This is a genomic window from Rheinheimera sp., assembly GCF_030690345.1.
Classification (GTDB): Bacteria; Pseudomonadota; Gammaproteobacteria; order Enterobacterales; family Alteromonadaceae; genus Alishewanella.
Window position 1 is genome coordinate 1 of sequence record NZ_JAUYGV010000006.1, and the last position, 57,671, is coordinate 57,671.

A 57,671-nucleotide genomic window follows, 5' to 3' on the forward strand; every position below is an offset into this window, starting at 1 on the left:
AGAACAACAACAAGTTTTTGCCTGGTGGCAATAGCGCTGTGGAACCACCTGATCCCATTCCGAACTCAGAAGTGAAACGCAGCTGCGACGATGGTAGTGTAGCATTCGCTATGCGAGAGTAGTTCACCGCCAGGCTCCCAATTCAAGCAAAAGGCCTACCCTCACCGGTAGGCCTTTTTGCGTTGAAGCGCCTCGGGGCAGGCCATCCTGGCGGCGCATTACTATCGCACACCAGCTACAGCGCTGCGCGTGTAGCATTGCGAAACACCTCCTGTGTTTCGTCCCTACGGACCGTTGCGTTGCAACGTCCAAAGGTGTTCCTGACACCTTTGTCGCTATGCGAAGTGGGTGAGCAAAGTAGTTCACCGCCAGTACTCCACTACCAAACATCTGCCGATTTATGTAAATAGCAGACAATAAAAAGCCCGCATTAAGCGGGCTGGTTTTGCAGTAACTATTACTTATTGCGGTGCAGGTTACCGTGCACATCAAAGCGCCAGTGCGCATCTTGCAGCGCGGTTAAATATGCGCCTGCTTTGTCCAGTGCGACAGCTTTAATAAAGTGATTGTTCTTATCCAGAAAAATCAGCCATTGCTTTGCAGTTTTGCTTAATTCGGTTTCAGCAATAAAGACGTGCATACCCAGGTAGTTTGGCAGGCTGTTATTCCAGCCTTGCTCTACTTTAAAGATGTAACGGCCCTGGTAATCCGGGTGCAAAAAATTGGCTTGCTGCACCGGGCTTAGTAATTTTTTGTCACTGACGCTGACCAGAGCAATGCTATTACTGCGTGCAATCAACTGATTTAATTCACTGCGCTGTGCCGAAGCCTGGCGATTTCTTGCTGCCGCGGCATTTGCTATCGGCTTCGATAATGGCATGGCAATCTCTAATGAAAACAACGCCAACTCGTAATTATCCAGCAGTGCCAGGTAGGCTTTACTGTCACTACAATCTGTTGGTGGAGTAATACCTCGTCTGACGTTGTGCGTTAATTTTACATCTGCCTGCAGCAGTTTTTCTACATCACTACTATGTACCTTTTCTTGTAGCAAGGCTTGCAGTCGGTGATATTGCTTATCTGTCATTGAAACTGCCGGCTCGCCTTCAACCGGCAGCTCTTTACATTGCAGGTAATATTGACTTACGGCAGTAGAATGCAAGGCGCTGCTCACAGCTGATTGCAGTGTGCGCTTTTCCGATGTTGAATAGCTGTTGGCTATGGCCGGTACGGCCGAAAGTACGCTAAGAAACGGGAGAACAGTTAACATATAAATTGCATCCGGAAAATGTTGGCGGCACCTTAGCCTGACTGAGCAAAAAAGGAAAGTGAATACTGGTGTGAACAGTTAAAGCCGCGGCCAGCTGCGTTAAAGCCCGATTGCTGTCAGCTGTGCTGCAATCCAATCGAGGCAGCTTTTCTTACTGTGCTGGCCGGTTTGTTGCAGTATCTCCGGCCAACTGCGTCGCTGCCAGAACAGCGCACAAAGTACCTGGCTAAGCTCAGCCGGCAGCCGGCGGTAATGTAAGTTAAACCAGCTTAACAGCAGATGACTGACTAACTCGAACGGCCGCTTACCTTCGCTAAACAATTGCAGCTGCTCCAGCTCAGTATCACTGAACGCTGTCTGCTGCGTCGGTGTTGCCAGCGCTATGGCCAATTCGGCGTTTAACTGCGGATACAGTAATGAAAGATTGCTGTATAAGGTGGCGCTGAAACTCTGCTGTAGGTTGTGGCAAACTTCAGCTGAGGCGGTAACAGCTTGCAACATCAGTATAGAGTATTCGGCGCTGGCTTTATCGCTGCTGCTGCCTAAGCGCACTGCGACGTAGCCCGCTTGCTGCCAAAATTGCAATAAGCCGGTTGTTACGCCAAAGCTGCTGCCCAGATAACTGATGCCGGCCTGCTGTGCCCCCTGTTTGATATGGCTGAGTAATTGATTGCCCAGTTGCCGGCGTTGCAATCCAGGGTGTACGCTAATACGCATTACCCGCCATAGCGGTAAAGCGGCCAGTTCCGGCCGCGCTGAATGAAAGGCCAGGCTTTGTGCCAGCAAGTGCCCCTGAACACGGCGCTCGCCGTGATAAACGGCTGTCGCAAGCGCTGCCGGCAGCTGACCTTCACTGCTGATCAGTGCGCAAGCCAGTACCTGTTCGTCCTGTTCCAGCGTCATAACCTGCAGCTGTGGGTTATCCAGTAATGCAGCTAAATCTTTAACCTGAGTTTGGTAATGCGCCTGGCTTAGCAGATGGAATACCTGTTGCAGTTTTAGTGGTGTGCTAAGCCAGTCTGCGCCGCTGTAGCGACTGACATTAACGGCAGCCCCGGCATCATATAGCGCGTCGCTGGCCGGCTGTTGCAGCAAGAAGGCGGCAAAAATCAGTTGCTCCAGCGGATCACCTGCCCGGTAGCGCACCGGTTGTTGCAGCTGCAGTTTTTTCCAGCCCGGGCACTGTGCACTAAGGTGTTGCTGAAACCGTAGCTGAAAGCCGCGGCCTGTGCCTTCATAGCCATGTTCGGTAGTGGCAAATACTATACGGCTAAAGCGAGCCAGCAGCTGCTGCAGCACCGGTGTTGGTATAGCCGCAGCTTCGTCTACCAGCAGTAAATCGGCATTGCTATCGGCGCGTAGCAGTTGATCAAAAGGCACAAACTGCAGGTGGTTATGCAGTGGGGCCTCTGTCAGTTGTTGAAAATGCTGCAAAGCGGTTTGCGCCGCCTGTGGTGAAGGCGCGGTAAGTATAATTTGCTTACCTGTGGTTGCCAGCTGTGCAGCAGCAATACCCAGGGCGGCTGATTTGCCACGGCCACGGTCGGCAGCCACGACTAACGGCCTGCGCCGGTGGCCACTGACCACATGCAAGATGCTCTCAACCGCAGTTTGCTGCTCTGTGCTGATATAAGGTGCGGCAACAAAGGTAAGCGGCGCAGCGGCTGGCCAGTTAAGTTGGCGGCTGATCTGTTCGCCGTCGATAATCACGCTGTTTTGTTGCGCTAACTGCAATAGCCAAAACGCGACGAAATGGCCCTGATGGTTGGCGGCATCCACCGGGTAAGGTAACAGGCTTTTATGTGCCGGATTAGCCTGCTGTTGCCACTTTGCAAAGGGCGGGCAGAGCAGCAACCAGATGCCGCCAGCTTTAACACAGCCGGCAGAAGCTGCCACCAGATCGGCGTTAAAGCCGCTGAACGCATTGATCACCAAAATATCGCATTCACTGCCCAGCAGCTGATAGTTTTGCTTGCCGGTTAAGTTAACGGCATCGGCAGGCGCTTCAGCGCCAAGCCAATATAGCTTGTGGTAGCTAATAGTGCTGAGTAAGGCCGTAGTGTGCGCCAGCAGCGCCTCTGCTGTGCCCTGCCAAACAACCGGCAAACGGATATGCAACTGCGCGGCCTGTTGTTGCCACTGTTGTAACTGAGCCAGCAGCGCAGTTACCGGCATTTAACCAACCGCCTGCAACCGGGCATAGGCCGTGACCAGCCACTTGCTGCCCAGATCGTCGAAATTCACCTGAATCCGCGATTGGCTGCCGGTGCCTTCATAGTTAAGCACGGTACCTTCGCCGAATTTATCGTGCAACACCCGCTGGCCCAATTTAAAGCCGGTATTTTCAAAGGCGACGTGCGAGGCGGCGCTGCCAAAGCGGTTAAATTGGGTGGGCCGGCTAACCTGAGTGGTCAGGCGGATTTCTTCTACATATTCAGCCGGAATTTCACGGATAAAGCGTGACGGTTTGTGGTATTGCTCCTGGCCATATAAGCGACGGCTTTCGGCATGGGTTAAATACAGCTTTTTCATTGCCCGTGTCATACCGACATAACACAAGCGGCGCTCTTCTTCTAACCGGGTCGGGTCGTCGCCACTTTGCTGGCTGGGGAACATGCCTTCTTCCAGGCCGCAAATAAACACCAGCGGAAATTCCAGCCCTTTAGCGCTGTGCAATGTCATCAACTGCACCGCATCCGAGTGCTCTTCGGCCTGGTACTCACCGGCTTCCAGCGCAGCTTGCGATAAAAACGCCGCCAGCGGTGTCATATCTTCAGCGCGACGCTCATCAAAATTCTGGCAAGCGGTAATCAGCTCGTTTAAGTTCTCAATCCGCGTTTCGGCTTTCTCGCCTTTTTCCGCCTGATACATGGCATATAAACCGGACTGCTTAATCGCATGTTCGGCTTGCTCATGCAGCGGTAACTCTGCCACCTGAGTATCTAATTGTTCAATTAACTGCATAAAGTTATCGATAGCAGAGGCGGCGCGGCCGGTAAGCAGCTTTTGCGCCAGCATCTGCTGCAGGCTTTGCCACAGTGTTTGCTGCTGGGCGCGGGAGTGTTCACGTACTTTATTTAACGTGGTATCGCCAATGCCTCGCACCGGGGTATTAATAACGCGCTCCAGTGCGGCGTCATCCTGGCGGTTATGCAGCAGGCGCAGGTAGGCCAGTGCATCTTTAATTTCCTGGCGCTCATAAAAGCGCAGGCCGCCGTAAATACGGTAGTGCAGGCCTTCCTGAATTAATGCTTCTTCCAGTACCCGCGACTGGGCATTGTTGCGGTATAAAATGGCGGCTTCGCTTAAGCGATCGCCCTGTTTGTGCCAATCGCGGATGCGGCCGACAATAAAGCGCGCTTCATCCAGCTCGTTAAAGGCGGTGTACAGGGAGATCACTTCGCCCTGAGCGCCGTCGGTCCATAAGTCTTTACCCAGCCGGTCAGTGTTATTGGCAATAACGGCATTAGCGGCTTTTAAAATGGTTTCGGTAGAGCGGTAGTTTTGCTCCAGCCGCACGGTGTCAACGTCCGGGAAGTCTTTTAAGAAGGTTTGGATATTCTCAACCCTGGCACCGCGCCAGCCGTATATGGACTGGTCATCGTCACCAACAATCATCACTTTGGCCGTGCTGCCGGCTAGCAGACGCAGCCATTGGTATTGAATGGCGTTGGTATCCTGAAACTCGTCTACCAGGATATGGCGAAAACGCTGCTGATAATGGCCGCGTACTTCACTGTTCTGTTTTAACAGCTCAAAGCTGCGCAGCAGTATTTCGGCAAAGTCGACTAAACCGGCGCGGTCGCACATATCCTGATAAGCGGCATAAATTTTTACCATCTGCTGCAGACTGAAATCGCCGGCGGCGTCGATCATGCCCGGGCGTAGGCCGTCATCTTTGCGGGCATTAATAAACCACTGAATTTGCTTTGGTGGCCAGTGCTTTTCGTCCAGGTTCAGCGCTTTTAATACCCGCTTAACCAGCCGGTACTGATCGTCGCTGTCGATGATTTGAAAGCCCTGCGGTAAACCGGCTTCCTGGTAGTGCGCGCGCAGCATACGGTGCGACAAACCATGAAAGGTACCCATCCACAGGTTGTTTAAACTCACGCCTATGGTGCTTTCAATCCGGCTGCGCATTTCCTGCGAGGCTTTATTGGTGAAAGTTACCGCCAGCAAGCTGTAAGGCGCTACCCGTTCTACCTGCATTAACCAGGCTAAGCGATGCACCAGCACGCGGGTTTTGCCACTACCGGCCCCGGCCAGTACCAGCATATGTTGCGGTGATGCTGCCACCGCATCGCGTTGTTTATCGTTCAGCCCGTCCAGCAGGTAAGATACATCCATCAGAAAGTCTCGCTAAGCACAATGGCGGCCATTATAGCAGCCTGGCTGTGCACGCCAAGCGCAGTTAGTGGATATATAACCAGTTAGTCAAATGATGGCGCTGCATGCTGTTGTTGCTGTTGATGTTTTGCTTTATAGGTATTGGCAAAGGTTAAAATCGCCATACTGATACAGCCAAAAATGAAAAAGCCTGCAGTCACCGGAATAAGGCTGCCGTTATACATCTGGCCTATTACTGTGCCTATGCACAGCGACATAATGGATGACACAGAACCAATAATAGCGGCAGCTATGCCAGCCACATGTCCCATAGGCTCCATCGCCATCGCGTTGATATTACCAAACACCAGACCAAAACAAAAAAACAGCACCGCAGCGTAGAGTAAAAACATCCATAGCTGTATTTCAATAACTAAATGCAGCACTAAAAACAGTGCTGAGCTAACAATAATGCCCAGCACAGCGCTGTGGGATAATTGCTGCATACCCCATTTTTGCACCAGACGCGAGTTCACTAACGAGGCTGCGCCAAACACAATCGCCAGCAAGCCAAAGTACAGGGTGAACAGCTCGCCTGTTTTAAATAAGTCCTGAAAAATTTGTTGCGACGAATTCAGGTAGCCAATAAAGCTGCCGAAAAACAATCCCATACAAATCATGTAGCAGACAGTGGGTACATTACGGATAACTTCTTTAAAGCCCTCGCTAAAGCCTTTTTTGCTCATCGGAATACGATGCGGTTTGGGCAAGGTTTCTTCCAGGCGGCAAAAAATCCACACCACGATTAACAGCGCATAGAACACATAAAGCAGAAAAATATCACGCCATGAGCCAACCCATAACACGGCCTGCCCCAGGCTGGGTGCTAAAGCCGGCACCATAACGAAAATCATCATCACCAGCGACATAATACGCGCCATATCATTGCCGGAGTATTTATCCCGTACGATAGAAATAGCCGAAACATAGGGGCCGGAAACCCCTAAACCCTGAATAAAACGACCCAATAGCAAGGTGTTGATGTCATTAGCGAAATAACATATCACTGTGCCCACTAAAAACAGCGCTATGCCACCGTTCAGCACTTTCTTGCGGCCGGTAGCGTCTGACAACGGGCCGCAAATCAGCTGACCTATCGCCATCCCGAAAAATAAAGCACTGACCACCAACTGCGCCTGATTCGGGTGGCTCATCGCAATGTCAGCACGAATAGCATCCAGTGCCGGCAATAAGGCATCAATAGAGATGGCAACAATAGACATCATAAGCGCCACCAGTAAGGTAAATTCACCGGTGGAAATACGCGACTGCGGCGCGTGGGTGGAATAATCAGACATTTACAGCATTCCTTGTTTAAAACTGCCTGCAGCAGGCGGGAATAGTTTGGCTTGTTACATCACAGCAGCGCAGATAATTGCTGCACATCAGTCAGCCGGATATGTGGCAATACCGCAATGGCAGTTTGATAATGATCCAGCCAGGCAGCCTGACAACCGGCGCTTAGCGCACCCATCACATCGGCGCGGTGGCTGTCACCAATATGCAGTATCTGCGCAGGCGCTACCTGTAAACGCGCAGCTGCGGTGAGAAATAAATCGGCATAGGGTTTCATCCGGCCATCGGGTCCGGCCTGCAGGCTGAATTCGAATAACCCGCCGATACCCATTTTATTAATACAGGCGTTACCATTGGTAATGGCAATCAGCTTATAGCGCTGTGCCAGAGCCGACAGCAGCTGTGTTACTTCCGGCGTCAGGCTAATGCGGGTGCGTTCGGCCAGAAACGCGTTGTAGGCCAGTTCAGCAATTTCGCCGGCTTCACATTGTGCCAGACCCAATGAGGTTAAGCCGGCTTCAATACCCAGCAAGCGCCAGCGGCCGATATCATGGCGGATATCAGGGGTGGCTTGTGCCAGCAGGCGGCGTTGCTGCCACCAGAATTCGCTGTCAGTGTCCTGCGTTAGCGGCGCATGCTGCACCAGAGCGCTAAGCATGGCGGCTTCAGCGGCCGCCAATACCGGGCTGTTGTCGTATAGGGTATCGTCCAGATCAAACGACAATACGCTAACCTGGCTTAGTGCTTTAAATAATTGCATAGTTGCTACCATGTTGTTGGCTGAAACACCTGCTGCCAGCTTACCGCCGCCAGTTGCTGACTAAACCAGCTTAACGCCTGGCCCTGGCTGTGCTTTTGCCACGCCATATACAGCGGCACTTTATCTCTGGGGATGCTGCTGGCTTTGGCGACCAGTTCACCCCGTGCCAGCTCTTCGCTGATCAGGTGGCGTGGCACAAAGCCAATCCCCAAGCCTTGTTTTTGCGCGTCTATTTTTGCCTGCATATTACTGACAATAACGCGCTGCCGGGTATCGAACAAGCCGGACGAGCGCTTGGGCGCGTCCAGTGCCGAGTCGGCGACAACAATGGCGGCAAACTGTTGTACATCTTCGATGCCGACAATCCGATCTAACGCTGCCAATTGGTGATGCGGCGCTACGGCAAACACAAATTCAGCTTCACCCAGCGGCAGCAAATTAAACTGGCCCTTGGGTAAATCGCCGGATACACCAACTGCAATATCGGCCCGACCGGTTTGCAGCGCTTCCCAGCCACCGGCCATCACCTCTTCTTTTACCAATACCTGAGTAATTTTGCCCAGTTGCAAAAACTGACCAATCACATCCAGCAGCGGCGCATTCGGAATTATGCTGTCTTTGGCAATCATCAGTTGTGTTTCCCAGCCGGTATCCAGCTGTTTTACCGCATTTTGCAGCTGGTTAGCGGCATGCAACAAGGTACGGCCCTGTTCCAGCAGCAACTGCCCCGCCGGGGTTAACTGTGCCCGCTGTTTGCTGCGGTCAAATAAGGCTACGCCTAAATCAGACTCCAGCTTGGCAATGGTGTAACTCAGTGCTGAAGGCACCTTGTACAGCGCTTCAGCGGCGGCGGCAAAACTACCTTTGCGCTCTATCGCATCCAGTGCTCTTAAAGCGTCTAAACTCAGTACGTTATGCATGGCAGGCTCATTTCAGGCTAAATTCAAATATTTTGAATAGTGTAGTCAAAACATTGCGCTTTTGCCGCAAAAATTATCCGGCTATAGTGACTACATCGACGCAAAGTGTGCTGTCGAGCGGCAGTAAACTTAACTTTAAATAATTTGGCAGGTGAAACTATGGCTACTTCAATCGTACAGAAAATTTTAACTTCAAATGCCGGTGTAGCAGCTCTGGCGCTGCGGGTACCGGTGGGTATTATCTTTGCTGCACACGGTGCGCAAAAGCTGTTTGGCTGGTTTGGCGGCTACGGCCTGGAAGGTACCGGTGGCTGGATGGACAGCATAGGTTTATCACCAGGCATTGTTATGGCGTTTTTAGCCGGTGCGGCAGAGTTTTTCGGCGGTATCGCCCTGGTACTGGGCCTGTTAACCCGGCCTGCTGCCCTGGCACTAAGCATCGCCATGGTGGTAGCAATAGTGGCAGTGCACCTGCCTAACGGCCTGTTTATGAGCAATAACGGCTACGAATTCGGTTTAGCCTTATTGGCTGCCAGCGTCTCACTGTTGTTTAGCGGCGCCGGTAAAGCCTCGCTGGATAACCTGCTGGCCAAGCGCTTTAACTAAGACTAAGTAACAAAGAAAAACGCCCGCTTTTGCCGGGCGTTTTTATTGGAGAGCTAAACAAGGGAATCGGCTTGCCCTAAACCAACCGTTGAAGGCATGGATGCTGACAAATTCGTATGGAACGAATTTGAACAGCACCGCTGGCCCACCGGGCAAACTTCATGGATGAAGTTTGTAATCGAGCCTATAGGGACATATTCACGGCGTGTTGGTGTGGGCAAACCGGTTCCCGTGCAGGAGGCATAGCAAGATGTTGTTAGTTGGATTTCTTCTTTGCTCTTGGATGGGCGTTATCGTATACCTTAGCCAGGTGGGCGAAATCCAGATGGGTATAGACCTGAGTGGTGCTAAGGTTGGCGTGGCCCAACAGTTCCTGCACGGCACGTAAATCCTGGCTGGACTCCAGCATATGGCTGGCGAATGAGTGGCGCAGCATATGCGGATGTACATGCTGGTTTAAGCCCTGCTGTTTGGCCCACAGTTGCACCCGTTCGCGCACATGGCGGCTACTTATGCGTTTATGCTGTTTGCTGATAAACAACGCATTGGCATCTTCTTCCGGCAGCTTTGCTGTAAAAGCCGGTCGCTGCTTTAGCCAGTCTTTTAATGCTGCCAGCGCGATTTTCCCCACCGGCACTATACGTTGCTTACTGCCCTTACCGGTAACGCGCAGCAGTTGCTGTTGCCAGTCGATATCGCTGACTTCGGCATTGACCAGTTCTTCCAACCGCAAACCGGATGAGTAAAACAGCTCCAGCATGGCTTTGTCGCGACAGGCAAGAATATCGTCTTTGCTGTCAAAGCTCAGCAGATGGTTAAGCTGATCAACATTGAGGTTTTTTGGCAGGCTGCGCGCGGCCTTGGGTACCGATAAATACTGCGCCGGGTTGTCTGTGCGCTTAGCCTGCGCCTGCAGATAGCGGAAAAAACTGCGCAGCGCCGCCACCTTTAACGCTATGGTACGCGGTTTGGCGCCGCTGCGGCGCAGGCCTATAATGTGTTGTTTTAATTGATCTTCTGTCACGTTAAGCCAGTGGCTGTCGGCATCAGTCTCCGCCACGCCTGACGCCAGTTGTCGCAACTGACGCTGATAGCTGTCTAAGGTTTTGCTGCTGTAGCCGCGCTCAAACTGCAGATACTGTAAAAACGCCTGCAGCGGCTGTTGCCACTGCGGCGCTAACGGGGTGTCAGGCAGCGTCATAACCCGGTAACAACTGAGCTAAAATGCTGGCTAAATGGCTGATAAACAGCTTATCCATCGCCGGCTGGAAGTGATCATCCTGCTCGCTGCCAAAGGCCAGCAGTGCCAGCGGTTGCTGTTTGTCGCTGATTAACACCAGCGCCACCGAGTGAATATGGCCGGCAAATAAACCTTGCTGCTCCTCTTTGTTCAGCCGGCCCAGGTACACGCCATGCTGATTCAGCCGGCGCGACAGCAACAGCTGAAACGGGCTGCTGCTTTGGGCGTCGTCAAACCGCAGTAAGCGGCATTCCTGCACATTGGGCATGGCGGCGGTAAATTGTTGCAGGCTGTGCTGCGCGTCCTGCAAACTAGCCGCCTGGTACAGTTGGGCTTGTAGCTGATTAAACGCCAGAAAAATTTGCTCGTTTTGCCGTGCTACCGACATTAACCGCGTAATGTCGTCTTCCAGCGCCTGTATTTTCTCGCGCTGCAGCTCCAGCTGGCGTTCTACCAGCGACACGCTGCCGCGTTGCTGATGCGGCAAGCGCAGATTGGCCAGCAGTTGCGGATACTGCTGAAAAAATTCCGGGTGGTCCTGCAAATAGTCGTATACCACATGGGCGGCCAGCAGGTCTTTGTCCTTGCTCAGGCTATCGTTCATAGCAATATTTGTCCGTCGTAAACATGTTCTGCCGGGCCGGTCATTTTTAGCGGTTGGCCCGGGCCATTCCAGCGAATGTGCAGGCTGCCACCGGGTAAATCTACCCGTACCTGCTGTTGTAATTTCTTTTGTAACTGGCCCACTACCACAGCCGCACAAGCGCCGGTGCCGCAGGCTTGGGTTTCACCGGCACCGCGCTCCCACACCCGCAGTTTAATATGGCCCGGGTTTAATACCTGCATAAAGCCGATATTGGCACGCTCCGGAAAGCGCTCGTGCTGTTCAAACAGTGGGCCTTGTAACTGCACCGGGGCGTTGTCGAGATCTTCCACTTCCACCACCGCATGCGGGTTGCCCATCGATACCACCCCGCAGAGTATAGTGTGCTCTTCGGCGCGCAGAATATAGGTAATTTCCTGCTTCTGCGCTTTAAACGGCACCCGCGCCGGGTCCAGTTGCGGTATACCCATATTCACCGTTACCTGGCCGTCGGTTTCAACATAGAGGGTGATTTTGCCGGATTTGGTGCTAACGCCAATTTTATGTTTGTTGGTTAAGCCACGGGCGCGGACAAATTTAGCAAAGCAGCGCGCGCCATTGCCGCATTGCTCTACTTCCGAGCCGTCGGCATTGAAAATGCGGTAGTGAAAATCCAGCTCAGGATCATAGGGCGGTTCTACCATCAGCAGCTGATCAAAGCCAATACCGGTGTGGCGGTTGGCCAGCGCTTTAATCTGCTCTTTGGTTAAGAACACATTTTGGCTTACCGCATCGACCAGCATAAAGTCGTTGCCCAAGCCATGCATTTTTGTGAAATGTAACAACATCAGCGCCCTTAATTAGTCGGTGACAACCTGTTCACCACGCCATAAATCCTGCCATTGTTCACGGGCGCGGATTAAATGCACTTTATCGCCATCTACCAGTACTTCGGCAGCGCGCGGGCGGCTGTTGTAGTTTGAACTCATGGTAAAACCATAGGCGCCGGCTGAGCGCACCGCCAGTAAATCGCCTTGGGCTATGGCCAATTCGCGGTCTTTACCGAGAAAATCGCCGGTTTCGCATACCGGGCCAACAATGTCATATACCGCAGCGGTGGCCGTGGTATTTATTTCTACCGGTACTATTGCCTGCCAGGCGCTGTACAATGCAGGGCGGATTAAGTCGTTCATGGCAGCATCAACAATGGCGAAGTTTTTCTCCTGGCCCGGCTTTAAAAATTCTACTTTGGTGAGTAATACGCCGGCATTGGCCATAATGGCACGGCCAGGTTCCATAATCAGTTCCAGCTGCGGGTAACTTTGCAGCCGTGCTACGACCTTGCTGATGTAATCGGCCGGCGAGGGCGGGGTTTCTTTATCGTAAGTTACGCCCAGGCCACCGCCGATATCGATATGGCTTAGCTTGATGCCGTCGGCGGCCAGCTCGTCAATCAGCTTGAGCAGCTTTTCCAGCGCATCTAAAAACGGCTGGGTTTCAGTAAGTTGTGAGCCGATATGGCAGTCTACGCCCACCACATTAAGGTGGCTGTAGCTGGCAGCCAGCCGGTAAATATCGCGCGCCTGCAGAATATCAATGCCAAACTTATTCGCTTTTAAGCCGGTAGAAATATACGGATGGGTTTTGGCGTCGATGTCCGGGTTTACCCGAATCGATACCGCGGCCTTTTTATCCAGGCTGCTGGCTACCTGTTGCAGCCGTTCCAGCTCGGCCACCGATTCGACATTAAAGCACTTAATGCCCAGCTGCAGCGCAAAGCGCATATCATCTGCCGTTTTTGCCACACCGGAGAACACCACTTTTTTTGCATCGCCACCGGCAGCAATAACACGGCGCAACTCTCCGCCGGATACAATGTCAAAGCCACTGCCCAGCTTGGCCAGCAGGTTGAGTATCGCCAGGTTGCTGTTGGCTTTTACCGCATAGCACACCAGGCTGTGCGGGTGTTTTGCCGCTGCGCTGGCAAAGGCCTGATAATGCCGCTCTACGGTAGCGCGCGAGTACACATAGCAAGGGGTGCCGAATTGGTTGGCAATGTCGCTAAGCGGTTGTTGTTCCGCAAACAGGCGGTTGTGCTGATAATTAAAATGGTCCACGTTGTTCATCCGGTTGTTGGGTTGGATTAGCGTTGTTTTGCTGTGGCTCTGCCACTTCCGGTGCCGGTTGTGGTAAGGTAAGCGGGCCTTTTTGACCACACGCACTCAGTAAGCTGCACAGCAAAATGACGGCAGTAACAGTTAACAGCGGACCTCGGGTTGTAAAAGCGTGCATGATGTTATTTTTTTATGGTGGTTGCGTTCTATAATCGCATCCTTAGCGATAAAAGCAAACAGGTGAAGCAGATGAATGATCTGGAATATGAAGAATTAACCGACAGTATTATGCTGGCGGTAGAGCTGGCAGTAGAAAATGCCGATGCCGACCTGGATTATGAGTCACACGGCAGTTTGCTCAGCATCAGCTTTGCTGATGGCAGCAAAATTATTATTAATAAGCAGCCGCCGCTGCAGCAGTTATGGTTGGCCACCAAATTTAACGGTCACCATTTTGAGTTGCGCGGCGACAAGTGGATAGATAACCGCAGTGGTACCGAGTTCTGGCAACTGCTGAACGATGCTGCCGCCAGGCAGGCGGGTAAAGCGCTTAATTTAGCGCCTTAGGCGCTGCTGTTTTTTTAGGATTTGTAATGGCGTTACTTCCTTTTGTTGATGTTAAGGCGCAAGGCGACAGCCGCGCCGCCGTGGTGTGGTTACATGGCCTTGGCGACTCCGGCCATGGTTTTGCGCCTATAGTGCCTGAACTGCGCTTACCGGCAGACGCCGGCATCCGGTTTTTATTTCCGCACGCGCCCGAGCGGCCGGTAACGGTAAATGGCGGCATGCGGATGCGGGCCTGGTACGATATTAAAACCATGGATTTAACCAACCGCGCCGACGAAGCCGGGGTGCGGGAATCTGCCGCGGCAGTGCAACAGCTGTTGGATAAACTGATTAGCGACGGCATCAGCAGCGAGCGCATTATTCTGGCCGGCTTTAGCCAGGGCGGCGTTATAGCGCTGCATTTACTGCCGCGTTTGCCGTATAAACTGGCCGGGGTAATGGCGTTGTCTACCTATATGTGTGCACCGGATAAGTTAAAAGACGAAAGCAACAATATTAATAAGGCCACGCCGGTGTTGGTAGCGCACGGCAGCCAGGATCCGGTGGTGCCGATGGCGGCCGGCCAGCAAGCGTACCACACGCTGAAAAACGCCGGTTTTAATGTCAGCTGGCACGACTACCGCATGCAACATAGTGTTTGCGCCCAGGAAGTGGCTGATATCAGCAGCTTTATCCAGCGGCGTTTATTGACTCAGGTAACCAACTAAGATGAACCTAATCCGTATTGCAACGCGTAAAAGTGCGCTGGCACTGTGGCAGGCCGAGTATGTTAAAGCTGAGTTGTTGCGCCATCATCCGCAGCTAAGCGTCGAGCTGGTACCGATGTCGACCCAGGGCGATAAAATTCTTGATACCCCGCTGGCAAAAATCGGCGGCAAAGGCTTGTTCGTTAAAGAACTGGAGCAAGCCATGCTGGATGGCCGCGCCGATATTGCTGTGCACAGCATGAAAGATGTGCCGGTGGAATTTCCGCCCGGCTTAATGCTGCATACCATTTGCCCGCGGGAAAACCCGCAGGATGCCTTTGTTTCCAATCAATTTAAAAGCTTAGATCAGCTGCCACAAGGCGCGGTAGTCGGCACCTCCAGCCTGCGCCGCCAGTGCCAGTTAAAAGCCTTAAGGCCGGATCTAACCGTGCGCGACCTGCGCGGTAATGTTAATACCCGGCTGGCCAAACTGGATAACGGCGAGTTTGCTGCCATTATTCTGGCCGCCGCTGGCCTGATCCGGCTGGGCTTTGCGCAGCGCATCGCCAGTTTAATGCCGGTAGAAACCAGCCTGCCGGCCAATGGCCAGGGCGCGGTGGGTATTGAATGTCGCAGCGATGATATTGCCGTGCAGCAACTGCTGTCGCCACTGGAGCATGCACCCACCCGCAGCTGTGTGCTGGCCGAGCGGGCGATGAACCGTAAATTGCAGGGCGGCTGCCAGGTACCGATTGGCGCTTATGCCGAAATCAGCGGTGACAGCCTGTGGCTGCGTGGTTTGGTTGGTGCGGTGGATGGCAGTGAAATTATCCGCCATGAATTGCGTGGCCCGGTTGCCGAAGCAGAACAGTTAGGTACTGCGCTGGCAGAGCACTTGCTGGCGCAGGGCGCGGGTCGTATTTTGCAGGCGGTATATCAGGCTGCACCATGACAGAGTTTGCGCCGGACAGCATCCCGTTTTTAATTACCCGGCCGGCCGGTAAGGCCGATAACCTGCTGGCTACGCTGGATGAAAGCGGCATAGCTTATTTGTATCAGCCGCTGATCACCACAGCACAAGTCAGTTTAAAAGCCCAGGATCAACAGCTGTTACAACAGGCCGATATACTGATTTTTGTCAGCGTCAGTGCGGTAAACAGCTTGCAAAGCCAGTGCGATGCCGCGGTATTACAGGCGCCGCTGTTTGCCGTGGGGCAAACCACAGCCCTGGCGTTGCAACGCTGGCTGGCGCGGGAGGTAACAGTACCGATTGATCAGCGCAGCGAAGGCTTGCTGCAATTGCCACAGCTGCAGCAGGTAGCCGGTAAACAGGTCGTGGTGGTGCGCGGCAATGCGGGGCGCGAACTGATTAAACAAAGCTTGGTGGCGCGCGGTGCAGTAGTGCGCTATGTACAAAGTTACAAACGCTTGCCACTGCCGCTGGACGGCGCCTTGCTGTGTCAGCAGTGGCAGCTGGCCGGTATTCGTTGTATTGTGGCCACCAGCAATGAAATTTTACAGCAATTGTTCAGCCTGGTAAGTAGTGCCCATCACCATTGGCTGCAACAATGCGATTGGATTTTGGTTAGCCCGCGCATGCAGGATAGTGCTGTAGCGCTGGGTATAGCGGCAGAGCACATTACCCTTGCCGACAATGCCAACGACAGCGCATTACTGGCTGCGATCAGCCAGCTTAAGAGGAAATATCAATGAGTGACAGCTTAGAGCGCGCTACCGAAATGGACGCGCCGTTGCAGCAGTTAAAACAAAAAATTGATGCCGAGCCGGCGCCGCGTAAGGGCGGCAGCTTTAGCGGTGGTTTAAGTTTGTTACTGGTGCTGGCACTGGGCTGCGCTATTGGTGCCGGCGGCTATTGGCTGTGGCCGCAATGGCAAAGCCTGCAGCAGCAAACCGACACCCTGCAGCAAAATCAGCAGCGTTTAACTGAGCAAAGTACGCAACAACTGGACAGCAGCAAACAGTTACAACAGCAGTTGCTGGCAGAACAACAGCAGCGATTGACGCAGTTAGAGCAAAACCTGCAACAACAACAGCAGCAATTAGCCGCGCAAAATCAGGCGCAAATTCAGGCATTGCGTCAACTGGTGCAGGAACGCGACAGCGCGCCGCCACGGCATTGGCTGCTGGCCGAGATTGAGTATTTACTGCAGCTGGCGGCACAAAAAGTTTGGCTGGAGCAGGATTTTTCCACCGCCCGCGCCTTACTGGCCAGCGCCGATGAAAAGCTGCTTAAGTTGGACGACCCGTCCTTACTGCCGGTGCGTCAGGCCCTGGCCACAGATCTGGAGCAGTTAAGCCGGTTACACCAGCCCGATTTAACGGCTGTGCATATTCAACTGCAACAAATGCGCAAGCACAGCATGCTGTTGCCACTGAAACAGCAGGAGCAGCCTGAACAGCTTGAGCCGGCTCCCGGCACAGAGCTGAGTAACTGGCGTGACACCTTAAGTTATTATTGGCAGCAAAGCTGGAGCAAGTTAGTGCGGGTGCGCAGCGCCGTGCCGGAAGATTATTTTAGTTTAACCACAGAGCAACAGCTGATGTTGCGGGTTAGCCTGAATCAGCAATTGCTGTTGGCCGAATTGGCCGCTATGCAGCATCAGCCGCAGGTGTATGCGGCGGCATTGCAACAAGCGGCTGATCAGCTGCAGCGCTATTTTAACAGCGATGATGCCGGCGTTTTACAGCTCAGCTCAGATCTGGCCGCTTTGGCCGCGGTTGAGGTAGCAGTAGCTACGCCCACGCCGTTAACCGCATTACCGCAGTTGCAACAGTATCAGCAACAGCTGACGGAGAGCAGCCTATGATCCGTTGGCTGCTGTTAATCCTGGTGCTGGCCACGGCCATGCTGCTGGGGCCCTCGTTGGTGAATAACCCGGGGTATATCAAAATTATTCTGGCCGGCCGCGTGTTTGAATTCACCGCATTGGGCTTGGTAGTCATACTGGTGTTGTCCGCCGTGGCATTGTGGTTGGTTAGTGTGCTGCTGCGAAAATTACTGCGTTTACAGCATGTGTCGTTTAATTTTCTGCGCTGGCGCCGCCAACGTAAAGCGCAGCAAGCCTTTGAGCTGGGGTTACAGGCCTATGCCAAGCAGCAATGGCAGCTGGCCAGTGCGCATTTAGCTAAAGCCGCTGCCGACGATTTTATGCACAACGAAAAACACCTGTTGGCGGCTTATGCTGCGTTTTATGCCGGCAATACTGACCAAGCCAACCGCCATGTCGCGGCTTTACCGGCAGCAGACAACAGCAGCTGCTTTGTGCAGGCCGACTTACTGTTGCAACAAGGCCAGGCGGCACAGGCTTGTGTATTGTTAGCTGAGCAGGTTAACGCCGACACTGAAGATAAAGGCTTGGGGCAGCTGTATTTATACGCCTTGCAGCAAGCCGGGCAATGGCAGCAGTTATTGCAAATGGTGCCGGCTGCGCTGAAACAGCAGTGGTTTGACAAAGATAAATGGCGCCGGCAACGCTTTAATATTTACCCGGCCGCAGTTAGCCAGCTCAGCCAGCAGCAACGCTTTGATGAAGCCGCTGCCTATTGGCAAAACCTGCCGGCAAAAGAGCGTAAATCTACCGCGGCCAATATCGGCCTGGCTTGGGCGCAGGCACAAAATGGCCAGAGTGAAGCGGCAGAAAAGCTGCTGTTAAGCAACCTGCAGTTAGAAGAATTACCGCTGACACTGGCCTTTTTACGCCAGATCCCGCTGGGCAAATCGGTATTAAAATTGCGTAAACAAGCACAAAGCTGGCTGCGCGATCATAATAGCAATGGTTATGTTTATGCATTGCTGGCCTACCTCGCTGAGCAGGAAGGTGAGCCGGAGCAGGCGGAGCTGGCACTGCAAAAAGCGCGGCAATACGAGCCAAAGCTTGGCTGACCATGTGTTGACCGGGCTGGCGCCCTTAAGCCAGCCGGGCGCCCGCATCCTGGTACTTGGCAGTATGCCTGGTGCCGTTTCGCTGACACAACAGCAATATTATGCCCATCCGCGTAATTTGTTCTGGCCGGTTATGGCTGAACTGGCCGGCTTTTCCGCTACCTTACCCTACGACGCAAAAGTGCAGGCGTTGACCAGCGCCGGCGTCGCCTTGTGGGATGTGATTGGCAGCTGCCGCCGTGCCGGCAGTTTAGACAGTGCTATTCGCGATGAGCAGGTAAACGACTTTGCCGGCTTTTTTGCCGCCCAGCCACAGTTAGCCGCCATTGCTTTTAACGGCGCTAAAGCCCAGCAGAGTTTTAAACGTCATGTGTTGCCATTGCAGATAGTGCCGCCACAGGTGCAACTGCTTAGCTTACCTTCCACCAGCCCGGCGCATGCATCCCTGAGCTTTAGCGAAAAACTGCAGCAATGGCGCCAACTTAGCGCTTATTTGCGCTAGCTGCTGTGTTTTATCAATTTCGGTACGTGTCGGCTTTTTTTACATAAAGCCGGTTATTGGCTTGACAGATCCGGCGCAGCAAACAATATTGATTAGTAATTGAACTGTCATCCGGCTGTGTTATGCCAATAATGTTATGCAGCGCTGTAAGCTATCAGCAGTGGGTCGCCCGGCCCGCTAACCTGCACGACTGTTCAACGGATTACCACCTGTCAGAGTGGTTTGACGAGTAGCAATTTCCCCTTCAGCTAATACCAGAATTTTTCGCACGGCATTTTGCTGCGCGAAATACTGCGGCCGTTAGGCCATTTCCTAAAACAACACAATAAGCAGGAAGTTAAAAATGAAAGCACTAAGTCTGTTAGGCGTAGTTGCGCTATTGCTATGTGGCAATGCGCAGGCCTGTTTGCAACAAGAAAGCGAAAATAACAATAACGAAAGCGCGGCCGATGGCCCGCTGTGTAGCGGCATAACGGTACAGGCAGCCATTGGCAACCGCACTGATCAGGACTGGTATGCGTTTGACACCAGCGCGAGCGGCGACATCAGCATTAACCTGAGTCATGGCAATAACGCGGACTTTGACTGGTTTTTATACCGTGCCAGCGGCAGCTACATCGCCTCCGGCCAAAGCAGTGCTAATCCGGAAACCGGTACCTATGTTGCCTCACCGGCCGGGCCGCACTTTATTAAGGTGACCCGTTACAGTGGTACCGGCAACTATCAGCTGACGGTAAACTTTGCCGGCGCTGGCGGCGGCACTGAACCAGAGCCGGAACCTGGAAATTGCAGCTATGGCGCCAGGCCTTCTAAGCCGGGTGGCTTATCGGCAACCTTACTGGGTGCTAGCAGCGATGTTTGCGTCAGCTTAACCTCACCGGCGCTGTTACTGATGGGCGGTGGTGCTGATGTTGATGCCGCTTTTGCTAACCGCATTGCGCCGCATATCCAGGGTGGCAATATAGTAGTGCTGCGCACCTCCGGCACGGCTGCCTATAACGATTACCTGCAAGGCCTGACAAACGCGGCCTCGGTAGAGACGTTGATCGTCAACACCCGCACCAAGGCCAACAGCGATTATGTCGATTGGGCCATCCGCAGTGCCGAGTTTGTCTTTATCGCCGGTGGTGATCAGTCAGATTATCTGAACCAGTGGCAGGGCACTAAGGTGCAGGATGCGTTAATGCATGTGTATAACAAAGGCGGCGCCGTGGGCGGTACCTCGGCGGGCAACCATGTGTTGGGTGAATTTATTTACGATCCGGATGGTGTGCCGGGTGCGATTAGCTCAGAAGCGGTAACCGATTTTTGCCATCAGACAGTGAATATCAGCAGCAACTTTCTCACATTGCCGCTGTTAGACGGCATTATTACCGATACTCACTTTAAACAGCGCGACCGCATGGGCCGCTCGGCAGTGTTTCAGGCTAAGCTTGGCAGCAGTGGTCGCGTAGTGGCAGTATCTGAAGCGACCTCGTTGTTTGTCAGCGCCAACGGCAACGCTGTAGTAGATGGCAGCCATGAAGTCTATGTCTTGCGCGCCGACAGCCAAACGCAGTACCAGCAAACCAGCTGTGGCCAGCCGGTGATTATCAATAACCTGCTGCGTTATAAGCTGTTGCCGGGCCAAAGTTATAACCTGTTGAATAACAGCACGGCAGTAAGCCCAACACGGCTAAGCATAGATGGCCGCAGCGGCAGCTTTTACAGCCCGACCAACCCGTACTGAGCTTAAACGCTATCGCAGCTAAGTTACTGCGCTAGCGGAATTTATTGCTGTCCCGCTGGTCTGATGCTGACTCAACCACAGCAGATGCAGGGACAGCCATTCTTTGTCTGGTGTTACTACTACGTTAAAGCGCTTGCTGCAAACCTATGGCCGCGCGGCAGTGCCGGCGCTGTTGCTGCATGCGGTACTGCTGGCAGCTTTGCTGCAACTGCGGTTTACGCCGGCAGTTAAACCGCCGGACGTTGAACCGGTAGTCTCTTATTTATATCAGCCGCCTGTAAGTACACAGCAAGCACAGCCGCAAGCTGAAACAGGGTCGGAGCCTGTGACCCCAAACGCAGAACCCGTCACTGCAAAACCATCTTCAAGGTCACTGCACGCTGCTGATAGCAAAAAGGTTGAGCAAGCTCCAGCGGATACTCCGCCTGTGCCGCAACCCGGCCTTGCGCGGCGCAGCCTGGAACGGGCAGCAACCACAACTCCTGCTGCTATGGATCAAGCAGCGGCAGCAAGTTATCAGCAGTTTCTACAGGCACAACAACAAACGAAAATCACGGTAGAAAAGCGCCATCAGCAGCTAAGCAAGGATCCGGCGCAGCAAGTAATGGCAAATTTGGCCGATGGCCGGCAAATTATACGCACCAAAGAGGGTTGCCGTATTGCTGATCCCGCTAAGGACGGCTTCGATGCTTTAATGGCGTTAAAAACAGTGCCCTGTGGCGATGAAGATAACAGCAGCGACCTGCTGAAGCAGGCGCTGGAAAAACACAGTAAGCGCTAATCAGGCCTCAGCAATATGCTGCTCTAAACGCGCTTTCAGCTCGCCGTCAATCGCCACGGCTTTGCCGGTTTTCTGATCCAGGCAAACAAAGGTTACCTGAGCATCGGCCGCTATGGCATCTTTGCCGGCAATACGCACTTCCTGGGTTACCACAGCACTTTTGCCGCCTACTTTGCTAAAGCGGGTAAACACTTCCAACTGATCGCCCATGGTGGCGGCAACACGATAATTAATATTGATATTCACAATCACCCACGCCAGATTATGTTTAGCAAACCAGTCAATATCGCCGCTGTCTTCCAGATAACCCCAGCGCGCTTCTTCGAGAAACTCCAGGTAACGGGCGTTGTTCACATGCTGATAAATATCTAAATGATAACCGCGTACTTTAATTAAGGTTTTATGTGTCATATCCGGGCTCTGTGCTTAATTCAGGTGCACCGATTGTGGCATAGAAAAAGTGGCCAAACCAGTTTAGATATAAGCAAACGCATCGGCGAACATATGCTCGCGATGTGCACCTTGTTCAATAAAAGCATCGCGCACTACGCCGGCCATGGCAAAGGGGCCGGCGACATAAATATCGTAAGCCTCCAGCGAGACAAAATCCTCCAGCACGGCATGATGTACCATGCCGGTTCTGCCCTGCCAGCTGTCATCCGGCTGCTGTACTACCGGAATAAAGCGGTACTTGCTGTTTTGTGCCGCCCACTGCTGCATTACGCTGTTGTGATACAGCGAACTGTGCTCACGCACGCCCCAGTACATAAATACCGGCCGGTCCAGTTTGGCAGCCGCAATGGTTTGCGCAATGCTGTAGATATAAGAGAAACCGGTGCCGCCGGCGAGCAAAATCAGCGGCCGCTGGCTGTCGGCGCGAAATTGCGCATTACCCAGGCCTATTTCAGCTTGTACCGGTTGCTGTAGCTGATGTTGCTGCATTAAGTGCGCTAACGCCTGGCTGGCGTACTGGTCTGCCACGCTGCCACCGATATGCAACTCCAACTGCGACTGCGCCGGTGTGCTGGCAATCGAGAACGGCCGTTTGTCGCTGTCGCTTAAACACAGCTGTAAATACTGGCCACTGACGAAACTGCAGGGCTGTGTCGGGGTTAACACCACGCGGTTTACGGTGGGGGTAAGGGCTTCAATTAAATCTACGTTACAGGCAATAGTTGTCATAATGCTCTCAGCAATGGCCTTACGGCTTAGCCACGGATAAAAGGGTGGTGTAATACCAGATCAGTATTGGGGTAGGCTAAACAACAGTAGGTAAACTGCTGTTGTTTGTCCAGTTCGGTCAGTGGCTGCGGTACGTTATAGCGCACCTCGCCACTTTTTAGCTTGCAAACACAGCTGGTGCAAACGCCCTGGCGGCAGCGGTTGGGGAAATCAATACCGCTGCGCAGCGCTGCCTCCAGGATGGTTTCACCTTCCTGCACGGCAAAGCTCAGTTGTGCCGGGGCTATAGTCACCAAATAGCTCACAGTTTGGTGTCCTTAGCCGGCAGTGGGATGCCGAGGCTATCCCAGATGTTATCAACACGCCGCTTAACCGCCTCGTCCATCACGATAGGTTCGCCCCATTCGCGCGTGGTTTCGCCAGGCCATTTGTTGGTGGCGTCCATACCCATTTTTGAGCCAAGGCCGGATACCGGCGAGGCAAAATCAAGGTAATCTATCGGCGTGTTTTCAATTAAGGTGGTGTCGCGCGCCGGGTCCATCCGCGTGGTAATGGCCCAAATGACGTCTTGCCAGTCGCGGGCGTTAATATCGTCATCGCAGACAATAACAAACTTGGTGTACATAAACTGGCGCAAGAATGACCAAACACCCATCATCACCCGCTTGGCGTGGCCTGGGTACTGTTTTTTCATCGTTACTACCGCTAAGCGGTAGGAGCAACCTTCCGGCGGCAGATAAAAGTCGGTAATTTCCGGAAATTGCTTTTGCAGTATCGGCACAAAGACTTCGTTCAGCGCCACACCCAGTATTGCCGGTTCATCCGGTGGCCGGCCGGTGTAGGTGCTGTGGTAAATCGGATCTTTGCGCATCGTCATATGCGTAACAGTAAACACCGGGAAGTTATCTACCTCGTTGTAGTAACCGGTATGGTCGCCATACGGGCCTTCCGGCGCCATTTCACCGGGCGCAATATAACCTTCCAGCACAATTTCGGCACTGGCCGGTACCTGTAAATCATTACTGATACATTTTACCACTTCAGTATTATCGCCACGCAGCAAGCCGGCAAAACCGTATTCTGACAGCGTATCCGGCACTGGCGTTACCGCACCTAAAATGGTGGCCGGGTCGGCACCTAAGGCTACCGACACCGGGTAGTTTTGCCCGGGGTTGGCTTTTTGGAACTCAAGAAAATCCAGTGCGCCACCGCGGTGCGACAACCAGCGCATAATCAGTTTGTTTTTGCCCAGCAGTTGCTGGCGGTAGATGCCTAAATTCTGCCGCTCTTTATGCGGGCCTTTGGTAACGGTTAAACCCCAGGTGATCAGCGGCGCGGCGTCACCGGGCCAGCAGGTCATAATGGGTAGCTGAGTTAAATCGACATCATCGCCGCTGAGCACAACGTCCTGACAGGGCGCTTTTTTCACCTGCTTCGGTGACATATTCAGCACTTGCTTAAACAGCGGCAATTTACTGAAGGCGTCTTTTAAGCCTTTTGGTGGCTCGGGCTCTTTTAAAAATGCCAGTAACTTGCCTACTTCGCGCAGCGCCGATACGTCTTCCTGGCCCATACCCAGGGCAACCCGCTGCGGGGTGCCAAACAGGTTGGCCAGTACCGGCATGCGGTGGCCTTTAACGTTTTCAAACAACAACGCCGGGCCGGCCGCGCGCAGGGTGCGGTCGGCAATTTCGGTAATTTCCAGCACCGGGTCTACTTCAGCAGTTACCCGGAGCAGCTCGCCGCGCTGCTCCAGCTGGGCAATAAAATCGCGTAGGTCTTTATATTTCATGGTGGCCTGTTAACAGCAAAAGGGCATAACTACGGCATTAATGCCACTTCGATCAGAATGACGCCATTATACAGCTCTGTTGCGCGCTGACCAGTTTTGCCAATACGCAGTTAAGTCAGCAGGAAAATGGGGCGCTTAATTACATTTATCGCAGCCACGCAGAATAACGCCCAATTCACTGGGGTTAATGTCAGCTGCAATAACATGGAATATCTGCAGCAGTAAGCTGGCAGAAAATACGCCTTTGCTTAATTTTGAACGCAGGTTAGCGGGACTTTGTTGTATACCCATCTCCGCCAGCATGCTACTGAGCTCGGCGTACTTAATGCCACGTTTTTGTAACTCAGCTTTTACCAGACGTGACGCGACACAGTTCCATGGCGGTAATTTGTTGCTCATGATGCACACCTGAATAACATTGACCACATTTAAAATACATGGTACACATCTGCATAGCAAGGTATAGGTTTACTATGGAGAGTTCTGCCCATGAGATTGTTAAGCGTAATGTTAATAACGCTGTGCTGTGCACCGGTGTTAGCGGTAGATTATATTCAACCTAAACCTTTACAGGAAGTGGTAAAAACGCCGGTAGCAACCGTTAAGCCCGGTCAGCAGCAGTTACCCATTATCAGCTGGGGTGCTGATATGGCGACCATTTACGCCAACGGCAATAGTCAGAAAACCACCCAGCAATCTTTATTTGCCGGCGCAGGGTTGGATTTTAATCTGGCGCGTGAAGATGTTTTTGCCGTGCAACTGTCGAACTACCTCAGCGGCCAAACCCCGTACCTGCGCGGTACTATGGGCATGCTGAATATGGCTGCAGATGTGTTAAATAAAGACAGCCGAACCAAGCCGGTAGTTATTTTTAAATTGTCAGATTCTGCCGGCGGCGACGCCCTGGTGGTGAAAGACAATATCCGTACCGTGGCAGATCTGAAAGGCAAGACCATAGTGCTGCAGGCTTACGGCCCGCATGTCGATTACCTGACGCGTATTTTGCAAGATGCCGGCATGTCGGTAAAAGATGTCAATCTGCGCTGGGTGGCCGATTTAACCGGTAGCGATAACTCGCCGGCTGCTGCGCTGCGTACCAAAGACATCGACGCGGCCTTTGTTATTACCCCGGATGCACTGGCATTAACCTCGAACGGTGCAGTCGGCACCGGCTCAGAAGACTCGGTAAAAGGTGCGCGCATTTTGTTGTCGACCAAAACCGCCAGCAAGGTCATCGTTGATGTGTATGCGGTGCGCAGTGATTACCTGCAACAACAGCCCGACAAAGTGCAGGCCTTTGTCAGCAGCTTATTAAAAGCTCAGGAGCAGGTTGCTACGCTGGTTACACAGCGCAATCAACAAAAACAGGATTACAACAGCTTGCTGCGGGCATCAGCCCGCTTGCTGCTGGACGCCGAAACAGCAACGGCAGATGCTGAAGGCTTGTATCAGGATGCGGCGCTGGCGCTATTTAACGGCAATAAAGCGTTTTTCTCCAGCAGCACTGACTTGCGCCGTTTTGCCGTGATTGCCGAAGAATCACTGGCAGGGGTAAAAGCTTTACAGATGGCCAGCGGTGCTGCGCCGTTAACGGCCAAGAGTTGGAACTATGAGCTGCTGCGTAGCGGTATTGGTGCGGTGAAAACCGTTGAGTCCGTGCGGTTTGATGAGAATGCCGCCGCTGCCGTGGTGTCACGCAAGCAGCAACAAGGCTCGCTGGCCGACGGTGAATTGTATTCGTTTGAAGTGTATTTTGCTCCCAACCAAAATGCCTTTAGCGCAGAGTTGTATAAAGAAGCCTTTGATAAAGTACTTAATCTGGCGTCTACCTATGGTGGAGCGCTGATTACGGTAGAGGGCCATACCGATCCTATGGGCTATTTACGGCAGAAAAAGGCGGATGAAAATGCCCTGGTATTGGGACGGGTGAAGCAATCGGCTAAAAACCTGAGTTTCAGCCGTGCACAAAGTGTACGCAGTGAAATTATTGCTTATGCCGATAGCCGTGGCTTAGCACTCGACGCCAGCCAGTTTGTCACTGTGGGTCATGGTATTGCGCTGCCGAAAACCGGCATTTGCGGCGATGATCCCTGCGCGCCGAAAAACGAGCAGGAATGGCGCTCCAATATGCGGGTGGTGTTCCGCATCATTCAGGTGGAAGCCGAAGCTGACGTGTTTAAGCCACTGTAGAGCAGGATGAAAATGAGAACAGCATTATTACTATCTGCTTTATGTCTTGCCGGTTGTGGTCAGGATCCGCTGCCGCCGCAGCAACGCTCCAGCACAGAAGCGCCGCAGCAGCAAAGTTACGCCTTAGATGCCACCCGTTACGACTGGCCGGCAGCGAGCCAGGGCCAGGCGCTGGCCGGCAACGTGTTGGCACAAAACTATTATCTGGTGTTTGATGGTTCCGGCTCTATGTCAGAGCGTAACTGTGCCTCATCGCAGGAAAAAATTGTGGTGGCAAAGTCGGCGGTAAGTAAATTTATCAGCAGCATTCCGCCAACGGCTAACGTCGGTCTGTATGTGTTTGACCACTACGGCGCTCAGGAGCGCGTGGCGCTGGGACAAAACAGAAGCCAGCTGTTGCAGTCGGTGAAGCGGGTGCTGGCCAATGGCGGCACGCCGCTGCGCTCAGCCGCTGAGGCTGGCTATAAAGCCCTGACAGAGCAAGCGCAAAAGCAACTGGGTTACGGTGAATACCATTTAGTTATTGTTACCGATGGTGAAGCCGGCAGTAATGAAGATCCGGAGTCGGTTGTCAGGCAAATCCTGCGCGAGTCGCCGGTGCAAATTCACACCATTGGTTTTTGCATTGGTGAAGGCCACAGCTTAAACATTCCCGGACAAACCTATTATGCCGCTGCCGGCAACCCGGAAGAGCTGGACGCCGGTTTAGCTCAGGTGCTGGCTGAAGCGGATGACTACACTTTGCTTGACTACAACGGAACGGAACACTAATGAACCACGCCCGGCCGGCCATGGTGTTGTTTTTACTCGGTGCCATTGCAATAGGTGGTTACTACCTGTTTAAAGAACAACATCTGGAAAATGCCTTTAAAGCCAGCTCGGATGCGTCCGGAGCCAAAGACCGCATCCGCATCGCGGTAGACTCCTGGGTTGGCTATTACCCCTTGTGTTCGGCCGAGCTGAAAAAGCGCTTGCGCGAGCTGGGTTATGCGCTGGAATGCGTTGATGACGGCGCCGACTATCCGGCCAGGATGAAGCAATTACAACAAGGCGACATCGATTTTGCCGTGGCAACGGTAGACAGCTATGTGGTCGCCGGCGCTGCCGTGCGCTACCCCGGCGTGATAGTCAGTGTTATTGACGAGTCTAAAGGCGGCGATGCCATTATTGCGCGCAAAGCGCGTTTTGCCTCACTGGATGATTTAAAAAGCGGCAACATTAAAGTGGCGTTAACGCCATCATCACCCAGTGAGTTTCTGGCTAAGTCGCTGGCGGTGCATTTTGATCTGCCGCCGCTGGCCAGGTCACAACCATGGCTGGTGGCAACAGAAGGTTCAGCCCAAGCGTTACAGGCATTACAGCAGGGCAAAGTTGATGCCGCCGTATTATGGGAGCCGGATGTCAGCCGCGCGCTGCAAGACCCGCAGTTTCACCGCCTGATAGGCACTGAGCAAACCGAACGCATGGTGGTCGATGTGTTGGTGGCGCAGCGCGAGCTGGTGGCAAAAAAGCCTGAGCTGGTTAGCGTGTTTTTACAGCAGTATTTTCGCGTATTAAAACGCTATCGGGATGAGCCGCAACTGTTACAACAGGAGTTGGTGTTGCACACCGGCTTAGCCGCGGCAGACGTAGCAAACATGGTAAAAGGCGTGGCCTGGGCTTCATTAACTGACAATGCCTTAACCTGGATGGCGCACGACGCTAAGGTGCCGTCGAAAGAGGCGGCGATCAGCAGCATTGAATCGGTGATCTCGGTGCTGACAGACTACGGTGATCTTACCCGCAACCCGTTGCCGGACGCCGATCCGTACCGGCTGTTGAACAGCAGCTTTGTGCATCAGTTGTATCAACAAAGCAGCAGCGGCTTTACCGGTGCGGTTGATACGCTGCCACAGGCACAGCAGAGCTATGCGGCCTTAACGAACGCGCAGTGGCAGAATATGCGCGAAGTCGGTACGTTAAAACTGCGGGCGATTAACTTTTCCTCCGGCAGTGATGTGCTGTCGTTGGATGACAAAACGCGGCTGGATGATATTGCCGCCACCTTGTCGCATTATCCGCATTTCTATATTGATATCCGCGGCCATTCCGGCGTGCGCGGTGACCCGGCGGCCAACCGCCAGTTATCGCAGGACCGCGCCGATGCTGTCGCCCGCTACTTAGAGCTAACGCATAATTTTGCCGGCAACCGTATGCGTACGCTCGGCGTCGGCGGTGAGCAGCCGTTGGTGCGCCAACCCGGCGAAACTGAGCGCAGCTATTTTTATCGCCTGCCGCGGGTTGAACTGATTTTCCTGACCGAGCAGCTGTAAGCATGGCAGAGAAAGATTTATTTCAACCCGCGCAAATCAGGCGCGCCGTCGCGCAAAAAGCCGCCGTCAGCCCTTTTGTGCTGTATCCGGCGGTGTTAAGTGGTTTAGGCGCGGTAACCGGCGCGTTGTTTGGCTTTGGCGGCCTGGCATTGGGTGCTGTCGGTTTGGGCGCCGTCACGGCGGTAACGGCCTTTGCCACCGAGTTTGGCTGGCGCCGCGATGAGCACGCTAAGCATATTTTAATGCAGGCCACGCGGCGGATGGAACAACGCCGGCAGCAGGTAATTACCGGTATCAAGCAGGAGTTGGCCGGCCTGGATTTACCGTTAGCGGCCGAACAGGTAGACACTTTCAACTTAAAATTCAGTACCTTTGTTGCAGTGCTCAGTGACAGATTTGCGGTAACCGAGCTGACCTATGCCCGCTACTTAGGCGTGGCAGAGCAGGTGTATTTAAGCGGGCTGGACAATATTCGTAACGCCATGATTGCGCAAAAGGCGCTGGGTGCCGTTAATGTTGCCAGATTGCAGCAGCGTCTGGCTGATCTGGCTGCTGATGCGCCGGAGCGGGCCGTACTGCAAAGCCGGTTAGACGGTTTTAGTACCACCAGTGCGCAGATCAGCGAACTGTTGCTGTTGAACGAAAAAGCGTTAACCCAGCTGGATGATGTAACACAACGTTTAGCCAGAACCAAAGTAGAGCGCGGCATGGCCGATTCCGATACAGAGTCGGCCATTGCCGAGTTACACCGGCAGGGGCTGCGCCTGGCAGAGTATGCCAGCCAATAAGGATTAATGGAGACTGATATGAGCACAACAGGTGTAAGTGAACATCAGCATGACGCGCTGCAAGCCGTGTCAGCTGACATGCTGAAGATGGAGACCGATACGTCGGCGCCGCAGTCGGTACCGGCCGATATTATCCGCGCCGCCGATGAAGTAGTAGCACAATTGTTTGCCGTTGATGTCGACAATGAGACGGCAAAACAGCAGGCGGTGCAATCGGTAGAAACCATGGGCCTGAAGCTGCAGCAGGAAGCGTCGCGCCGGTCTGAAATTTTAAAGCAGCCGATAGCCACGCTGGCACGCAACAGTGAAGATGGCGGCCCGGTGGCCAAATCACTACTGGACCTGCGTGACACAGTAGAAGATCTGGACCCGAACCAGTACGACTTTTCCACGTCGGGGTTGCGACGTCTGCTGGCGCTGATCCCGGGTGTGGGCACAGCACTGCGGCGTTATTTTGCCAGGTTTCAGTCAGCCAGTGGTGTGATTGACAACATTATTACTGCGCTGGATAAGGGCGCCGAGCAACTGAAGCGCGATAATATTACCCTGGCCGACGACCAGAAGTTTCTGCAACAGCTGACAAAAAAGCTGGCACAAGCCGTGGTGTTGGGCCAGCAAATTGATTTAAAACTCAGCGCCAGGCTTAACGAGCTGCTAAAAGATGATCCGCGTTACGCCTTTATCGAGCAGGAGCTGCTGTTCCCGCTGCGCCAACGCATTATGGATTTGCAGCAACAGCAAGCGGTAGCGCAGCAAGCCGTGTTGACCGTTGAAGTAATTATCCGTAACAACAAAGAGTTAATCCGCGGTGTGCAGCGGGCACTGAATGTTACAGTAACAGCATTGCAAACTGCCGTCACCCTGGCGTTGGCGCTGGAGAATCAGCGCATTACGCTGGCCAAAGTCACTGCTGTCAATGAAACCACCAATAAATTAATTGCCGGTACCGCCAGCAAATTGCGCACTCAGGGCGTGGCTATTCATAAGCAAGCGGCCGCAACGCAACTGGATATCGCCGTACTGCGTACCGCCTTTGCCGATATTGCTGCCGCCCTGGATGATATTCAACAGTTTCGCCGCGCCGCCCTGCCACAGATGCAGCAAAATATTACTGAGATGGAGCATGCCAACGAGGCCAATGCACAGCGTATTGAGTCATTGCTGAAAGGCCGTGATTCGCAAGCAAAGTTGGGTTTAGGCAGTCAGATTGATCAATTATTTGAATTGGACCAAAAATCGGACCACACATTGAACAGCAAGGAGTAACACCTGATGACATTATTTCGTACCGCAGTACTTGGCGCGGCCTTACTGGCCAGTTGCAGCGCTTTGGCCGCTGACAAATTTAAAATGGCCTGGTCGCATTATACCGGCTGGGAGCCGTGGGCTTATGCGGAAGAGTCCGGCATCCTGAAAAAGTGGGCCGATAAATACGGTATCGAGATTGAGCTGACGCTGGTAAATGACTATGTCGAGTCCATTAACCTGTACACCGCCGGCCAGTTTGATGCCTGCACCATGACCAATATGGATGCGTTAACTATTCCGGCCGCCGGCGGTATTGATTCCACGGCACTGATCATTGGCGACTACTCGGCCGGTAACGACGGTATTGTGATGCGCAACGCCAAATCTATTGCCGATTTAAAAGGCAAAGACGTGTTGCTGGTGGAATTGTCGGTGTCACACTATTTGCTGGCGCGGGCGTTAGAAATGCATGGTATGAGTGAGCGCGATATCCGCGTGGTGAACACCTCAGATGCCGATATTGCCTCTGCCTTTGTGGCACAAAAAGACGTTGCCGTTGTTACCTGGAATCCACCGCTGCAGCAAGTCAGACAGGTGAAAAATGCCAATTTACTGTTTGATTCGGCCAAAATTCCGGCGGAAATCCTTGATTTAACCCTGGTGAAAACCGCCGCTGATGAGCGCTTTAAAAAAGCCTTAACCGGTGCCTGGTACGAGACAATGGCCATGATGAATGGTGGCGGCAAAGCACAAAAAGACGCGATCAGTGCCATGGCCCGCTCTGCCGGCTCTACCGTTGCTGAATTCAATGCCCAGCTGCAAACCACGCAAATGTTCTATCAGCCGGCCGATGCGGTGGCGGTAGCAACCAACACCAAGCTGGTCGACACCATGGACAGCGTAAGGCAGTTCAGTTTTGCCAAAGGCCTGTTCGGTGTTGGTGCAAAAACAGTTGACCATGTTGGTATCAGTTTCGCCAACGGTAAGGTGTTAGGTAACAGTAACAACGTCAAGCTGCGCTTTGACGCCGGTTATATGGAGATGGCGCGTGACGGCAAATTATAAGCCGGTAAAGCCCGCCCGGTTGTTTGGTGTGCATGCCGCACCAGGCAGCTGGCACAAGCTGCTGCTGGGCCTGCTACCGTTTTTACTGATTATTGCGTTATACGCTTATGCATCACATGCGCGGCAGCTCGACAACCCGGACGATAAACTGCTGCCTGGTTTCAGCCAGATGGTCGAGGCCATGCAGCCTTTGGTGTTGGAGCCCAGTCCGCGTAATGGCCAGTATGTGTTTTGGGCTGATACCTTGTCCAGCTTAACCCGGCTGGCGCTGGGTGCTGGCCTGGCGTTTATCTGTGCGCTGTGGCTCGGGCTGAATATGGGCGCCTTTCGCGGCTTAGAGGCGGCGGCCAGTCCCTTTATCACCTTTATCTCGATGATCCCGCCGCTGGCGTTGTTGCCAATGCTGTTTATTACGCTGGGCGTGGATGAGGTGGGTAAGGTGGCACTGATTTTTATCGGCACCTTTCCGCTGATGACGCGCGATGTGTTTATTGCCACCAAAGCTATTCCGCGCGAACAGTTGGTTAAAACGCTGACCTTAGGCGGCACACAACTGGCGTATCTGTATCGCATAGCGTTACCCCAGGTGATGCCGCGGGCGTTAGATACCTTCCGGCTCAGCCTTGGCGCAGCCTGGCTATTTTTAATTGCGGCAGAGGCCATTGCTTCTACGGATGGCCTGGGTTATCGCATTTTCCTGGTTAGGCGTTATCTGGCGATGGATATTATTATTCCCTATGTTGCCTGGATCACCCTGCTTGGCTTTTTGCTGGATTGGGCATTGCGGATGTTGTCGCGGCGCTTGTATCCCTGGTATGCCGGAGTAAACAGCAAGTGAATCAACAAATTAAACTTAGTATCGAAGATGTCTATAAGTCGTACGGTGATAAACTGGTACTGGATAATATCGATTTAAAAGTAGCTGCCGGTGAGTTATGTACCCTGGTTGGCCCCAGTGGCTGTGGCAAAAGTACCTTGTTACGCTTGTTATTGGGGCAGGAATTTGCCGATGCCGGCAACATTATTATTGATGGCGCACCGGCACGGCATCCGGATCCGCACCGCGGTATTGTGTACCAGAAGTACTCGTTATTTCCGCATATGACGGTGTTTGACAACGTAATGGCCGGTACGCGGTTAAGCAAACAAGCCTGGTATTTGCCGTGGCGGCGCGATGAGGCCGACGAAGCCCTGGCGGTGAGTATGCTGGAGCGCTTACGCTTAGTGGATGCCATGCATAAGTTTCCGCACGAATTGTCCGGTGGCATGCAACAGCGGGTGGCTATTGCCCAGGCATTGATGAGCAAGCCGCCGGTATTGCTGATGGATGAACCCTTCGGCGCGCTTGACCCGGATACCCGTGAGCAAATGCAGATCTATCTGATGGAGCTGCATGAAGAACATAAACTGACCATTTTCTTTGTTACTCATGACCTGGATGAAGCCTGTTATATCGGTACCCGCCTGCTGGTGCTGTCGCAGTATTACACTGATGATCGCGGCGACGCGCCTTTAGTCAGCCGTGGCGCAAAAATTGTCGGCGATTACCGGCTGGCGCGCGAAGCCTTGCCCACCACCGAAAAAGCCAGCGTGCAGTTTAAAGCCTTTGTAGAGCAAGTCCGCGCCAATGGTTTTAGCCCGAATAACCGCTGTCATGTCCGCGATTTTAACTTAAAACATCCGCACTCGTTTCAAACGCTGACCCGGCAAGAAAGCCAACTTTAAGCTCAGGTAGCACAGCAAGTCGCACGGCAGGTAAAATCGCTGTGCGGCCTGCTATGCGGCTGGGGTACAGCGCCGCCGCAGCTTATACTTACTGTTATGTAATCTACCCGGGTAATACGATGACAGAACAGGAAGGGGTGATAAAATTTCAGCTGGATTTTAGCCAACAAGCTGCGCTAAAGGCAGCTGATGTGGCGCAGATTAACAGCTGGCGCACTATTATGCTGCAGCTGGGCATGCTGGGCCAAACGCCATCACGCTACGACAACTATGGCTTTGGCAATATCAGCCAACGTTTTGGCGCGCAAAACCAGTTTATTATCAGCGGCACGCAAACCGGTGGCATCACTCAGATGACAGCGGCCGATTATGCGCTGGTTACCCACTGCCAGCCAGAGCAAAACCGCATTGTGGCTGTGGGGGAAACCAAGCCCTCATCGGAAGCGATGACCCATGGCCAGCTGTATCAGTTAAGTGCTGACTTAAACTTTGTTATTCATGCGCATTGCCCGCAGATCTGGCAGCAGGCCGGTGCTTTGGGGTTGGCGCAAACCCGCGCAGAAGTGCCGTACGGCACAGTGGCGATGGCGAATGAGGTGGCGCGGCTGTTTCGTGATACTAAGGTACTGCAACAAGGCATTTTTACCATGGCCGGGCACGAGGATGGCGTAGTGGCCTTTGGTAGTTGCGCAGAGCAGGCAGCACAGCGGCTGATCAGCGTTTATGCTGCTGCACTCAAACGTGAAGCTGAGCCAAACTAACGCAAAACTACTTAACAGTGCTGGCAACCGGGCAAATTGCCCGCTACAGTCATAACACCAGAGTCTTGATATCAATGATGATTTATGCAATTTCCTGCCAGTATTAAACAACAAACCTGTAGTGACTGTTTAAGCGGCCAATCGCTGGGCTTTCAAATTCGTATGGCGTTTCAGCCGATTATTGACTGGCACAGCAAAACCATTATTGCCTATGAAGCCCTGGTGCGCGGGCCTGAAGGTCAGGGTGCGGCCTGGGTGTTTGAGCATATCAATGACAGCAATAAATATTATTTTGATCAGGCCTGCAGGGTAAAGGCGATTGAAACAGCGGCCAGGCTGGGGTGTAACACTCTGCTAAGCATTAACTTTTTACCCAATGCGGTATACAACCCGGAAACCTGTATTAAAGCCACCATTGAGGCAGCAGATTTATACGGTTTTGATTTGCGCAAGCTGGTGTTTGAGGTTACCGAAGGCGAGCAGATCCCCGATAAAGACCATTTAAACCGTATTTTCCGTAGTTATTCCAAACGCGGTTTTTATACCGCTATTGACGATTACGGCTCCGGCTTTGCCACATTAGATTGGTTAATTGAACTGAAACCTGACATCTTAAAGTTGGATATGCAGCTGATCCGTAATATCGACCAGAACGCGGCTAAGCAATGCATCGTAGAAAAAACCATTGCACAGTGTGAATTACAGGGCACCAGGGTGTTGGCAGAAGGCATAGAAAGCAAAGCTGAGCTGGATTATTTATGCGCTGTGGGTATTCGCTACTTTCAGGGTTATTATTTTGCCAAACCGCAGTTAGAGCGTCTGGTTGATATTTCGCAAATCAGCAATCTGAATTAAAACAGGCGCCTTACGGCGCCTGCTGCTCAGAAGTTATAGCTGATTTTAGCGTAAATCAGCCGGCCGGAGCGGCCATACGGTGAGTAGTTAGAAAACGGCGTATTGCCGGTCGAGTTTAACGCTACCGGAAACGCCTCCGGGTACTGGTCAAAGATATTGTCCATACCCAGCGCTAAGCGCCAGTTATCGGTTACCTCAACGCGGCCTTCAATATCCACCAGAGTTTTGGCACCTAAGGTAAAGTCACGGGCCGGGTCATTATCCGGCGTTAATACTTCACCATAGCGGGTGGCGCGCAAGGTTGCGCTTACGCGGTCCAGATTCCAGTTTACAATGGCGCCCAGTTTGTCTTTCGGCGTGCCTTTTTCCAGTGCCAGAATATTAAGCCGGCCAAACAATGTTGGTGCCGGATCCAGTGCGGCCAGCTCGGCAGTTTGCGGCACCCTGGTGACTTCTGTCTCGTTGTAATTAGCCACAAAAGTCAGGTCAAAATCGCCGATAGTATCGGTAGGCAGTGACCAGTTCACCACTAAATCCAGCCCTTTAGTTTCGGTATCCACACCATTGATAAAGAAACGGCCGCCGGCAACACCGATAAAGCCCTGCTCTGCCAGATACTCACCAACATTGGCCTGGCTGGCGGTAGTGCCGAGGTTTTCTGACAACACAATACGGTCATCAATATTAATCTGATAGCCATCCAGCGTCACAGACACAGTGCCAAAACGCATTACCGCGCCCAGTGACAGGTTTACTGACTCCTCTGCATCCAGCGGTTTAGCCCCCAGGGCTATCGCTACCGGGTCATCCACCGGGAAGGTGGTAATATCAAAGGGTACACCGCCGACAAAGTTAGTTGAGGTGGTGGTAAAGTATTGCTGCTGCAAAGACGGCGCCCTAAAGCCATTTTGCAGCGAGCCGCGCAGGGCAAAACTGTCGCTGATATCATAGCGCAGCGCCAGTTTACCGGTAAGGTTGCTGCCAAAGTCGGAGTAGTCCTCGGCGCGCATGGCGACAGAGCCCAGTACGTTGTCGGTCAGATTAGCTTCCAGGTCAACAAACACGCCAACAGAGCGGCGGCTTTCGTTGGTTTGGTTAGAGGGGCGAAAGCCCGGGAAAACCTGAGCGCCGGACTGGGTGGGGCCGCCATTGGCCAATAACACGCCGCCATTGCGGTAGGAGTCCGGTTCACCGGCAAAAATGGTGTAGCTTTCACGGCGCAGCTCAACCCCGCTGGCAATATTCACCGGTGACGCCAGCGCAGCGACATCAAAGGAGGTCACGGCAGAAAAGTTACCGACTATCTGGTCATAATTAAAACCGCCGGCATCAAATTCCGTTTTACTGGCCGGGCCAATTGAGCGGTTAACGGTGTTTTCAATGGTAAATTCCATTTCGTTAAAACCGTACACCACTGACGCATCAAAGCTCCAGTCACCGCTGTCCCATTCATAACCCACCGCTGAGCTGGTGTCGGTTACATCCGGGGCAATAATTGGCAAAAAGCCATCCGGGTGTACTTCAATCACGTTGCGGTCATCTATGGCACGGCGGTAAAAGCCGCCGGATTTTGCTGCCCTGTCCTGGTAGCTAAGCCAGCTGTATAATTTGCCCGGGCCAACATTTAAACCAGCGTTAACAAACAGGGTAAACTGCTGCATTTCCGGTTCGCCGTACCAGGCATTAAAGCGTTCTATCGTTTGCTCGCGTGGATCAAATTCGCCATCCACTAACGGGTATTGCTGGCGGTAATCGTAGCCACCGCGCTCGGTACGTTCAGCATCTTTATATTCTGCCGATACCGTGACATAGCCATCGTTACCCAGCGCAAAGCCTTTCCAGCCGCTCAGGTTAACTGTTTCGCCGTCACTGACAGCACGTTCAATCTGGCCGGGCGCACTCCAGGTAGCACCGGCAGGCGGTGGGGTAGTAGGGGTGCTGTAATTGCTGTCGCGATAAGCGTAGGAGGTAGTAAAGTTGCCGCCTTCGCTGGCTTCACGTAAGCGCACGTTCAATACGCCGGCAATGGCATCAGAGCCATACTGCGCTGAGGCGCCGTCGCGCAGCACTTCTATCGCATTTACCGCTGCCATTGGAATGGTATTTAAATCTACCGCCGAGGCTCCGCGGCCTACGGTACCGTTTACGTTAACTAAGGACGCAGAATGGCGCCGTTTCGAGTTTACCAGTACCAGCGATTGGTCCGGGCTTAAACCGCGCAAAGTAGCCGGGCGCACGGTGTCGGTGCCATCGGCCAGGCCAGGCCGCGGGAAATTAAAAGACGGCAGCGCAATAGACAACGCCTGGTTCAGCTCGGTATTACCGGAGCGCTCCAGCGCGGTCGCGCCGACTATATCAATAGGCACTGCGGTATCGGACACCGAGCGGCCGGCCACACGGGTACCGGTAACCACAATTTGCTCAATTTTGGCGTCTTCAGCGGCGGTGTCGGTATTGCTTTGTTGGGCAGCTAAAGTGGGGCTGAGCAAAGCGGCGGCTATGGCAAGTGTTAATGGCGTAAGGCTAAAGTTGCGCATCTGTGTTCTCCTTGTTGTTGCATAAAGCCTGGTCGCCGCGCTACCCTTTGTCAAACGGGGCTTGCGGCCAGCAGGGGATTGTACGCTTCAGACAGATACTGCAGCCGACGACAAGCGTTTAACATTGTGGCACTATACGGCTATAGTATAGACATCCAGATGTCTTATATACCCGACTTAAGTCGTAATGGTTTACTCAGTAAGGGCAGCGAATGAAAAAAGATACCCGGCTTATTCATGCCGGCCGCCGCAAAAGTTATACCGGCAATGTAGTAAACCCGCCGCTGGTGCGGGCGTCTACCATAGTGTTTGATACCTTTGCCGAATTAAAACACGCCACGCAAAACCGCGGTAACCGCGTGCCGTTTTACGGCCGTCGTGGCACCGACACGCATTTTGCTCTGCAAGAGGCGATTTGTGAGCTGGAAGGCGGCAGCGGCTGTGCACTGTACCCGTGCGGTGCGGCGGCGGTAAGCGGTGCCTTGCTGGCATTTTTACAAAGCGGTGATCACCTGTTAATGGTAGACAGCGCCTATGAGCCCACCCGCGCGCTGTGCGACAAGTTACTGGCCGGGCTGGGGATAGAAACTACCTATTACGATCCGCAAATCGGTGCCGCTATCGCTGGCTTAATCAAACCCAATACCAGGGTGATCTTTCTTGAATCGCCAGGCTCACTCACCTTTGAAATGCAGGATATCCCGGCCATTACCGCTGTGGCGCAGCAGCACAATATTATCACCATTTTGGACAACACCTGGGCCTCGCCCATTTTGTGCCGGCCGTTTGAGCTGGGAGTGGATGTGTCGGTGCAATCGGCAACCAAGTATATTGTCGGCCATTCCGATGTGATGCTGGGCACCGCCAGTGCCAATGAAAAACACTGGCCACAATTGCGCGAGCACAGCTATTTAATGGGCTATTGCGCCTCGGCCGACGACGCCTACACCGCACTACGCGGGTTACGCACTTTGTCGGTGCGGTTAAAGCAGCACGAGCAAAGCGCGCTTAAGGTAGCCAACTGGCTGGCGCAGCGGCCGGAGGTCGAAACGGTGCTGCACCCGGCACTGCCATCACATCCCGGCCACAGCATTTTTCAGCGCGATTTCAGTGGCAGCAACGGCTTATTTTCCTTTGTGTTAAAGCAGGGTAGCCAGCAACAGGTGGAGGCCTTTATTGAGGGCATGGCACATTTTAAAATGGGCTTTTCCTGGGGCGGTTATGAGAGCTTAATTACCGCCACTATGAAGGTACAAAACCTGCGTACAGCGACCAAATGGCCCTACAGCGGCCCGTTAATCCGCCTGCATATCGGCCTGGAAGATGTAGAGGATTTACTGGCAGATTTAGAAGCAGCGTTTAGCCGGTTTGAGCAGGCGGGCTGAGACGGACTGGTCTCAGCTTTCAGCTGTTGTTGGGCTATACATCACTTTTAAAAATACGATTTTAAATTTTGCACGCGCTATAAGCCTTTGCATGGTTAACTGAATTTCGGGTGGTAAAGTCTAATTGTATGGTGGTCAAAACCGGTTGCTTTTGTTTATTCATAGCAGCGGGAAGCCATTGCCATTGGCTCAACGCTTCATAGGCTTTTTTGTTAAACATCTCACCCGGGAAGCTTTTAATTACCGTCATATTTTGGGGTTTTCCATCAGCGCCTATTAAAAGTGAGAACTCAACACAGCCCGATATTCCGTTTTGCCCTGCCATACGCGGATACTCAGGAACAACTTTGTGTTTAACCGCCCAATAGTCAGCTACAGCCTCTTTATGGCCAACTAAATCCACATATTCCGCTACGCCCGGTGGCTTTACTGTCGAGCAAGCACTTAATGCAAAGATTGCCGAAACTACTAACAGATTTGATTTATTCAAAAACGATTCCACCACTGGTTTTTTGGCCGTCCCAGTCTATTGATGTAAAGCCCGTAGCTTGATCATTAAATAACAGCACCATACGGTCAGATACCCCTTCCAATACCACTTCGTTTGGTGCTGTTACCACCCAATTGACCATTGACCAGCTTTTTAGCTTAGAGACAGAGCCGTCAGCAGCAAAGCTAAAAAGATATTCTCTACCCCGCCATTTATAAACCCAGGTAGTACCAACAAGCTTGTTTTTTAGCGCAACAGAGCCAGCCACAGTTTCAGGCATAAATCTCGCCAAAGGATCAGAAAACCCTAACGAGGGTATGAATAAAAGAATCAAGACGATCAACATTTTCATAGTGTTCTTTGCTCTACTGCATAGGTTAAAAAATACAGGTTGCTTAAGCTTGCCTTTAATAACTAAAACCCTGTGAATGGCTGGCTTTGCCATTAATGCTGTGCCGTGCACTTATTTGAACTGCTGACGCTTACGGCAGCGGCGAGGAACGAGTCCGCTGGCCGTTCTTGTTAGCGCAGTTTTCGTCACGGCGCAGACCTATAAGCCGTTTCTTCTGGCTCCCACTTAGAATCAAACGCCCACCGCAAGGCGATTGGGGTCGCCAACTCCGCATTGTTGCCATGCCTTGCGCCGGTGGTGAATTGGGAACGCCAGCGCAGTGTAACAGGAGCATGATTTTGCAGTGTTGTTATCGTGCTCTGAAAGGCTCCTTTCATTTTGTCGTTTTCTTCGCTGCCGAGGCTGAGAAACAGAGTACTTTTCACTGACGGATTAGCCTTCAGGAAATGGTCTAGCTGCTTTACCATCTCTTCGTTATCACGCCACATGGCAGGGCTATGCGCATAGTATGTCTCAAATAGTGTCGGCTCTGCCGTGAAAGCATATATGACGAAAAGACCACCGCGAGAATTCCCTGCCAGAGCCCGCGATGAAGTGGTTCGATAGCTCTTATCTATTTCAGGAATGAGTTCCTGGTTCATGAATGCCAGAAACTTGTCCGCGCGCCCGGTAGGGCTGTCCTTGTCGTCGATGTCTTGCAACATCATAGGCGGAGTGTAGTCGCGCTGCCGACCTTTACCATCAATGTTTGGGATTCCGACGACGATGACTTCCGGGATTGCCGCAATGCGCGCCATTAAGGCGGCTGATGCTGCGGTATGTATATCCTGAGATGAACCGTCGAGCACATAAATAACGGGATAGTGTCGGTTTGGTGCGCGTTCATAAGACTTCGGCAAGTGGATCAAATACTTCCGCTCCTCCCCAAGTAATTGAGAGGAAATAGCCTTCTGCTCTACTGACTCGTCAAATACGGGACGCTCGAACATGTAAAGACTGGCAAACCATGTAATGACCGCAGTCAAGGCGACAGTCAATGGCAAAACAACAAACGTCATTTTTTTCATAGGGGTGCAATCCATGATTGGTGTGACAGCTGCTTACGCAAAGCTTTGGGGCGGCTGGAGTGCAGCGTAAGCCGTCCCGGCCACGATAGTGGCGACAATAGCGCCTTGTTAGGGCATATAAAACAAGACTTGCTGGCCAAACCTTGTTTTTCTGTACCCAATAACAACACTCTGACCAACTTTAACACTTTTATAATATTTGTCACTTACCCTAAAATCTTTGTCTGAGCCTTTTAGATTAATAATCTTCATGTAATCACCTTTACCTCGCATCTCCTTAGATGTGACTACGACTAACATTTGATAAATTGGCTCATTAGAATATTTTCTGGCATGAATTGATGGAAACCACTCAGAGAGCATTTGAAATTGCATCATGAATAGAAATACTGTGAGTGCAGGTAAGCCTATTGATAAGTAAAGATAAAACTTTTTATTGTCTGCAACCCAGTTGAGCCTCTCTTTAAGTTCACAACGTCTCTTAATGAAAATAGTAATTGAAGCCACAAGAAAAAATGTGCAACAAATCAAAGACACTATTTTCGCAAGAATCACGGTTGACTCATTTGGTTCGAAGTTATTTCCAAAACTAAAGATCGACGAAATCGCTACAACAAATATGAATGTCAAAACGAAAAGAGATGCTATCTTCAAGTGATGCCCTAACGCCCGCCACAAACGCGAGCAACGTGTTGCGAGTCGAGCGCCCAAAGGGCGCGTTTTTGATGGCGCTTGTTAAGTGCGCACACTACAGAGACCAGCCATGTTGTTTTGCAATAATAGCTACCAAACGCGGAATATCTTGTTTTGCTGCAGCAATAAAATCCTGATCTGCAACAGTAGCACCAGCCAGTTCAATATCATAGCTTGCCGTTTGTATGAAATTTGAACCAGATGAATGATCTCGCCCCTCGACAAACGATACCCAAGGGCCATCAGTTGCAGCACTGCAACGTTCGAGAATGCTTTTTAGCTCATCTTTGGTTATATCCACAGCGTGATTTCCTTGCACACTTAACGCCGTGCGCATGCGCTCGAGCTTGTGAGCGTCGCAGGGGCCGCAGGCCCCGAATGCCGCACTTTGTTATGTAACATTACTCAATACTGGGGAATGGATGGTTCTTTACCAATCCCCACTTACCGTCAGCTTTTTCAGAACCTCTTGCGCCTGCTTTGAAAAGTAACCGTTTAGTCTCTTCATCGTTTGCTCCGATTACTGCAGACAGAGTTGAAAGACTGCGCCACTTTTGAGGGAAACGGTCGTCATCTAACATCGTTACCAGCATATTGATGCGACTTTTCTCCAAATCACTTTGAGGTTTCTCTTTTATCCAGTGAAGTAAAATATTTCCGAACATCGTCAGTAAGGAACCAATTACTGCACCAACTAAGCCAATGATTGCTATCCAAAATTTTGTATCAGATATAACTTGAGAAGCAATCTCGCCCGCTAACTGAGAATTATCCATGCACTCTCCTTGTTACATAACGCACGCCTAAACGGCGAGCAACTTGTTGCGAGTCCAGCGGCCATAGGACGCGATGTTTAAGGCACTTGTTAGCATAAGCTCGTAACTATCTTGTTGATTAATCACAAGCAAGCTCCAAGACATGACGATTATGATCTTTTCGTGAATCCCATAAAGTAGCCCTAGTCCCATGTGGAAAACACTTATCTTTGGTCAGACTTGTTAACCTGCCTTTCTCGTAGGTGATTAACTGTGTCAGAGAATTATCTGGATACGTAAAGGCGTAAGTTATAACAGCTTGCCTTAATGGCGTATCTAAGACAGATACGATCCATTGATTCTCTGCGTCGCATGGTATTGTAATCGTCTCTCCTGACTTACATATAAATACTGAAATAGTGCCTATAGCTCCTTTAGGCGGTGCGGTGAGCCATGTAATATCTTTTGATTTATCTATTTTTATATCACGTAGTTCCGAAGCAGGAACCAGAATTTGTACAGTCCTGACTATGTTATCCTCAGGTAGAGTCCAAAGCTCAAGGTGCCTTTGCTTTACTTCAAAACGTTGTTCCGCTTCTCTAGCAAATTCCGCAGTGAAACCAAATTGGCATTTTCCATCTTTGTGGAGGCTCATTTTATAGGTGCCACCCAAGATTCGGACGGCAACATAAATATCACCTTTTTTATTAGATCATATCCGCCAAATTGAACTTTCACATTTTTTCTCAGAGCCTATGGCCAACCTTACTTTGTTTGATGGCATCTGATGATCTCGATAAATGCTAACAGCTTATTCAAAGGATCAAAACCCGCGAGTTGTGTGTTTAAGATCCTGCAAGTTGCAAAATTGCATCCAGTCTAGGCTTGTAGCTGTTTGTAAATCAAGCATTTTAAACTTGTAGCAGGTTTGAGCCAGCAACTTGCGGGTGAGGCACCCGCAAGTTGTTGATAAAAAACTCAAGCGTAATTGCCGGCGCTTTAACCAGTTATATTTACCAGGTTTTATGGCCGATGTTTTGGCCGTTTTATTTGTCGTGCGGTACTGAGGTAGCGGCAGTTAATCAGGCGGCACTGCCGCCTGCTGATTGGCTTAGAAACTACATTTATTTACGCCGGCGTTGGCCAGTACGTGGGCTTTTACCTCGTTGGTGGGTAACAGGTTAAAGCTGTAGGGCAGGTTTAGCACTGCTGTTTGTTGTACATTTGGCCCGGCGATAATGCCGTCGCTTGGGTACTCCTGCCAATCGATATTACTGAAACTGTTACCGCGGGTATCCCAGTAACCAATGGCGTTGGAGTAAAACGACACTATCGGGTTTTTCGCGTTTTCAAACACATTGTTTTCAATGCGAATTACCGCGCCCATCCGGCTGTTAATGCCGGTGTCCTGAATGTCGTTGTAGTAGTTATTGTAAATATGGCCCTGACCAAAGCGGAACAGCGGCAGGCGTGAATTTACCTTGTGCCAGTGGTTGTGGTGAAAGGTAATACGGCGGTTGTAGTTGTCGGAATCACTGCTGCCCCACAGCGAGGTTTTCCAGCTGTCGTGCAGGTAGTTGTAGGAAATGGTCACATTATCTACGTCTTTCTTACCGCTGATCAGCTCGTCGTAAAAATCTTTACCCACATTCAGGCTGTTATAGATTTCGTTGTGGTCAATCCAGATATTGCTGGCCGGGCCTTCGATGGTAATGGCGTCTTTATCGCCGGTGTTGACGTAACGCAGCTTAAGGTTGCGGATAATTACGTTATTAGCGCGGAAAATTTTAATACCAATACCATCAAACAGCGCATTGTTGCCTACACCGATAATGCTGACATTATCCATATCTTTAATATCAAACTTACTTACACCGCCGGAATTACCGGGCGTAATAGTGCCGTTTACGCGGATAGTCAGTGGCCGGTTTAAATCGCGCTCTTGCAGTGCTGCCACCAGCTGAGCGCCGGTGCTTACCGTTACGGTTACCGCGTTGCTGCCGCCACCGCCGCTGGTGCCGCCGTTAAGTGAGGCATAACCTTGTGGTGTGGCAGCACAAGAGGTGATTGGGCCGGGCTCAACCGGATCGGTTGGGTCTGTCGGATCAGTAGGGTCGGTTGGATCCGTCGGGTTGCCGCCGTCGGTATTCAGATACACTTCAAACTCGGCAATCCGTGGCGCAGCGCTGGCGCTGAGAATTTCCAGATTAAGTTTTTTTGCGCTAACAGTGCTGAAGTTAACCGTTTTGCTGCTGCCAATGCTGCTGCCGCTGGCCAGTACAGTGCCGTTGTCATTATTCACCAGCTGCCAGCCGGTAATATTATTGCCCTGCTCGCGCAGTATTACCTGGTTAGCGCTAACCGCACTGCTCCATTTTACCGACACCCGCTGGCTGCTGTTGGCCGGCGCCTGCCAATAGCTTTGCAGATCTGCATCTTTTACATCGCCGTAGCTGGTGCCGCTGGCTTTACCTGAGCCATCGGCACCGGCGCCTGGCCCGGTAATGGCCAGATTATTGGCGTGTGCTAAAGCACTAAATGCCAGTGCAGTCGCCAGCACTGATAAGCGAATTGATTTGCCGTATTGCATCTGTCTTATCCTCTGTTGATTTCTTGTTGTTGCCCTGCCGTTACAGCAAGGGCCGGCTAAGCCTGCAACAGGCCGGCTGGCTTGGCTATTCCATATCTGGAACAGCCGGCGGATATCAGAATTCCGGCGGAGGGTTTAATGCAACATATTGATCTTAATAAGTAAATTAATTGTAATTTTTTGCCATGTAATAAATTTATCAACACAGTTTTTTCCGCCTGACATACAATAGCGGCAGATTATTTTCCGGACGCAGTAAGTTCTGAGGTGCAACATGAGTAGTGAAGTCGTAGTGCAGTTGCCGTCAATGCAGCAGCGGATAAAAGCCTTTGTTGAGCACAATACGGTGCAGCGTTTTTTGCTGGCGCTGATTTTGCTTAATGCCGTGACATTGGGCTTGGAAACCATGCCGGCGTTGATGGCGTGGGCGGGGCCGGCAATTCATCTGCTGGACAAAGCCATTTTAACGGTATTTGTGCTGGAAATACTGCTACGGCTGTATGCGCACCGGCTGGCGTTCTTTAAAGATGCCTGGAGTTTGTTTGATTTTGTCGTAGTGGGCATTGCGCTGCTGCCGGCCAGCGGGCCGTTCTCGGTACTGCGGGCACTGCGCGTGTTGCGGGTACTGCGGGTGCTGACCTTTGTGCCGTCGATGCGCAAAATTGTCGGCGCTTTGGTGCAATCGCTTAACGGCATGCTGTCTATTGCCATGGTGCTGGGGCTGGTGTACTACGTGGCGGCAGTCATGGTAACCAAGCTGTTTGGTGAGGCCTTCCCTGATTGGTTCGGCAGTTTGGGCGCGTCCTTATATACGCTGTTTCAGGTGATGACGCTGGAGAGCTGGTCGATGGGCATAGCGCGGCCGGTGATGGAGCAATTCCCCTATGCCTGGCTGTTTTTTGTACCCTTTATTCTGATCGCTACTTTTACCATGCTAAACCTGTTTATTGCCGTAATAGTAAACGCGGTACAAAGCATGCACGACGAGGAACATCAGGCCGAGCACGACGCAGAGCAGGCGACGCAGCAACAGTTACTGGCGCAGATGCAGCAATTGCAACAGGAGCTGAGCCTGCTGCGCTCGCAACTGCAAGCGCCTGCTGCAGCATCCGTTACGGTAAAATCCTCTACTGCAGAATAAAGTCTTCCAGTGAGCAGCCGGTAAGTTTACCAATTTGGCGGAACATATAAATAATGGCCGCCATTAGCATTACCATAACCGGCAGCGTGATCACCGGATAGCTCAGCCAGGTCATCCGGCCCAGTTCTTCCGCATAAGCACTGGTGCCGGGCGCACTAACCACTATGGCTTTAGCCAACACATAATTCAGCACGGCAGATAGAAAAAACGCTGCCGCGACCAGATAACCGGCGCGGGCCATTTTTTGCTCAAACAGCGCACTGTTATGTTTTGCCGCTAACGCCTGATACAACTTGTCGGTGTCGAGTAAGTCGGGGTTAATCAGCAGCTTTTTCACAAACGGAAACGCCGTGTATTGGCTTATCAGTACAATCAGGCCGATTAAGCCCGGGATCAGCGCTTCTTTAACGGCGATATAAGAAGGTGGCAGCTGCAGCAAGCTGATACCGCCAGTGAGCAGTACGCTGACAATGCCCAAAACAGAGAAAAAATTCACCTTGCCGGACTGTTTTAACTCCCACAAACCAAACAGCAGCGGAAACGCCAGCGCTATCACCACCGCCCACACCGGCCCCAGGGCGTCTTCACCGCTAAAGCGGCTGAGAATAACCGCAGGCAGCACGACGTTAATCAGCAAGTTACTGAGAAAGCCTGATTTTTTCTGCTTGGGCTGAGGGTGTTGTGGCGTTGTCATTAATGTTTATCCGCGCGTTAAGTTTGCCACAGTATACCAAGCTATCGCCGTTGTGCTTATAAAAACCTATAAGAGCGCCATCACACAGACGTCTGCCCGGCAGCATGGTACAAGCGTGGCAACTGAAAGCTGTTTTGCGCAGGTGCGCCAAACATACAGAGGATAAATATCATGTTCAGATATCAAACAAGGTTGTTGGGCGCAAGCGGCAGGTGGTTATTTGGCTTGCTGATGCTTACGCTGCTGGCCGCCTGTAACGGCGATAAAGACCCTGTGCTTAGCCCGGAGCCGGTTGAGGGGTTAATGTCTATTGTAGTGTCGCCGCAGAATGCCACTATCGCGCTGGATTTAAGCCAACAGTTCAGTGCAACCGGTATTTACGCTGATGGCACCGCGCTGGACATCAGCGACGAAGTAAGCTGGAGCTCGGCCACCACAGTGGTAGCCAACATTAATGAGCAAGGGCTGGCACAGGCGTTAGAGCCCGGCACCTCGGTTATTACCGCGTCTTTTGGTGGTGTATCGGCCGATACGCTATTAACAGTAAGCGATGTGGCGTTAGTGTCGATCCAGCTGGCACCGGTTGATGCCACCTTGTATCCCGGCGTCAGTTGGCAATACAGTGCTATTGGCGTGTATGAAGATGGTACCTCACGCGATATCAGTGCGGCAGTCAGTTGGCTGTCCGACAGTGTTGCTGTAGTCACTATTACCAGCTCCCCGGAAGCCGCCTATGGTGTTGCCACCGGCCAGGCCGCAGGCAGCAGTCAAATCAGCGCCAGCCTGGGCAGTATTTCTGCACAAACCACAGTAACCGTTAGCAACAGCAGCTTAAGCAGCATAGTGGTGCTGCCTTTTAATGCCACTGCCGTAGTTGGCGTATCGCGCCGCTTTGTTGCAACTGCCAACTATGCTGATGGTAGTGCTATTGATGTCAGCCGCTCTGTGGTGTGGACCTCCGGCGACGGTCAGGTTGCGTCAGTTAACGAAAGTGGCTTCGCAAACAGCGGCCTGGCCACCGGTAACGCTATGGGCACAACGCAAATTACCGCCACTTTGGCAGCCGTTTCCGGTAGTGCTGAGCTCACTATTACCGATGCCACCCTGGATAGCCTGGTAATAAGCCCGCTAAACAGCAGCGTTGCTGCCGGCCAAAACAAGCAGTTCACGGCCACCGGCATTTACTCCGATGGCTCGTCAGAAAATCTGACCGCTTTGGTCAGCTGGACCTCGTCAGACAATACTGTGGCGTTACCGGGCGCCGATATGACCGCCGGTAGCGGTTTAATCAGCGCGCTGAGTGCCGGCACGGTGCAAATAGGCGCCGCTATGGCGGGCGTAACGGCAGAAGCCACGCTGAGCGTCACCACGGCAACCTTAAGTTCTGTCAGTGTCACACCGCTGAGCTCCTCTATAGCGCTGGGTTCAACCAGGCAGTTTAGCGCCACAGGCATCTACTCCGATGGTTCCACTGTCGATATCAGTGACACCGTAGTTTGGGCATCGGCGGATAGCCAAACGGCCACCCTGAAAGCAAACGGTAGTGCCGGCAGTGGCGTAGCGACAGGCTTAGCGCCGGGTGTGGTGCAAATCAGTGCTACGCTTGACAACCTGTCAGCCGCAGCAACGCTTACCATCACTAATGCCAGCTTAACCGGTATCAGTGTTATGCCACAGAACCCTGCACTGGTAGCAGGATTAACGCGACAGTTTAGTGCTATAGGCAGTTATAGTGATGGCAGTACCGCAGATTTAACCACACAGGCCAGTTGGACCTCAGATAATGTTGCTGTTGCCACGATGAATGCCAGTCAGGCTGCCAACAGTGGCATGGCCACAGGGCTGTCGGCCGGTACGGCGCAGATTCAGGCCAGTTACGCTGCAGTTGATGCCAGCACTACGCTGACAGTGACAGCGGGCACTTTGCTGTCTATTGCAGTAAGCCCGGCTAATGCTGCTGTGCTGGTGAATGAGACTGAGCAATTTACTGCAACAGGCAGTTACAGCGATGGCAGCACGGCGAATATCAGTAACACTGTGGTATGGACGTCTGCTGATACGGCGGTGGCCGTGCTGAACGCCAGTGGTCAGAACAACAGTGGCCTGGCAACAGCCATCGCCGCCGGTACGACGGACATCAGCGCCAGCCTGGGCGCCGTGCAGGGTAGTGCAGAGCTGATTGTTAACCCTGCCTTAGCCGACAATCCTCAGGCACCGGCTATGGGCGAGCTACAGCGCTTTGTTATGATAGCCAGCCAGGCTATCACTACTACTGCCGGCTCTGCCGTTGCTGACGGTGATATGGCGATCCTTGATTTGGCACGCACTGCTTATGCTGGTTTTACCGCAGGCCCTGTGGCAGGCCAGTTTACCCAGCTGACTAACGGTGTGTCTTTTGCACCGGATGACAGCACCCCGCCTTATGTGGTGCCGGCACCTTATGCATCCATGGTGGCCTTTATCAACCAGGTACGCACAGACTTAGGCGTGGCCGCGACCTTTCTGGCTGCCGATCCTAACCCCGCCGCCGCAACGCAGGCGCTACCGGCAGAACTGGGTGGCCTGGTGCTGACCCGCGGCGTGTACCGCAATGCCGGCAATGTCATTATTCAACAAGGCAACCTGACGCTGGATGCACAAGGCGATCCGGATTCAGTCTTTATCTTTGTTATCGCAGGTACCTTTACCACCGGGGCTCCCGGCGGCAACGTGACACTGAGCGGTGGTGCAAAAGCTGACAATGTGTATTGGCGCACCGGCGGCGCAACCATGCTGGGTAGCAATAGCAGCTTTGCCGGCAATGTATTGGCCTGGCCACAAATAAATGCGGGTACAGGGGCTGATGTAACAGGCCGTTTGTTCTCTGTGACTGAGCAGGTCACGCTGGACGCCAATACCGTGACCAAGCCGGAATAGGCTGTGGCACGTCGATAAAAAGGACAGAGATATGAAAATTACTACAGTATTAACCCGGGCGACAGTCGCCTTATTTGCCACCGGTTGCTTGCCTGTGCTGTCGTTTAGCAGCCTGGCTGCAGATGCTGCCGGTTACACAGAAAACGGCTGGTTTGCCGGGATGAATGTTGGCAAATCCAGCGCCAATATTGACAGTGCCGCTATCCGGGCCGCGCTGGAAAATAATGGCTTCGCCGTGACGTCAATCGATAAAGACAGCCGTAACGAGGGCTATAAAATTTACCTTGGCTATCAGCTTGGCCGTTATATAGCGCTGGAAGGCGGCTATTTTGATCTGGGCGATTTTCGGTTTATGGCCGATACGGTGCCGGTGACGAATTATGGCGGCTATACCAAACTAAAGGGCTGGAACCTGGATTTGGTCGGCACTTTGCCATTGACCGCCCGCTTGTCGGCTTTTGCCCGCTTGGGTGTAACGCGAAATGAGTCAGAAACGCGGTTTAGCAGCAACGGCTTAATCAATACTGCAGACTACAGCGATGATTACACCAAGCATAAATACGGCCTGGGTTTGCAATACGATATCTCTGCTGCCTTTACGCTGCGGTTGGAAGCCGAGCGTTACCGTATGGATGACTTAGTCGGTAACGATGGCGACATTGACCTGTATTCACTCGGCCTGGTGTATCGCTTTGGCGAGACTCAGCCACGCTATACAGCGGCTGCAGTTAAGCCTGTGGCCACAGAGGCACCTGCACGCAGGGCGCAACCCGGGATGACTGCAGATGCGGAAGTGCTGGTACTGGAAGATGTGCATTTTAATTTTGATACTGCTGACTTAAATGCCGACACTAAGGTTATTTTGCGCCAGCATGTGCGCACACTTAACGCCAACCCGGCGGCCAGAGTGCGTATTGCCGGCTACACCTCAGCCAGCGGTACCGAACAGTACAACCAGGCGCTGAGTGAACGCCGGGCTCAGTCAATTAAAGCGTTTTTGGTTAGCGAAGGCATAGCAGCAACCCGGTTTAAAACCATAGGCTTTGGCCAGAACAACCCGGCGGAGTATGAAGCGCGGCCTGCAGAGCTGCGTTCGAATGCGGCCAACGCTAATATGCGCGGTTTATTTGAAATAATTGTGGAGTAGCCGGCAGGGTGTTACAGCAAAGCAGCATAACTTATGCTGCTTTTTTTGCCGGCGAAAAAGTGGCGGCTGTTACAAACCAAATAATCCGGCCAGCGCGGCGCGGTGGCGGCGCGACATGGTTAGGCTGGCGCCGCATTTTAACACCACCTCGGCATCGCCTTTATCGCCCGGTCTTAGTTCCACAATGTCACTTTTACGCACGATAGACGAGCGGTGAATGCGGGCAAACAGCGCCGGGTCCAGCTTACTTTCTATCGCCGCCATGGTATCGCGCAGCAGGTAGCTTTTTTGCTGCGAATACACATGAATATCGACATAGTTACCCGCACTTTCAATCCAACTGATGTCGCTGACATCAACAATGCGTAAGCGGCCGGGATCGCGGATGGTTATGCGATCGATATATTCCGGTTCCGGTTCAGGCTGCGGTGCGGCCTGGCGGCTGAGGCCATGGATAATTTTGCCACAGGCTTTAAATAAGGCTTGCTGAAAACGCTCGGCGCTAAAGGGCTTAAGCAGATAGTCTACCGCGCTCAGTTCAAAGGCGGTAACGGCATGTTCGGCGTAGGCGCTGCAAAAAATCACTGCCGGCTTATTGGCTAACTGGCGCAGCACATTCAGGCCATCCAGGCCCGGCATCTGAATATCCAGAAAAATAATGTCCGGCTGATGCAGTTGCGCCAGACGTAATGCTTCAGTGCCGTTATCGGCTTCTGCAGTAATTTCAAATTGTTGCTGCTTGCTCAGCAGGTGTCTTATGCCAGCCCTGGCTAAAGGTTCGTCGTCCACTATTAAACAGCTTAGTTTCATATCCGACTCGAAAAAAATGCAACGCACAGCAGCTCTGACCGGGATGAAGAGTATCAGTTCCCTGCTGAGCGGGGCTAAAAGGGCGCGCAGTGTAGCAAAGGTTACTGGCTTACCAAAGTGCGCCGGTCTTATTTTCTCTGGCTTTGGTGGCGATTTTACAAATTAATACACAGTTTGGCCTGATGCCGGAATTCCTTCCGTTTGTCACACCAAACCCCGTGTTGACGTATTTGTTCTGGTATTGGCAACAAAAGCGCAGTAGCGTCAGCGCCGGAAAAACCACCACTATAACAACGGCAGTCTCATTGAAGGCGTCCAGGGGGAATAACATGCAAAAATCTTTATTAGGTAAAGCGGTACGCTTTGCCATGTTGGCAGCACCGGTAGCGGCTGCAGGTTTCAGTTCTGCTGTGTTGGCTCAGGAAGTAGCAAAAGCAGAAGTAGCGAAAGTTGAACGTATTGCGGTAACCGGTTCACGTATTCAACGTCAGGATATGGAAACGGCATCACCTATCACCGTTATCGACGCTGCGGCCATTCGCGTAGAGGGTTTTACCTCTGTTGACCAACTGCTGCAGGCGCAAACCTCTATGGCCGGCGCTGCAGTAGGTTCAACCACCAATAACGGTGCAGACGGCGTAGCCCAGGTAGATTTGCGCGGTATGGGGCCTGAGCGTACTCTGGTACTGTTAAACGGCCGCCGTATGGTGAACTCCGGTTCAGGTGCCGACAGTGCAGTAGATTTAAACGCTATCCCGGTAGCGATGATTGCACGGGTAGAAATTTTAAAAGACGGCGCTTCAGCGGTATATGGCTCTGATGCCATTGCCGGGGTGGTAAATATTATCACTAAAAAAGACTTTGAAGGCGTTCAACTGGATCTGAACGGCAGCAGCACTGACAAAGGTGACGGTGAAACCGGCGAATTAAGTGCTTTGTATGGCTTTAGCACAGATAGCGGTAACTATACCTTTGGTGCGGCATACTCTGACCGTAAAGGTGTTATTCAATCTGATCGTGACTGGACAGAGCCGGGCAACAGCTCGTTTATTCCTACCGGCAGCCTGGCAGGTATGCAGCAAAATGCTGAGGGTGAATGGTCAGAGGTAGAAAACGGCTATGACTTTACCAAAGACAGCTGGTACCAAACACCAAGCAAACGTTACAGCTTGTTTGCTAATGCCACACAGGAATTCAGCAACGACCTGATTTTTACTGCAGACGTGTTATACACCAAGCGTAAATCTGATCAGCAACTAGCGCCGCAACCGGGTGACATTATGCTGGACGTATGCGGTGCCCCGGGTGCAGATTTAGTAAACTGTATTACACTAACACCCGGTATGACTGCTGCAGGTATTGCTGCAGATGATACCGGCCGTGTTAACTATCGCCGCCGCACCAACGATGTTGGCCCGCGCGTATATGAGCAAGACACCGACACCTTACGTTTATCTGCCGGTTTGGCCGGTACTTTAGACGTGCACACCGGTATGAACTGGGATCTGTCGTACACCTACGGCAAGAACGAAGCGGATACCTCGGTAGCTAATTCTATTAACGCCGTTAAAATGGAAAACTCGGTGTATGCCAATCAGGCAGCCTGGTTTAGCGGTGCACCACTGACAACTGCCATTATTAACGACATCGGCTATCTGGAAAAAGCAGACGGCGGTAATGCGCAGCATGTCGCTGCCGGCGTGTTAAGCGGTGATTTATTTGACCTGCAAGCCGGTGCTGTAGGTTTTGCTATCGGTGCGGAATACCGTCGCGACAGCGGTTACAATAACCCGGATCCGGTGATTGTCGCCGGTGAAGGCACAGCCGCACAGCAAGACCCTACTAAGGGCAGCTACAGCGTAGTGTCGTTCTATCAGGAAGTCAGCGTACCGTTCACTGATAAGCTAACCGGCGAATTTGCGCTGCGCTTTGATGATTACTCTACCTTCGGCAAAGCCAGTACCTGGAAAGTCGGCTTAACCTATGAAGCCACTGACGAAGTAATGCTGCGTGCTGTAGCGGCTACCGGTTTCCGTGCACCTAACGTAAGCGAGTTATACGGCGGTAACACCGGTTCGTACGACTACCTGGACGATCCGTGGGGCAACGAGCAAGACCCGCAAATCCTGGTAAATTACACCTCAGATGCTGATATTCAACCGGAAGAGTCTGAATCTTTCACGGCAGGTGTGGTGTTATCTCCGGCAGATATCGAAGGTCTGTCGATGACCATCGATTACTGGCGCTTTAAAGTATCTAACGCTATTACGCGTTTAGATGCACAGGCTGGTTTAAACAACTGTTTCGCCGGCGATGTTGTTGCCTGTGAAACCTTCAGCATTACGCCACAAGGTGATTTATCTAACTTCACCAACCCGCTGACTAACGTCGGTAACCAGGATACCAGCGGTATCGACTTAAACGTGGCTTACCGTTTTGAAGGCCTGGGTTTAACCTGGAATATCAACAACGACACTACCTGGTTACTGGAGTTTAAACAAGATGGTCTGGATTACACCAACACCATCGACGGTAACTTTGGCGGCTATGCTGAACTGCGTAACAACTTCAGCATTCAGGCCGGTCAGGGCGATTGGAGTGTAACTTACTTCAACCGTTATATCGGTAAAACAGAGTACTTAGCCGATGGTTCAGCTATCGATGCCGTGTTGTACCATAATGTGTCAGCTAACTACTTCATCACTGACGGTTTCAGTGTGTCACTGGGTGTGAAAAACCTGACAGACGAAGAGCCATCACGTGTAAGAAACGGCAGCGACGGCGGCACAGTACCGGAAGTGTTTGACACTATCGGTCGTCAGATCTTCGCCGGCGTAAGCTACAAGTTCTAAACCGCTTTTGTTGTAATGCAAAACCCGCCTTAATGGCGGGTTTTTTGTTGCTTACCTTTTTGGTTATTTGGTATTACCAATTGTGTTGCCCGTTTTGTAATCAATCAGTGTTGAGTACCAGTACATAACGCGCTAGGGTGGGGTAACAAATGGCTAAAGAGGCAACGAAGATGGACCATTACGCAGCATTAAAAGCCAATGTCGGTTTACTCGGTACCAAACTGGGTGACACCATTCGCAGCCAATTAGGCGACGCTGTGCTGGAGCGGGTAGAGCAAATCCGGCTGTTATCCAAAGCCGCACGCCAGGGCGAAGAATTACAAGCGGATAAACTTAAGCAGGTACTGCGCAGTTTAAGCGATGACGAGCTGCTGCCGGTAGCGCGTGCTTTTGCCCAGTTTCTGAATTTGGCCAACCTGGCCGAGCAGCACCACACTATCAGCCGCATTGGTCACGCCAGCATTGAAAAGCCGGAGCCGCTGCAAGAGCTGTTCAGCTTGCTACAGCAGAAAAAGTCAGACGCTGCTGCGGTAGAACAGGCGGTGGCCAACTTATCGATAGAGCTGGTGCTGACAGCGCACCCAACCGAAGTATCGCGCCGCACCCTTATTCATAAGTTAACCGAAATTGCCGCCTGCTTAACCGAATTAGAGCAGCAGCTTAGCCCGCAGCAGCAACAGCAAATAGGCCAGCGCTTAAGCGAGCTGATAGCCCAGGCCTGGCATACCAATGAAATTCGCGAGCAGCGGCCTACGCCGGTAGATGAAGCCAAATCCGGCTTTGCCGTAATTGAAAGCTCGTTATGGCAGGCAATACCGGATTTTCTGCGCGAGCTGGACAGCAAGCTTATCGATGCCACCGGCAAAGGCTTGGCGCTGGATGCCGCCCCGGTAAAGTTTTCTTCCTGGATGGGCGGCGATCGTGACGGCAACCCCTTTGTTACCGCTAAGGTTACCCGTCAGGTGTTATTACTCAGCCGCTGGAAAGCCGCAGACTTATTTGCCCAAGACCTGGATTTACTCAGCAGCGAGCTGTCGATGTATCAGGCCAATGCGGCGCTGCGTGAAGCGGCGGGCGAGGCCGGTGAGCCTTATCGTTTGGTGCTGAACAAGCTGCGCAGTGGCTTGTTGCACACGCGCGACTGGCTAAGCGAAGCGTTAAAACACGACCGGCTGCAGCGGCCGCAAGGTTTAATCTGGCATAACCAGCAGTTACTCGAGCCCTTGCTGCTGTGTTATCAATCATTACTCGACTGCGGCATGGCGGTGATTGCCAACGGCAAATTGCTCGACACCCTGCGCCGCGCCTATGCCTTTGGTGTTACGCTGTTAAAGTTGGATATCCGTCAGGATGCCGGCCGCCATGCGCAGGTATTTGCTGAACTAACGCAGCATCTGGGGCTGGGCGATTACAGCGCCTGGGATGAAAGCGCGCGCCAGGCCTTTTTACTGGCCGAGCTGGCGAACCGGCGGCCGTTATTTCCGAAAAGCTGGCAGCCGTCTGCCGATGTGCAGGAAGTGCTGGATACCTGCGATATCGTGGCACGTCACGGCAGTGAGGCGCTAAGCACCTACGTGATATCAATGGCCGGTAAACCGTCTGATGTGCTGGCAGTGCAACTGCTGTTAAAAGAAGCCGGTATTAGCTTCCCCATGCCGGTAGCGCCGCTGTTTGAAACCTTAAGTGATTTACAAAATGCGCCCGATTGCATGCGCAAGCTGCTTAGCATTGACTGGTACCGTGGTTACATTAATGGCAAACAGGAAGTGATGATTGGCTATTCTGATTCAGCCAAAGACGCCGGCGTGTTCGCAGCGGCCTGGGCGCAGTACAGTGCGCAAGAGGCACTGGTGGCTATTTGTCAGCAGGCCAAAGTGCAGCTTACGCTGTTTCATGGACGCGGCGGCACTATCGGCCGTGGCGGCGGCCCGGCCCATGCTGCTATTTTATCGCAGCCACCGGGCTCGTTAGCCGGCGGCTTGCGGGTAACCGAGCAGGGCGAGATGATCCGCTTTAAATTCGGTTTGCCGAAACTGGCTGAGCGCAGCCTGGCGCTGTATGCCAGCGCGGTATTAGAGGGCATGCTGTTACCGCCGCCGGTACCAAAACAAAGCTGGCGCAGTTTAATGCAGCAACTGGCGGATGACTCCTGCGAAGCCTACCGCGCTGTAGTGCGGCACAATAAAGACTTTGTTGCCTATTTCCGTGCGGCCACGCCCGAGCAGGAACTGGGCCAGTTGCCGCTGGGTAGCCGACCGGCCAAGCGTAACCCAACCGGCGGCGTGGAAAGCCTGCGGGCGATTCCGTGGATTTTTGCCTGGTCGCAAAACCGCTTAATGTTACCGGCCTGGCTGGGGGCCGGTTCGGCGCTGGCTAAAGCGGCAGAGCAGGACAACGCCGCGTTGCTGGATGAAATGCAGCAGCAATGGCCGTTTTTCGCCACCCGTATGTCGATGCTGGAAATGGTGTTTTTAAAAGCCGACAGCGAAATAGCCGCTTACTACGATAAAGTGCTGGTGCCGGACGAGTTGAAACATTTAGGCCAAAGCCTGCGCAGCCAATTGGCCGCTGATCGCGAGCTGCTGCTGAAGCTGATCCACAGTGATACGTTGATGGCAAAAGAGAGTTGGATTAGAGAGTCGATCATGCTGCGCAACACCTACGTGGACCCGCTGCATATTTTGCAGGCCGAGCTATTGTACCGCGTGCGCCACCAACCGGAGCGGGTAAACCCGATGATTAGCCGGGCGTTAATGGTGACGATTGCCGGTATCGCCGCCGGGATGCGAAATTCCGGCTAGGCCATCTCGTTTATTAAATGCAGAACCAGCATAATGTGAGCCGGAATTAAGGCGAGGGATTGGGTTTACTCTAAGCCGACCGTTGACGGCATGGATGCCGGAATCGAGCCTACAGGGACGTATTTACGGCGTGTCGGTGTGAGTAAACCCAATCCCGATGACACAGGACAATCGGGTAT

Annotated in this window: 54 protein-coding genes and 1 rRNA gene (1 of these 55 running past the window's edge); 28 read left to right on the plus strand and 27 right to left on the minus strand. The window is 52.5% G+C overall.

The window, feature by feature from the left end; translation table 11 throughout:
- The first annotated feature begins 20 nt into the window (after window positions 1–20).
- Window positions 21–135, plus strand: a 5S ribosomal RNA gene (gene rrf / locus Q8O77_RS04815).
- A 322-nt stretch (window positions 136–457) separates the two neighbouring features.
- Here the strand turns inward: rrf and Q8O77_RS04820 are convergent.
- From Q8O77_RS04820 to Q8O77_RS04845, 6 genes are all read right to left on the minus strand, one after another.
- Window positions 458–1,270, minus strand: coding sequence for a hypothetical protein (locus Q8O77_RS04820; RefSeq protein ID WP_305551713.1), 813 nt, complete (start codon window positions 1,268–1,270; stop codon window positions 458–460).
- Window positions 1,271–1,369: 99 nt separating this feature from the next.
- The gene (locus Q8O77_RS04825) at window positions 1,370–3,445 is read right to left on the minus strand and encodes a tRNA(Met) cytidine acetyltransferase TmcA (protein ID WP_305551714.1); all 2,076 of its coding nucleotides are present in this window, start codon (window positions 3,443–3,445) and stop codon (window positions 1,370–1,372) included.
- Window positions 3,446–5,617, minus strand: coding sequence for a DNA helicase II (gene uvrD / locus Q8O77_RS04830; protein WP_305551715.1), 2,172 nt, complete (start codon window positions 5,615–5,617; stop codon window positions 3,446–3,448).
- Between the two features lie 83 nt (window positions 5,618–5,700).
- Window positions 5,701–6,954 (minus strand): multidrug effflux MFS transporter, encoded by a 1,254-nt coding sequence (locus Q8O77_RS04835; RefSeq protein WP_305551716.1) that lies wholly within the window; start codon window positions 6,952–6,954, stop codon window positions 5,701–5,703.
- Between the two features lie 59 nt (window positions 6,955–7,013).
- Window positions 7,014–7,712, minus strand: a complete 699-nt coding sequence (locus Q8O77_RS04840) for an HAD-IA family hydrolase (RefSeq protein WP_305551717.1) — start codon at window positions 7,710–7,712, stop codon at window positions 7,014–7,016.
- A gap of 5 nt (window positions 7,713–7,717) precedes the next feature.
- Window positions 7,718–8,632 carry a LysR family transcriptional regulator gene (locus Q8O77_RS04845; RefSeq protein ID WP_305551718.1) on the minus strand — a complete coding sequence of 305 codons (915 nt, stop codon included), beginning with the start codon at window positions 8,630–8,632 and terminating at the stop codon, window positions 7,718–7,720.
- A 159-nt stretch (window positions 8,633–8,791) separates the two neighbouring features.
- On the opposite strand from Q8O77_RS04845, the gene Q8O77_RS04850 reads away from it, so the two are divergent.
- Window positions 8,792–9,238, plus strand: a complete 447-nt coding sequence (locus Q8O77_RS04850) for a DoxX family protein (protein ID WP_305551719.1) — start codon at window positions 8,792–8,794, stop codon at window positions 9,236–9,238.
- Between the two features lie 256 nt (window positions 9,239–9,494).
- On the opposite strand, the gene xerC is transcribed toward Q8O77_RS04850, so the two are convergent.
- From xerC to Q8O77_RS20045, 5 genes are read right to left on the minus strand one after another with little or no spacing between them, the layout of a single operon-like run.
- Entirely contained in the window at window positions 9,495–10,439 is a 945-nt protein-coding gene (gene xerC, locus Q8O77_RS04855) for a tyrosine recombinase XerC (RefSeq protein ID WP_371133443.1), read from the minus strand.
- Window positions 10,426–11,082: a DUF484 family protein gene (locus Q8O77_RS04860; protein WP_305551720.1), complete on the minus strand. Its 657-nt coding sequence runs from the start codon at window positions 11,080–11,082 to the stop codon at window positions 10,426–10,428. Before Q8O77_RS04860 ends, xerC begins: the two co-directional genes overlap by 14 nt.
- A complete protein-coding gene (gene dapF / locus Q8O77_RS04865) occupies window positions 11,079–11,909 on the minus strand; it encodes a diaminopimelate epimerase (protein ID WP_305551721.1) in 831 nt (276 codons plus the stop codon). The genes Q8O77_RS04860 and dapF overlap by 4 nt, the downstream gene beginning before the upstream one ends.
- 12 nt (window positions 11,910–11,921) lie before the next feature.
- Window positions 11,922–13,178, minus strand: coding sequence for a diaminopimelate decarboxylase (gene lysA, locus Q8O77_RS04870; RefSeq protein ID WP_305551722.1), 1,257 nt, complete (start codon window positions 13,176–13,178; stop codon window positions 11,922–11,924).
- Window positions 13,165–13,353, minus strand: coding sequence for a lipoprotein (locus Q8O77_RS20045; protein ID WP_371133444.1), 189 nt, complete (start codon window positions 13,351–13,353; stop codon window positions 13,165–13,167). Before Q8O77_RS20045 ends, lysA begins: the two co-directional genes overlap by 14 nt.
- Before the next feature lie 71 nt (window positions 13,354–13,424).
- Between Q8O77_RS20045 and cyaY the strand changes: the two genes are divergently transcribed.
- From cyaY to Q8O77_RS04915, 9 genes are all read left to right on the plus strand, one after another.
- Complete coding sequence (cyaY, locus tag Q8O77_RS04875) at window positions 13,425–13,742, plus strand: iron donor protein CyaY (RefSeq protein WP_305551723.1); 318 nt, start codon at window positions 13,425–13,427, stop codon at window positions 13,740–13,742.
- A 26-nt stretch (window positions 13,743–13,768) separates the two neighbouring features.
- Window positions 13,769–14,449, plus strand: a complete 681-nt coding sequence (locus tag Q8O77_RS04880; RefSeq protein ID WP_305551724.1) for an alpha/beta hydrolase — start codon at window positions 13,769–13,771, stop codon at window positions 14,447–14,449.
- A gap of 1 nt (window position 14,450) precedes the next feature.
- Entirely contained in the window at window positions 14,451–15,380 is a 930-nt protein-coding gene (hemC, locus tag Q8O77_RS04885) for a hydroxymethylbilane synthase (RefSeq protein WP_305551725.1), read from the plus strand.
- Complete coding sequence (locus tag Q8O77_RS04890; RefSeq protein ID WP_305551726.1) at window positions 15,377–16,141, plus strand: uroporphyrinogen-III synthase; 765 nt, start codon at window positions 15,377–15,379, stop codon at window positions 16,139–16,141. Before hemC ends, Q8O77_RS04890 begins: the two co-directional genes overlap by 4 nt.
- Entirely contained in the window at window positions 16,138–17,256 is a 1,119-nt protein-coding gene (locus Q8O77_RS04895; RefSeq protein WP_305551727.1) for a uroporphyrinogen-III C-methyltransferase, read from the plus strand. The genes Q8O77_RS04890 and Q8O77_RS04895 overlap by 4 nt, the downstream gene beginning before the upstream one ends.
- Window positions 17,253–18,332, plus strand: a complete 1,080-nt coding sequence (locus Q8O77_RS04900) for a heme biosynthesis HemY N-terminal domain-containing protein (protein ID WP_305551728.1) — start codon at window positions 17,253–17,255, stop codon at window positions 18,330–18,332. Before Q8O77_RS04895 ends, Q8O77_RS04900 begins: the two co-directional genes overlap by 4 nt.
- Complete coding sequence (locus Q8O77_RS04905; RefSeq protein WP_305551729.1) at window positions 18,325–18,834, plus strand: DNA-deoxyinosine glycosylase; 510 nt, start codon at window positions 18,325–18,327, stop codon at window positions 18,832–18,834. The genes Q8O77_RS04900 and Q8O77_RS04905 overlap by 8 nt, the downstream gene beginning before the upstream one ends.
- A 343-nt stretch (window positions 18,835–19,177) precedes the next feature.
- The gene (locus tag Q8O77_RS04910; protein WP_305551730.1) at window positions 19,178–20,563 is read left to right on the plus strand and encodes a Type 1 glutamine amidotransferase-like domain-containing protein; all 1,386 of its coding nucleotides are present in this window, start codon (window positions 19,178–19,180) and stop codon (window positions 20,561–20,563) included.
- A 103-nt stretch (window positions 20,564–20,666) separates the two neighbouring features.
- A complete protein-coding gene (locus Q8O77_RS04915; RefSeq protein WP_305551731.1) occupies window positions 20,667–21,344 on the plus strand; it encodes a hypothetical protein in 678 nt (225 codons plus the stop codon).
- On the opposite strand, the gene Q8O77_RS04920 is transcribed toward Q8O77_RS04915, so the two are convergent.
- From Q8O77_RS04920 to Q8O77_RS04940, 5 genes are all read right to left on the minus strand, one after another.
- A complete protein-coding gene (locus tag Q8O77_RS04920) occupies window positions 21,345–21,755 on the minus strand; it encodes a thioesterase family protein (protein WP_305551732.1) in 411 nt (136 codons plus the stop codon).
- 63 nt (window positions 21,756–21,818) lie between these two features.
- A complete protein-coding gene (gene fre, locus Q8O77_RS04925) occupies window positions 21,819–22,526 on the minus strand; it encodes an NAD(P)H-flavin reductase (RefSeq protein ID WP_305551733.1) in 708 nt (235 codons plus the stop codon).
- A gap of 26 nt (window positions 22,527–22,552) precedes the next feature.
- Window positions 22,553–22,831: a 2Fe-2S iron-sulfur cluster-binding protein gene (locus Q8O77_RS04930; RefSeq protein WP_305551734.1), complete on the minus strand. Its 279-nt coding sequence runs from the start codon at window positions 22,829–22,831 to the stop codon at window positions 22,553–22,555.
- Window positions 22,828–24,318, minus strand: coding sequence for a 4-hydroxy-3-polyprenylbenzoate decarboxylase (ubiD, locus tag Q8O77_RS04935; RefSeq protein ID WP_305551735.1), 1,491 nt, complete (start codon window positions 24,316–24,318; stop codon window positions 22,828–22,830). The genes Q8O77_RS04930 and ubiD overlap by 4 nt, the downstream gene beginning before the upstream one ends.
- Before the next feature lie 135 nt (window positions 24,319–24,453).
- Window positions 24,454–24,717, minus strand: a complete 264-nt coding sequence (locus Q8O77_RS04940) for a DUF6471 domain-containing protein (RefSeq protein WP_305551736.1) — start codon at window positions 24,715–24,717, stop codon at window positions 24,454–24,456.
- Between the two features lie 90 nt (window positions 24,718–24,807).
- Here Q8O77_RS04940 and Q8O77_RS04945 point away from each other — a divergent pair, with 90 nt between their 5' ends.
- The 10 genes from Q8O77_RS04945 to Q8O77_RS04990 all read left to right on the plus strand — a co-directional run bounded on the left by Q8O77_RS04945 (window position 24,808) and on the right by Q8O77_RS04990 (window position 35,262).
- The gene (locus Q8O77_RS04945; RefSeq protein WP_305551737.1) at window positions 24,808–26,508 is read left to right on the plus strand and encodes an ABC transporter substrate-binding protein; all 1,701 of its coding nucleotides are present in this window, start codon (window positions 24,808–24,810) and stop codon (window positions 26,506–26,508) included.
- Between the two features lie 12 nt (window positions 26,509–26,520).
- Complete coding sequence (locus Q8O77_RS04950) at window positions 26,521–27,279, plus strand: VWA domain-containing protein (protein WP_305551738.1); 759 nt, start codon at window positions 26,521–26,523, stop codon at window positions 27,277–27,279.
- Window positions 27,279–28,820: a phosphate ABC transporter substrate-binding/OmpA family protein gene (locus Q8O77_RS04955; protein WP_305551739.1), complete on the plus strand. Its 1,542-nt coding sequence runs from the start codon at window positions 27,279–27,281 to the stop codon at window positions 28,818–28,820. The genes Q8O77_RS04950 and Q8O77_RS04955 overlap by 1 nt, the downstream gene beginning before the upstream one ends.
- Before the next feature lie 2 nt (window positions 28,821–28,822).
- The gene (locus Q8O77_RS04960) at window positions 28,823–29,608 is read left to right on the plus strand and encodes a hypothetical protein (protein WP_305551740.1); all 786 of its coding nucleotides are present in this window, start codon (window positions 28,823–28,825) and stop codon (window positions 29,606–29,608) included.
- Between the two features lie 18 nt (window positions 29,609–29,626).
- The gene (locus tag Q8O77_RS04965; RefSeq protein ID WP_305551741.1) at window positions 29,627–30,874 is read left to right on the plus strand and encodes a toxic anion resistance protein; all 1,248 of its coding nucleotides are present in this window, start codon (window positions 29,627–29,629) and stop codon (window positions 30,872–30,874) included.
- A gap of 6 nt (window positions 30,875–30,880) precedes the next feature.
- Window positions 30,881–31,921, plus strand: coding sequence for a putative urea ABC transporter substrate-binding protein (locus tag Q8O77_RS04970; protein WP_305551742.1), 1,041 nt, complete (start codon window positions 30,881–30,883; stop codon window positions 31,919–31,921).
- Window positions 31,905–32,759 (plus strand): ABC transporter permease, encoded by an 855-nt coding sequence (locus tag Q8O77_RS04975; RefSeq protein ID WP_305551743.1) that lies wholly within the window; start codon window positions 31,905–31,907, stop codon window positions 32,757–32,759. Before Q8O77_RS04970 ends, Q8O77_RS04975 begins: the two co-directional genes overlap by 17 nt.
- Window positions 32,756–33,646, plus strand: coding sequence for an ABC transporter ATP-binding protein (locus tag Q8O77_RS04980; RefSeq protein ID WP_305551744.1), 891 nt, complete (start codon window positions 32,756–32,758; stop codon window positions 33,644–33,646). Before Q8O77_RS04975 ends, Q8O77_RS04980 begins: the two co-directional genes overlap by 4 nt.
- A gap of 119 nt (window positions 33,647–33,765) precedes the next feature.
- A complete protein-coding gene (locus tag Q8O77_RS04985) occupies window positions 33,766–34,407 on the plus strand; it encodes a class II aldolase/adducin family protein (protein ID WP_305551745.1) in 642 nt (213 codons plus the stop codon).
- A gap of 84 nt (window positions 34,408–34,491) precedes the next feature.
- Complete coding sequence (locus Q8O77_RS04990) at window positions 34,492–35,262, plus strand: EAL domain-containing protein (protein WP_305551746.1); 771 nt, start codon at window positions 34,492–34,494, stop codon at window positions 35,260–35,262.
- A gap of 26 nt (window positions 35,263–35,288) precedes the next feature.
- Here the strand turns inward: Q8O77_RS04990 and Q8O77_RS04995 are convergent, their stop codons facing one another.
- The gene (locus Q8O77_RS04995) at window positions 35,289–37,799 is read right to left on the minus strand and encodes a TonB-dependent siderophore receptor (protein ID WP_305551747.1); all 2,511 of its coding nucleotides are present in this window, start codon (window positions 37,797–37,799) and stop codon (window positions 35,289–35,291) included.
- A 212-nt stretch (window positions 37,800–38,011) separates the two neighbouring features.
- On the opposite strand from Q8O77_RS04995, the gene Q8O77_RS05000 reads away from it, so the two are divergent.
- Entirely contained in the window at window positions 38,012–39,184 is a 1,173-nt protein-coding gene (locus Q8O77_RS05000) for a cystathionine beta-lyase (protein WP_305551748.1), read from the plus strand.
- Window positions 39,185–39,245: 61 nt separating this feature from the next.
- Here Q8O77_RS05000 and Q8O77_RS05005 read toward each other — a convergent pair whose 3' ends face one another.
- The 8 genes from Q8O77_RS05005 to Q8O77_RS05040 form a co-directional block, all read right to left on the minus strand.
- Window positions 39,246–39,674, minus strand: a complete 429-nt coding sequence (locus tag Q8O77_RS05005; RefSeq protein WP_305551749.1) for an energy transducer TonB — start codon at window positions 39,672–39,674, stop codon at window positions 39,246–39,248.
- Window positions 39,667–40,119, minus strand: coding sequence for a hypothetical protein (locus Q8O77_RS05010; protein WP_305551750.1), 453 nt, complete (start codon window positions 40,117–40,119; stop codon window positions 39,667–39,669). The genes Q8O77_RS05005 and Q8O77_RS05010 overlap by 8 nt, the downstream gene beginning before the upstream one ends.
- A 92-nt stretch (window positions 40,120–40,211) precedes the next feature.
- Complete coding sequence (locus Q8O77_RS05015) at window positions 40,212–41,093, minus strand: alpha/beta hydrolase (RefSeq protein ID WP_305551751.1); 882 nt, start codon at window positions 41,091–41,093, stop codon at window positions 40,212–40,214.
- 108 nt (window positions 41,094–41,201) lie between these two features.
- On the minus strand, window positions 41,202–41,648 hold the full coding sequence (locus Q8O77_RS05020) for a hypothetical protein (protein WP_305551752.1): 447 nt from the start codon (window positions 41,646–41,648) through the stop codon (window positions 41,202–41,204).
- Between the two features lie 193 nt (window positions 41,649–41,841).
- A complete protein-coding gene (locus Q8O77_RS05025; RefSeq protein WP_305551753.1) occupies window positions 41,842–42,087 on the minus strand; it encodes a hypothetical protein in 246 nt (81 codons plus the stop codon).
- Window positions 42,088–42,187: 100 nt separating this feature from the next.
- Entirely contained in the window at window positions 42,188–42,562 is a 375-nt protein-coding gene (locus Q8O77_RS05030) for a hypothetical protein (RefSeq protein ID WP_305551754.1), read from the minus strand.
- Window positions 42,563–42,680: 118 nt separating this feature from the next.
- Entirely contained in the window at window positions 42,681–43,196 is a 516-nt protein-coding gene (locus Q8O77_RS05035) for a hypothetical protein (protein ID WP_305551755.1), read from the minus strand.
- 456 nt (window positions 43,197–43,652) lie between these two features.
- Window positions 43,653–45,131: a polysaccharide lyase family 1 protein gene (locus Q8O77_RS05040; protein ID WP_305551756.1), complete on the minus strand. Its 1,479-nt coding sequence runs from the start codon at window positions 45,129–45,131 to the stop codon at window positions 43,653–43,655.
- Between the two features lie 274 nt (window positions 45,132–45,405).
- On the opposite strand from Q8O77_RS05040, the gene Q8O77_RS05045 reads away from it, so the two are divergent.
- Window positions 45,406–46,272, plus strand: a complete 867-nt coding sequence (locus tag Q8O77_RS05045) for an ion transporter (RefSeq protein WP_305551757.1) — start codon at window positions 45,406–45,408, stop codon at window positions 46,270–46,272.
- Here Q8O77_RS05045 and Q8O77_RS05050 read toward each other — a convergent pair.
- Window positions 46,259–46,966, minus strand: a complete 708-nt coding sequence (locus Q8O77_RS05050) for a VC0807 family protein (RefSeq protein ID WP_305551758.1) — start codon at window positions 46,964–46,966, stop codon at window positions 46,259–46,261. The two genes, Q8O77_RS05045 and Q8O77_RS05050, sit on opposite strands and share 14 nt — an antisense overlap.
- Before the next feature lie 171 nt (window positions 46,967–47,137).
- Here Q8O77_RS05050 and Q8O77_RS05055 point away from each other — a divergent pair, with 171 nt between their 5' ends.
- Both Q8O77_RS05055 and Q8O77_RS05060 read left to right on the plus strand, forming a co-directional pair.
- Complete coding sequence (locus Q8O77_RS05055; RefSeq protein ID WP_305551759.1) at window positions 47,138–49,882, plus strand: ice-binding family protein; 2,745 nt, start codon at window positions 47,138–47,140, stop codon at window positions 49,880–49,882.
- A 31-nt stretch (window positions 49,883–49,913) separates the two neighbouring features.
- The gene (locus tag Q8O77_RS05060) at window positions 49,914–51,029 is read left to right on the plus strand and encodes an OmpA family protein (protein WP_305551760.1); all 1,116 of its coding nucleotides are present in this window, start codon (window positions 49,914–49,916) and stop codon (window positions 51,027–51,029) included.
- A 69-nt stretch (window positions 51,030–51,098) separates the two neighbouring features.
- Here the strand turns inward: Q8O77_RS05060 and Q8O77_RS05065 are convergent, their stop codons facing one another.
- A complete protein-coding gene (locus Q8O77_RS05065) occupies window positions 51,099–51,818 on the minus strand; it encodes a LytTR family DNA-binding domain-containing protein (RefSeq protein ID WP_305551761.1) in 720 nt (239 codons plus the stop codon).
- 350 nt (window positions 51,819–52,168) lie between these two features.
- On the opposite strand from Q8O77_RS05065, the gene Q8O77_RS05070 reads away from it, so the two are divergent.
- From Q8O77_RS05070 to Q8O77_RS05080, 3 genes are all read left to right on the plus strand, one after another.
- Window positions 52,169–54,691, plus strand: a complete 2,523-nt coding sequence (locus Q8O77_RS05070) for a TonB-dependent siderophore receptor (RefSeq protein WP_305551762.1) — start codon at window positions 52,169–52,171, stop codon at window positions 54,689–54,691.
- A gap of 170 nt (window positions 54,692–54,861) precedes the next feature.
- Window positions 54,862–57,492, plus strand: coding sequence for a phosphoenolpyruvate carboxylase (gene ppc / locus Q8O77_RS05075; RefSeq protein ID WP_305552840.1), 2,631 nt, complete (start codon window positions 54,862–54,864; stop codon window positions 57,490–57,492).
- A gap of 138 nt (window positions 57,493–57,630) precedes the next feature.
- Window positions 57,631–57,671 carry the 5' portion of a DMT family transporter gene (locus Q8O77_RS05080; RefSeq protein WP_305551763.1) on the plus strand. 889 nt of this gene lie beyond the right edge of the window, so 41 of the gene's 930 nt are visible here — the first part of the coding sequence; it begins with the start codon at window positions 57,631–57,633; the stop codon falls past the right edge of the window.

What these genes read in the sequence shown, in the direction of transcription:
- Q8O77_RS05000 (WP_305551748.1), top strand. Translation starts at nt 38,012, where the DNA reads ATGAAAAAAGATACCCGGCTTATTCATGCCGGCCGCCGCAAAAGTTAT.
- Q8O77_RS04945 (WP_305551737.1), top strand. Translation starts at nt 24,808, where the DNA reads ATGAGATTGTTAAGCGTAATGTTAATAACGCTGTGCTGTGCACCGGTG.
- Q8O77_RS04820 (WP_305551713.1), bottom strand. Translation starts at nt 1,270, where the DNA reads ATGTTAACTGTTCTCCCGTTTCTTAGCGTACTTTCGGCCGTACCGGCC.
- Q8O77_RS05045 (WP_305551757.1), top strand. Translation starts at nt 45,406, where the DNA reads ATGAGTAGTGAAGTCGTAGTGCAGTTGCCGTCAATGCAGCAGCGGATA.
- Q8O77_RS20045 (WP_371133444.1), bottom strand. Translation starts at nt 13,353, where the DNA reads ATGCACGCTTTTACAACCCGAGGTCCGCTGTTAACTGTTACTGCCGTC.
- Q8O77_RS04895 (WP_305551727.1), top strand. Translation starts at nt 16,138, where the DNA reads ATGAGTGACAGCTTAGAGCGCGCTACCGAAATGGACGCGCCGTTGCAG.
- Q8O77_RS04920 (WP_305551732.1), bottom strand. Translation starts at nt 21,755, where the DNA reads ATGACACATAAAACCTTAATTAAAGTACGCGGTTATCATTTAGATATT.
- Q8O77_RS04890 (WP_305551726.1), top strand. Translation starts at nt 15,377, where the DNA reads ATGACAGAGTTTGCGCCGGACAGCATCCCGTTTTTAATTACCCGGCCG.
- Q8O77_RS04840 (WP_305551717.1), bottom strand. Translation starts at nt 7,712, where the DNA reads ATGCAATTATTTAAAGCACTAAGCCAGGTTAGCGTATTGTCGTTTGAT.
- Q8O77_RS05030 (WP_305551754.1), bottom strand. Translation starts at nt 42,562, where the DNA reads ATGGATAATTCTCAGTTAGCGGGCGAGATTGCTTCTCAAGTTATATCT.
- Q8O77_RS04825 (WP_305551714.1), bottom strand. Translation starts at nt 3,445, where the DNA reads ATGCCGGTAACTGCGCTGCTGGCTCAGTTACAACAGTGGCAACAACAG.
- Q8O77_RS05015 (WP_305551751.1), bottom strand. Translation starts at nt 41,093, where the DNA reads ATGAAAAAAATGACGTTTGTTGTTTTGCCATTGACTGTCGCCTTGACT.
- Q8O77_RS04880 (WP_305551724.1), top strand. Translation starts at nt 13,769, where the DNA reads ATGGCGTTACTTCCTTTTGTTGATGTTAAGGCGCAAGGCGACAGCCGC.
- Q8O77_RS05010 (WP_305551750.1), bottom strand. Translation starts at nt 40,119, where the DNA reads ATGGCAAAGCCAGCCATTCACAGGGTTTTAGTTATTAAAGGCAAGCTT.
- Q8O77_RS04955 (WP_305551739.1), top strand. Translation starts at nt 27,279, where the DNA reads ATGAACCACGCCCGGCCGGCCATGGTGTTGTTTTTACTCGGTGCCATT.
- Q8O77_RS04900 (WP_305551728.1), top strand. Translation starts at nt 17,253, where the DNA reads ATGATCCGTTGGCTGCTGTTAATCCTGGTGCTGGCCACGGCCATGCTG.
- Q8O77_RS04940 (WP_305551736.1), bottom strand. Translation starts at nt 24,717, where the DNA reads ATGAGCAACAAATTACCGCCATGGAACTGTGTCGCGTCACGTCTGGTA.
- Q8O77_RS05050 (WP_305551758.1), bottom strand. Translation starts at nt 46,966, where the DNA reads ATGACAACGCCACAACACCCTCAGCCCAAGCAGAAAAAATCAGGCTTT.
- Q8O77_RS04965 (WP_305551741.1), top strand. Translation starts at nt 29,627, where the DNA reads ATGAGCACAACAGGTGTAAGTGAACATCAGCATGACGCGCTGCAAGCC.
- Q8O77_RS04960 (WP_305551740.1), top strand. Translation starts at nt 28,823, where the DNA reads ATGGCAGAGAAAGATTTATTTCAACCCGCGCAAATCAGGCGCGCCGTC.
- cyaY (WP_305551723.1), top strand. Translation starts at nt 13,425, where the DNA reads ATGAATGATCTGGAATATGAAGAATTAACCGACAGTATTATGCTGGCG.
- dapF (WP_305551721.1), bottom strand. Translation starts at nt 11,909, where the DNA reads ATGTTGTTACATTTCACAAAAATGCATGGCTTGGGCAACGACTTTATG.
- ubiD (WP_305551735.1), bottom strand. Translation starts at nt 24,318, where the DNA reads ATGAAATATAAAGACCTACGCGATTTTATTGCCCAGCTGGAGCAGCGC.
- Q8O77_RS04910 (WP_305551730.1), top strand. Translation starts at nt 19,178, where the DNA reads ATGAAAGCACTAAGTCTGTTAGGCGTAGTTGCGCTATTGCTATGTGGC.
- ppc (WP_305552840.1), top strand. Translation starts at nt 54,862, where the DNA reads ATGGACCATTACGCAGCATTAAAAGCCAATGTCGGTTTACTCGGTACC.
- Q8O77_RS04970 (WP_305551742.1), top strand. Translation starts at nt 30,881, where the DNA reads ATGACATTATTTCGTACCGCAGTACTTGGCGCGGCCTTACTGGCCAGT.
- hemC (WP_305551725.1), top strand. Translation starts at nt 14,451, where the DNA reads ATGAACCTAATCCGTATTGCAACGCGTAAAAGTGCGCTGGCACTGTGG.
- Q8O77_RS05035 (WP_305551755.1), bottom strand. Translation starts at nt 43,196, where the DNA reads ATGAGCCTCCACAAAGATGGAAAATGCCAATTTGGTTTCACTGCGGAA.
- xerC (WP_371133443.1), bottom strand. Translation starts at nt 10,439, where the DNA reads ATGACGCTGCCTGACACCCCGTTAGCGCCGCAGTGGCAACAGCCGCTG.
- Q8O77_RS05055 (WP_305551759.1), top strand. Translation starts at nt 47,138, where the DNA reads ATGTTCAGATATCAAACAAGGTTGTTGGGCGCAAGCGGCAGGTGGTTA.
- Q8O77_RS04990 (WP_305551746.1), top strand. Translation starts at nt 34,492, where the DNA reads ATGCAATTTCCTGCCAGTATTAAACAACAAACCTGTAGTGACTGTTTA.
- Q8O77_RS04845 (WP_305551718.1), bottom strand. Translation starts at nt 8,632, where the DNA reads ATGCATAACGTACTGAGTTTAGACGCTTTAAGAGCACTGGATGCGATA.
- Q8O77_RS05040 (WP_305551756.1), bottom strand. Translation starts at nt 45,131, where the DNA reads ATGCAATACGGCAAATCAATTCGCTTATCAGTGCTGGCGACTGCACTG.
- Q8O77_RS05070 (WP_305551762.1), top strand. Translation starts at nt 52,169, where the DNA reads ATGCAAAAATCTTTATTAGGTAAAGCGGTACGCTTTGCCATGTTGGCA.
- Q8O77_RS04850 (WP_305551719.1), top strand. Translation starts at nt 8,792, where the DNA reads ATGGCTACTTCAATCGTACAGAAAATTTTAACTTCAAATGCCGGTGTA.
- Q8O77_RS05060 (WP_305551760.1), top strand. Translation starts at nt 49,914, where the DNA reads ATGAAAATTACTACAGTATTAACCCGGGCGACAGTCGCCTTATTTGCC.
- Q8O77_RS04950 (WP_305551738.1), top strand. Translation starts at nt 26,521, where the DNA reads ATGAGAACAGCATTATTACTATCTGCTTTATGTCTTGCCGGTTGTGGT.
- Q8O77_RS04835 (WP_305551716.1), bottom strand. Translation starts at nt 6,954, where the DNA reads ATGTCTGATTATTCCACCCACGCGCCGCAGTCGCGTATTTCCACCGGT.
- Q8O77_RS04995 (WP_305551747.1), bottom strand. Translation starts at nt 37,799, where the DNA reads ATGCGCAACTTTAGCCTTACGCCATTAACACTTGCCATAGCCGCCGCT.
- Q8O77_RS04860 (WP_305551720.1), bottom strand. Translation starts at nt 11,082, where the DNA reads ATGAACGATAGCCTGAGCAAGGACAAAGACCTGCTGGCCGCCCATGTG.
- uvrD (WP_305551715.1), bottom strand. Translation starts at nt 5,617, where the DNA reads ATGGATGTATCTTACCTGCTGGACGGGCTGAACGATAAACAACGCGAT.
- fre (WP_305551733.1), bottom strand. Translation starts at nt 22,526, where the DNA reads ATGACAACTATTGCCTGTAACGTAGATTTAATTGAAGCCCTTACCCCC.
- Q8O77_RS04985 (WP_305551745.1), top strand. Translation starts at nt 33,766, where the DNA reads ATGACAGAACAGGAAGGGGTGATAAAATTTCAGCTGGATTTTAGCCAA.